The following is a 56976-nucleotide window of genomic DNA, read 5'->3' on the forward strand; positions in this document are numbered from 1 at the left end:
AAGAGACAGGGGTACCACATCGCTGCGCGATGTGCAAGCGAACCACCGCGCTGCGCGCGATGGTTGCGCTCCCGCTCCGCGGGAGCGCTGGTGGGACGCTGCGCGTCCCACTCACCCCCCTTGCTTCGCAAGGGGGGTGACGCTTCGTCCGCTGCGCTTCCGAAGCTTGTAGGACTTCGTCCTAAGCCCGGGCCTTCGCTTCGCTCCGGTCCGGGCCGGCGGGTCCGCTGCGCTCCCCGCCTCAACGGTCCTTCCGGCTCCGCCTCTAGGACCGTCTGGGCCCGCTGTCGCGGGCCAGGCTGGCTACAGGGTGGGCGTCCTCGTTCTCTAGTGACCGTGTGGATCAGGTTGATGCAGCATGTTCCATTGGCGAAAACACGGGATGCCCCCATCCTGTCCGGGAGTGAGGGCAGGGGCGGCCCTGGAATTCTTACTCCGGGCCACCCCTTTTATTTCTGGTGTTACCGGAGGAGGGAGAACGCTTCCGCGTATTCCACGTCCCTTTCTGCGGGGATGGGTTCACCCGTTACCGGGTCGGTGGTGTACGCGGTTTCGGCTTCCTCCTTTCCCAGCGGGACGGGAACGCCGCTGTTGAAGCGCCACGCATAGACCTTGTCGGTCTCGCCCTCCCGGACTGTCCGCAGTACCATTCCGGCCGAGTGGGCGCCGGTCATGGCGGCTGCGAGAAGGTCGATGAACTCGATCGTTTCTTCGAAGCTGGCCCGGATGAGGTTGCCTTCGAGGCGATCGACTTCGAGGACGCGGATGGTCGACGTGCCGAACAGGGCTGCGACGACGAGGACGGCGCGGTGGTCGCCCAGTCCGGCGCGCTCCAGGAGTTGTTCGACGGTGTCGGCGGCCCGGATGTGGTCGGAGGGGCTGGGCATGACGTGGTAGGCCACGGCGGTCTCTTTCTGTTGGTGGGGTGTCTTGGTGCCGTGGCGGGTGCCACTCCCACCACGGCGGGCGGTTGGAGGCGGCGGGCCGCCGCCTCCAACGGGTCTTTCTGGTCTAGCTCTTGGTGCGCTGGAACGGGATCGGGTTGGAGAATTCCGTGAGGGCTTCGATCAGTTCCAGAACCTGGTCCTTCGTCAGTCCGAGGGTTTCCCCCTCGGAGTCTGTTCCGCCGGTGAAGAGTGCGTTTCCGCAGTAGAACTGATGGGGGGTTCCGTACCGCGCGTAAATGGCGGTGGCCGGAAGGTTGATTTCCGGGCTTTCGACCATCAGGCCTTCATCGTCGATCCAGAGCGAAAGGTCGGCGGTGATGTCGGCGACGGTGTAGCGGTCGCATTCGATGGTGGCGCGCAGGAGGTGCTGTCGGTCGGCCGGGATGCTGGGCCAGTCGACGAGCCGGAACGTCCCTCCGGGGCGGACGAGCAGGGCGAAGACGGGTTCGGTCCGCGTCTGGGGCATGAGTCTCCTTCAGCTGGAGTCAGGTGTCTTGGTGTTGGGCCGGTGCCACCCCGCCCCAACAAGAAAACTGTATTAACTTTCAACGCGGATTTTTGGGGAGTTCTGCGATATCCACGCAGGCCAAACCCATATGAGTGATGCTGCTGAATCGCTGGCGCCAAAGGATCACGCGGGGTATTCGGGTCGGGGCGCGGCACCGGTCGCCGCTCCCGGCAGGAGCGCAGCGACGTCGGGGCCCGGGCTCCGCGCAGCGGGGGTCGGCAAGGGAGATGGAGCGCAGCGGGCCTCCCGCAGCACGCGTCAGGCGCGCAGCGCCCGCAGGGGCCGCGCAGCGAGGGAGGGAGCGCAGCGGACTCCCGTGGCCCTGCCGCGTGGCAGGCGGCGGCCGGTGCCGCGCCCCGACCCGCCTACCCCGCGAGGAAGGGCTTGTAGGCGAGCCTCCGCGCCCTGCTGCGCCCTGGCGCATCCAACTTGGGACGGGCGGGGCGCCGGAGCGACCATAGGGGCGTCCGGGAGCTTCCACGCGAGCGGCGCGCCGGGCTCGGGCCCGGCTTCGGCTACAGGCCGTCCGGTGCTCCGGCGGGAGCGGGGAGGCGGGGGTCCAGCTTCAGGATGATGTCCCGGGCCTGGGAGTCGAGCCGGCTGCGGATGGCGTCGGCGGTCATCAGCTGGCTGATCCTGACGGACCGGCGCGTGAGCCGCGCCTGCCATATGACGCCGCCGAAGGCCAGGGGGCTCTGTCCGCGAGAACGGGCTCTGGCCCAACTTCTGTGGACCCGTGGAGCGGTTGCCAGCGACCAGATAAGAATTCGTCCGCAGAGAACGGTGTCTCTACGCTTGGTCAGAGCGGGAGTGCGCGCATTTCCGCAGGTTGCGGTGCCGTGACAGAGCGGTCTATTGCGATCGCCGTGGGCGAGGTCCCTCCCACGGCGACTGACAGGGACGGGGCGGACCTGCTCCCATCTGTCTCGCGGGTTCAAATCCCGTCGGCACCGCAGCCGACCAGGACGCAGCACAGCACACGAACCTACCGCCTCGCGCCAGGTCCACAGAAGTAGGGCCAGATCACGAGAACGGGGTTCTGGCATACAGTCCGTGAGGACGATCAACGGCACTGGAGTTCGTCACTGTCGGCAGGCCATGCTGTTCAATCAGCCCAGCCCTCGATGTTCGAGCACGACTCGTAGGAGTAGCGCGTGTCGCGGTCCCACTCCTTGCCGGTGATGCGTCTGTATGCCCGGTCCGGGGTGTAGAGCAGGGGCTCGGCCCAGATGAGGTCGGTGGCGTAAGGAGTGAAGGCTGCGGAGTCTTCGAGGACGCTGTCGAAGACGGTGCGGCCGGCGGCGACGACCGCGGCACGGGTGTAGAGGAACGCGTCTCCGCCCAGGTCGTGTCCGTACTCCTTTCGGTCCAGCCGGTAGAGCGCCCATGACAGTTGTCCGGCAAAGCCGATGACCAGCGACAACGGGGACTGGGCGAGCCGCTCGGTGAGGATGTCTGCCAGGAGGTCGGCGTCCGGGTCGGGTTCCGTGGGCCTGCAGTCCTCGATGAGCTGCCAGAAGGTGTCTTCGTTCATGCTGGTGAGCATGCAGGAGGGGTCTGACAGTCCCGGCTTCCGGGTCACCTGATTACTGCTGCCGTGAGAAGGACGCGTTTGCGGAGCAGGGGAGCTTGGTGCGTCCGAAATCTGGCTTTTGATCATCTTGATGTGATTGACGCGGCCTTCGACGGGGCCGGAGTTCCAGCGTGTGCTCAGGCCATGGAGCACGGCGTCCCAGTCCTTCTCCAGCCCGGTGGCGAAGGTCTCCGTGTGCCTGTGCGGCCGCGCGGCGCGCCCACTTCCGTCCACGGGGGGCTCTGGAGCTCGCTTGGAAGCTGCCGGGGAGCGTCTGCGCGGTCAGTTGGCGAGGGTGGTGAGGGCGTCGAGGAGCGCTGCGGGATCGGGGTGGGTGTGACCCTCGAGAAGGGGGGTGCGGCGGGCGGGGTGCCGGCGGCTGTCCGCCGTGTGCCAGCCGGTCTCCTCATCCCAGACCAGTGCGGCAACGGGGGCGCCTGCGGAGAGGGAGACGGCGGCGCGCACGGTGTCGCCGTCGTACTGGACGGCGGGCGCGGTGGTCGGTTCGGTGAGTCCGGCCGTGCACAAGGCGCCGGTGACAGCGGCAAGGTAGGGGGCGGCGGCGCGGCCGCGCAGGATGGTGAGTGCCTGCCGGGTGGCGGTACGTACCTGTCCGGCGGGGTAGCCGCACTCGGCGGCGGCCTGTTCGGGGGTGAGACCGCGGTGGGCGGTGAGGCGGTCCGCGATGCGCTCGGCGCGCACGGTGGTCAGTGCGCGTTGGGCGGTGTCGCGGTGCACGCCGAGTGCGCCGGTGACGCGGGCCGCGCTGATGGCGGGGTCGGCGTCGAGGAGCTGGGCGGTGAGGTCGAGGACCTGATCGCGGGGAACCTGGTCGCCCGCGCGCTTGGGCCGTCCGCCGGCCGCGGGGCGGGAGGCCTGGGCCCGGCGGAGGGCCAGGACGGCGCCGCGCGGCCAGTGCTCGACTCCGCCGACGACGGCCAGGTGCTCGGCGAGCCGCGCGCGGTATCCGTTCCAGCTCTCGGGCCTGACCCCGGCCAGGGCGGCGCACTCGCGCCGGTCGAGGAGGTCTTCGTCGTGATCGGTACCGGGCAGGGCGGGAACCGGGTCGCCCGCGAGGTAGGCATCGACCTGGTCACCGTCGAAGAGCAGGGTCTTGGCGCCGTCGGAGCTGACCGGGGCGGGAAACTCCTCGGCCTTGTACGGCTTGAGCTCCTGATAACGGCGCACACTCAGTCCCCGCTGCGCGGCAAGATCGGCAAGGGTACGGACCTTCTCAGCACGACCGGCTCGGATCACGTGAACTCCCAGGAGCGCAGCAAGAAGCGGGGCACGGTACACGGGCCACAGCCGGCACCTCACCTATCAGAAAAACTGTACCGGTCTCCGCATCGCCCAAGCCTGCTCCTGTAATGTCCTGCACACACTGCGCGGTCTGAGGACAGCGGGTGTCTTGGAGGCCGGCGCCCGTGCCACCCGCCCCGCGGACTGAGGGCGCCGGCCACTTCCACACCCACCCTCGGCCGGGGCCAGCAGCCCCAACGCCCCGCGACACCGGCCGACCAGGTCGGTCACCGCCTGCGGCGAGGTCGCGCCGGTGACCGCCCGCCCGGCTTCGACAACGAGGCCTACAAGCAGCGCAACGCGGTCGAGCGATGCATCAACCGGCTCAAGCAGTGCCGAGGCCTGGCCATACGAGTTGTCACTTCTAGCAGCACCCGCCGCTCGCACAGCCCTCGCACGGGCGGACCTGCCCGTACTTCCTCCTATGCCTCGTCAGAGGCGGACGCGGGCACACGCTGGGTTTGCGGCGCAATGAGCCAAGGCACCAGCGCAGGGTCGAGCGTCATCGGCTGCGAGTTGGCCTTGAGTACCTTGTTGTATGCCCGACCGTCAGTCACCAACGTGGCCACGCCCATGAGGACCATGTAGAAGCCGTTCAAGGCCGCGACAGCGATGAAGTACGCCAGGGCGCCGGACTTAGGCCTCTCCTCCGCAGCAAGCCAGTAGATCAGCAACCACTCCGCCACCAGGGCCAGCACGCCACTGACGATCCAGTAGAAGATCGTCACGCGCGACGATTCGCGGTCGTAGGGGAACGCGCCCCGACTGATCTCAAGGTCACGAGCATCTGGGGCTTGCCCAGCCTGGATCCGTGCCACGCACCTCTCCTGGGCAGCCCGGACCAGGCCGTCGATGCGCTCCTGATTCTGCTGCCGCCGGTTCAGTAGCGCCCCGATCTCCGCGCTAGCCAGGAGGATGATGATCGGGATCACCGTGACCATGGCCCCGGCGAACTCAGGAGACATCACCATGGTGTCCAGGCCCCGACCCGGCGTCACGACTGTCCTCAGAAACTCCCACACAGCTGCCCCCGGATCCCTCTTCGAAGCGAAAGGGGAAGCCTACAGAGATCGACGTTTCTCAACCGCAGAACACCGACGACGCTGACAGCGCGTGTGACGGACGCAGCCGACCGCTTCCGCGGCGAACCTCCTCACCCACGGGCACCTCAATCAACATCGCGCTTAGAGCGGCGCCGCACCGAACACCCGCAACCACGCTCAGCTGCCGCAGACGCCGCGCCGACAGGCTCCGCACCGACAAGGCGCACCGCTTCGCCGATCGGCTGACCTGGCTGCGCGAGCGGGGCATCGAAGCATCGCCAGCCCGGCGTCGAGTCCGGCGAGCGTCTCGGCCGACACCGCGGAAGAGCGAACGGTCGATCTCCTGACTCTGCACTGTCCCCCCTCCCGGACGGGGAGGAAGGACGGGCCGACCGGAGTGCGCGGCGCGACACGCCCGGATGCTCCCTGGCACCTGAGATTGGTGCCCACTACTTTGAGCACTCGACTGCGTCCCGACCCCGCCAGGCATTCTGAGCTAGGCGTTTCATTGGGCTCATGGGAGTTGCCACTTGTGACGGTCCCGCGCGCTCTGTCAGTGCCGTGCCGTACGGTCCGGATGTGATCTCGCGACCGACGGGCCAAGCTCAGGGCCCCTATGAAGCTGCGTTCCTGCCTCGGCTGCAGATATGTCTGCGGAAAGCCGATGAGCCGGTGACGGAGCCGGTGTCCAAGTTCGGAGGGGAGCCCGTGTGGCTTGAGGCGCCGGCATGGCCAGTAGATCCACAGACCGGGGAGCCGCTGGTGTTCATCGGCCAGTTCCGAGTGCCGGGGGACGAGGTGCGTCTGGCGTACCTATTCTTGGCGGAAGACGACCGGGTCATGGGCATGGATGCGACCTCCGGCGAGGCGGTCGTGCTCATACAGCCTGACGGCAGGGTGCCTTCGTTCGCAGTGATCGGGCCTCGCGGCACCCGAGGAAGATCACTGTGGCGTTGGGGTCACGACGAGACGGAGATCCCTGTCGAGTGGCTGGTCGACCTGGACCCTACGCCGCCTGAGACGGACGCGGCAGCGAATCACCACGCCGCGTGGTGGAGTTACATGCGGGACGAGGGCCCGGAAGTCGACCTGCCGTCCGGCGACGAGCCCGAAGACTTCCTGGGCGGCACGCCTGTACTGCCCAACGGCCATGCCTGGGGCCTCGAAGACGACTCCTGGCTGTTCCTCTGCCAGTTCGCCGACCGGGGCGAGGATGCGGAGGATCCCTTCTTTGTCAACTTTGGCTACGGCAGCGGATTCGTCTTCATCAGCTCCGACCACCGCGAAGGTCGCTTCCTGGCCGACTGCAGCTGACCGGTCCGGCACGGTCAGCGGGCGGAGCAGAGGAAGATGCCGGCGACGTGGAGTCCGGCTAGGTAGATGGTCGCGGTCTTCTCGTAGCGGGTGGCGATGCCGCGCCACTGCCTCAGGCGGTTGATAGCAGTGCGGTGAACACTCGCTCCCATGTTCCGTCGGCGGCCCACATCCGCAGACAGTTGTAGACACCCCGTCAGTTGCCGTACGTCTGCGGCAGATGGACCCACTGTGGTCCGGTCTGGAACTTCCAGGCGATCGCATCGATCACCTCTCGGTGATCCCGCAACCGTCCACCGCGCTTCGGCGCTCGGTCCGGGAGTAGCGGCTCGATCCGCGCCCACTGCGCATCACTCAACGGCACACCCGGGCCAACGATCGGATGATCTAAACGAAACGACCTAGATGCATGGACCCGCAGCGTTGTTGACTCGGCTGATCGGAGGGTTGCCTTCGAGTGCGGTGTGGCAGCGGTGGTGGTTGTAGGTGTGGAGGAAGTCTGTCAGGGCTTCGGTTCGTTCGGTGTTCGAGGTGTAGGGCCGTTGGTAGGCCCATTCGTCGAGGAGGGTGCGGTTGAAGCGTTCGACTTTGCCGTTGGTCTGGGGCCGGTAGGCGCGGGTGAGTTTCCCGGTCGCGCCGAGGTCGGCGAGGACGTTCTTCCAGGCCAGGCCCTTGCGGTAGGCCCAGGCGTTGTCGGTCAGGACCCGTTCGATCCGGGGGATGCCGTGGGCGTGGAAGAAGGCGGCCGCGCGGGTCAGGAAGGCCGCGCATGTTGCGACCTTCTCGTCGGGGTGGATCTCGCTGCAGGCGAGGCGGGAGTGGTCGTCGACGGCGGAGTGGATGTAGTCGAAGCCCATGCTGTTGCGGGTGGCCCGGCCGGCCTGGCGGCCCAGCGTCCGGTGGCCGCCGCCGTTGGGGATCCGGCCGAGTTTCTTCACGTCGACGTGGATCAGTTCGCCGGGCCGGTCGCGTTCGTAGCGGCGGATGACGGTGCCGGTCGGGCGGTCGATGAAGGCCAACCGGTGCAGCCGGTGGCGGGTCAGGATCCGGTGCACGGTGGATGCGGGCAGGCCCAGGATCGGGCCGATCCGGGCGGGGCCGAGTTTGCGGCATTTGTCGCAGGTCGCAGACGCGGGCTTCCACCGCGGCCGGCGTCCGGTGCGGCGTCGCGTGAGGCCGGCTCGGCCGGTCATGCAGACCCGCGTCACCCTCGGCCCGCCACCGGCGGATCCATTTATGCGCCGTGGCCCGGGAGACGCCTCGGCCGCCAGATGAGCGACCGGACGGCCTGAGCGGACACGTTCGACCAGCAGCCTCCAACCGAAGACGGTCAGCCGGGCATCACGGTGGGCCACGAAGCCCTCCGTGAGGTGAGTTCCTAGACAGCTCCCACCCCACCGAAGGTCTTCGCCATGTTCAAGACCAGACCAGTGTCAACAACGCTCGTGATCAAAACAACTAGGGCGTGTGTCGGAAGTGCTCTAGGTTGGCTGATGTGAGTGCACGGGGGCGGAGTTACCGATACGTCGGACCGGTCGATCTGAAGGCTGCTGTCCGGCCTGGTAGTGGCGGGTGTCGGATCAGCTCGGCAGTTGAATTCGGCGACTGGATCGCTGGGCGATTGGCGGCGGAGCTGGCCGAGCCGTTCACCTTCGTGGTCGGCGTGGACGGTGCGCTTCGGCTGGCGCCGCGCCGGAGTGAGCACGTGGCTTGTGCTGACGGAGCCATGGTTCTGAGCGCTGGCGAGATCGGTTTCGTGCGCGAGGGGGACCGGTGGGCTGTGAGCGAGGTCAGCAACCAGTCCACCGGGTACTGCCCCGACATCGGCTCCTGGTCGGGAGTCGCTCGTGCTCTGGACGACGTAGGGCTCGAACGTCCCTCCGGCTTCACCCACGAGGTGGTTCGTCTGCGTCTTCTGCGGTAGCAATCTGCCGGAGGCGTGGAACGTGGACCCCAACGCGTGATGGCCGAGGGTCACAGCCACTCGTTGATTGCCGCGACGAGGACGGTCGCCTCGTAGCGGACCGCCAGCCTGTCGTAGCGCGTGGCGACAGCGCGGTCCTCTTGAGGCGGTTGATCCCGCACTCCACCGCGTGACGCTCGCGGTAGTCGACCGCGTCGAAATGCGGCGGCCGGCCACCGTGGGAGCCGAGCTTCCGGCGGTTGCGCGCCTGGTCGGCCTTGTCCGGGATGGTGCAGCGGATCCCCCGGCGGCGCAGGAAGGCACGGTTCTTGCGGGAGGTGTACGCCTTGTCCGCGCGGACCCGATTGGGGCGGACGCGTGGCCGGCCCGGCCCGATGCGAGGCACGCGAACCTTCTCCAGCACAGGCTCGAACTGCGGCGAGTCGCCGCGCTGCCCAGCCGTGACCACGATCGACATGGGCGTTTGACCTTGCTCGACAGCCAGGTGCAGCTTGGTCGTGACCCCGTCGCGCGAGCGTCCCAGCCCGTGGTCTCCAGGCTCGGTGAACACGCCACCCGGCGGCTCTTTCTGCAGGTCGCCCTGCTTGCGGGCCCCGGCCGCATGCTGGTGGGCACGGCAGACCGTGGAGTCGACGCTCAGGTCCCATGTAATCGCCCCCACCACGTCGGCCAAGGACTGGAGCCGGGTGAGGATCCGGTGCCAGGTGCCGTTGCGCTGCCACCGGCGCAACAGGTCGTAGACCCGGTTCCACGGTCCGTACTCGACGGGGACGTCCCGCCACGGGACGCCGGTCCGGACCCGGAACCGTATGCTGTCGATCAGCCGCCGCCGAGGCCAGACGGGCGGCCGCCCCGCCTTCGTCCCCCTCGGCAACAACGGCTCCAGCACAGCCCACTGCTCGTCCGTGAGATCTCCCCGACCCATGAACCGTGATCATTCACAGCCCAAGATCCACTTTCGATACACGGCCTAGTCAAGGCGAGCTGATCTGAACCGCATCCGCGTGCCGGCGAGCACCAATGGGTGGGCGGCGGTCACCAGTTGCGGGTGGAGTTCACGCCGTCGATCAACGCCGCGCGAGCGGCGGACAGATCGCGCCCAGCAGCTGCCTGGGCTTCGTCCGCCAGGAAGTCCAGAGCGTCGAACAGCTCCTCGCGTTCCACGGTCTCGATGAAGGGCGAGCGGCTGTCCAACCCGTTGAAGGCGGCTCCGAAGGCGCGCCCGATCTCGGTGATGCTGCCATGCCGCTCCCTGCTGGTAATTTCGGCGAGGAAGGCCTCCCGGGTGGCCTTGTACTGGGCAAGGGACTTGCGGTATGTGGTGCGGGGGATGTGCTCGCGGCCGTCCCAGTCGCGGAGCGGATTGGCGGTGTTGGCAGCAACCCACTCTGGCTTGCGGGCTCCGCGGACGTCGAGCTGGACTCCGCGTCCTACGTGGGGACGCCATGTCTTGCGCATCGCGGCCGCGTAGTCGGCCGGGATTCCGTACAGTGACACCTCCTCCACCTCCGGGACATGAGGGGGCAGCAGACAGTCTGATGCCTCCATCCCGAACAGTTCTGTGACCGTGAGCCCCTGCAGCCGCGGCAACTGGTTCAGGGCTGCCGCCGACGTGAGCGTTCCCAGGTTCCCCCACAGCGACAAACGGGTCAGGTTAGGGAAGTCGGCGACGAGGTGGGCGCAGTCGAGCCGGGTGATCCCGTGGACTGTGAGGTGCCTAACGCCCGCGCGGCCGTCGGCAGGTTTGGCGGCCAGCTCGTTGGCTGTGCACGTCAGCGCGTACGGGGCAGTCCAGTCCTCGCGGTCGCCGCTGTCCCAGCGCCGCTGCCGGGCCAGCTGCTCGCCACGCCCCCATACCGGGCTATAGGCGTACGAGGGTCCGGTCACCATCGAGGGCAGGGAGCCGATCACCGTGAAGCTCTTCGGAAGGACCCACCCGTGGTTGCAGTGGGAGAGCTTGCCGCCCCAGCTGTGGTGCGTGAGCCGGAGCGGCTGCGCATCACCCAGGTCGGCCACGGACGCAGGCTCGGGCCCGGACCAGTCCAGTTCGAGGACCGCAGCGGACTTTGCCGCAGCGTCAATGCCGGTGACCTGCGAGGCGGTCCAGGCACCGAGCGCCTCGGAGTACACGGCGACGACATCGCCGACGGCGACCGGCCTCGGTGGTTGGTCTCGGCTCATGCCCGGATGCTAGCTGGCTGCATCGGAGACCCTGCGTCCGAGGGGCGGTCGCGGTGGACATGGGCGATTGCGGTCCCAGCCACGTCGATCAAACGCCAGCAAGTTCGAGGTTCGGATCAGTGAGAGCTTCAATCCACTCGGGCTGGCGGGTGGTCGGGATACCGAGGGCGACGGGTGACCGCTGGAGGGGTCGCGCGGAGTCGGCCTGCTTGGCCCGGCTCAGGTCATCAAGCAGGCGAATGACGATGGCCTTCGCAATAGCCCATCCGGCTGGCCTGGCGCTGAGCCCGGAGTGGGCACGGTGACGCCGGGCGTCAGGGCAATCACGGCGCGCTGGGCAAGCCGATCATTCGCCAGCCTGGAAGCCGGCCAGGCCTGCACCTCGGCGGCTGAGTACAGAACCTCTCGCCCCACCCGGACGCCTCTCGGCCCCCCGCCTCGGTGGCGCATGACGCGGACCGCGTTCGGTGTCTAGCGGAGGACGGTGGCGAGTTCCTGAGTCGTGACGAACTGATCCGTAGCCATGATCAGGAACTGCTCGCTGTTTCGGTGAGCTCCCAGCTGGCACGGCTGGTTCGCCCTATTCGCCCGCAGCGCTCGCACCACCCCATGGCGAGTAGAAGCCTCAGCCAGGGCGGACCGGCCGGGGCTGTTCAGGGCGTTAGCCGCGGGCGTGCACCAGGAGCGTGCCGATCTTGCGGAGGCCGGGGGGTGCGGGCAGAACCTCCGCTGAAGCGCCGGTGAACCCGTACTTGCCGAGGATCTCGGCCCATCGGTCCGCCTCATAGTCCCAGCGCTTCACAACGAGGGGGTCTTCCTCCTGGGACCGGTTGATGTACGACGCCTGGCAGCCGTAGCAGCCCTCGACCGCGGGCCGGTGGGAGAAAGCGAACACGCCTCCGGGACGAAGCCGTGCGCGGACGGCGGGCAGTAGCTTCTCCGGGTCTGTGAACCAGGCCGCTCCGAACACGGAGAAGATGGCATCGGGCTTCTCGTCGGTGTCGGCAAGATAGGCCACGGCCTCGGCCTGGCGGAGCTCGACACCGAGCAGCGCGCCACGGCATCGGACCCGCCCAAGCCAGCCAGCTCCGGACCTACGGCCTGCACACGGGCCGAAGCGGATGCTGGTCCCGCAGCCGAACGCTGGCATATTCTTCAGGCAGTTGGCGCATTTGCCGCGATGAGCGAACCCTTCCGTCTGGATCGGCTCGCCCGAGACTGGCCGCCAGGAGCGCTGGACTCACGGGCTTCCGCTGGTCAGGGTGGCGGTGCGGCCGTTCGCTCGCCGTTGGGCCAGACGTAGATGTACGAGTTCGATGCCAGCTGGTACTCGCGTTTGGGCAGGTACTGCCCCGGCACCCCCTGCTCGTCGAGCCACTGGACTGCGTCATGTACGTCCATCGCCGTGTCCACCGCCTTCAGAACGGGTACGACCGACTTCCCCGCCTCCTTGAGGACCACCTTCCCACCCTCCCAGGCAAGGTCGAGGCCCTTGGCGAGATACTTCTTCACCGTGGACCCGCTCATCCCCGTCATGGCCACCCTCGGCAGCTGCTGGGTCTGCGGCGTCGGCAGCAGAGGCGACAGCGCCGCGTCGACCATGCTTGACCTGGCGATCAGCTCCGCCGCGGAAGTGATGGGCGGCAGCGAGGACCCGATCTGCGCGACGGAGGGCTGCACACGCTCCCAGGGAGCGATCCGATTCGCGAGCCCTCCGCCTGGAATCGGGATTCCGTTGATCATCTGCGTCTGATCGGAGGAGCTGAGCCACGGCGACTGGGACCACTTGGCTAGCGTGGCAGCGTTTCGCCAGTCCGGTTCCGGGTCGCGTGGCAGCCCGTATGCGGCGTCGATGGACTGCGTCATCTCCCACCAGAACCGGGCGTTCTCCTGCTGGGTGATCCCCTTCCTGGCGGCGTATGCACCCCAGAGCTCCCCCGGACGGATATCCCCCGGGGGGATGCGGCCGCCGCTGCGTTCCTTGGCGACATCTACGGCTGGCCGATACTCATCGACGTGGGGTCCGACGATCCTCATGTTCATCTCCCGAACTTTGTGCCGTCTCCTCTGCTGCGGGGCCGGGCTGAGTCCGTTGGGTCAGGCACTCTTCACGCCACTGGACTTAGACGGCGAGGCCTCTTTCGCAGCTGCCCTCTTGGCCTTCTTCGTGGCCGGCGGCTTCTTCGGCATGCTTTGCACGATCGCGGGCTCGTTGCTCTCACCCCGGGCCGCTTTGGCCTTGGCGACCGACTCCTCCAGCGCGGCCATCAGGTCGACCACCTGGCCGGCCGGAGCCGCCGCCGCACCCTTTGCGGCGACCAGGGCGCGGTGCTCGGCCTTCGCCGCGATCACGTCCAGGAGCGCCTCGCGAGTGGTCGGTCACCTCACCCGCGTCCAGGATCTCGTTGCGTCCGAGCGCCTGCCTCAGCAGCGTGTGCGGCTTCGCAACGACGGGGCCGTCGGCGGTGATGTAGTACGAGGACTCGCCGATGTGCCGGGGGTCGATCGACTCCCACGGTACGAACGCCACGATCTCGATGGCCTTCGTCGTCGGCAGCGGCATCCCGGCAAGGTCCTGCTCGGTGATCGGGATCAGCTGGTGCTTGGCGATCTCGTAGCCCATGCCGATGTCTGCCTCGGTCAGCTCCTCGCCGTCCAGCTCGCACACCTTGCGGTAGCGGATCCGGCCCCCGTCCTCGAGGTGGATCTGCCGGAAGGACACCGACCGGCTCTCGGTCGCGGCCTTCGGCTTGCAGGGCACCGTGGCCAAAGGAGATGGCTCCGGGCCAGAGCGAGCGGGCATCGCGTCCTCCAGGATCCCCCTGGGGTCCTGAATTCAGGCTATGCAGACCACGCCCGTGATCGCACACGTACCGCCGGGGTCATCCGGTCACGGTAATCCGGAGCGGGTAGGGGGCGCCGGTGGTGATCGATCGCGGTGGCCTGCTCGCGCAGGTCGGCCGGGGTGAAGCCCTGCTGGAACATCTACAATCAGATCACCGGCGCCGGCGACGTCAACCGCGACGGCTTCATGGACCTCCTCGCCCGCGACAAAGCCGGCATCCTGTGGCAGTACCAGGGCACCGGCACCCTCACCAGCAGTGCCCGCTTCAAGACACGCACCAAGATCGGCGGCGGCTGGGGCATCTACAAACAGCTCGCCGGGGGGAGGACGTGACGGGCGACGGCAAGGCCGACCTGCTCGCCCGGGGCACCTCCGGCGTGCTCTGGCTCTACAAGGGCACCGGAAGCGCCACGGCCCCGTACACAGCCCGCACCAAGGTGGGTGGCGGCTGGAGCACGTACAACCAGCTCGTCGTCACCGGCGACCTGACCGACGACGGCAAGGCTGATGCCGTCGCACGCGACAGTGCGGGTGTGCTGTGGCTCTACAAGGGCACCAGCAACGCCAGCGTCCCCTTCACCACCCGCACCAAGATCGGCGGCGGCTGGAACACCTACAACCGCCTCTTCTGACAGGGCCTGACGCCCCCGGGCCATGCGTCCTGAGGGCGCGCGGTATGTGTGACTCGCCATGTCGATCAATGACACGCCGCGGCAGGCCAGCGTGCGACGGCCCTGTCGACCCAACACGACCGGCGGCGCGCTGCTGCTTTGGCCCGAGCTTGCGGCATGCCGACGTCGACGTCGTTGCTGCCTTCCCCCCGGGCAAGCGCCAACCGCCGGACGCGGGCAGGCGATCACCTCCGCTCTCGCGGAGAGGACTGACATGACGTCTGGTGGAACGACCATCGGTCCGGCTCACCTCCGCTCGAGCGGAGGTGAGCCGTGTCGGCGTACACGTGAACGTGGCAGGGTCGCTCGGGAGGCGAACGGTGTGCCTCCAAAGGGCAGCGGCGTCTGCAGGGCGGCACCGTCGGCAAGGAGGTCACCGCCTCCTCACCGGCCATCCCGGCTTCGTGCGGGGCTAGCCGTCGTTTCGGTCCGTGAGCGCCGCTGCGGTGGCGGAGGCGAAGGCTTCCGGGTTGTCCAGCATGATGTTGTGCCCGCAGTCCGGGAACGCAACGACGGACACCCCGGCCGCAGTGAGCGCGTCAGCGCCCGGAAAGGTGTACTACCAGGACAACGGCCGCCGCGCCGGGCGCCGGAGGAGGTCCGCTTCACGGACATCGAGCACATCGAGTTCGATCTGTAGCAGCCGCGCCCCGAACACCTGCGAGCCCGGACCAACTGGTCCCGGGCTCGCTCGCATATCCGCAGGGGGAGAAGGTGCCGACGCGGAGCATCGCGAAGAACACGCTCAAGCGGTTGCCGGGCGAACCGGGGCCGGTGCTTGCGGGCACGTCACAGGGTGAACGCCGGGACCCCGGGGGTACGGGTCACACCGCACACCCCCCGTGCTCGCGAGGGCGCTGCGGTCGGCGGCGCGAGCGCCGGCCGGATCAGCGGCATCACGGCCGTCAGCATCTCCGCCTCACTCGCGGTCCCGTCCACGACCAGATCGGCCGCCGCCCGGGAGGGCGCGACGTGGGCTGCGTGGCGGTCCCTGCCGGTCTGTAGATAGTTACGCACGGAGAGTCGGGGGTCCTGCCGCTGCACCTCGATCTTCCGGAGGATCTTGCGAGCCAGGCGTATGTCGTCGGGAGTGTCGACATACACCCGCCAAGCCGCCCGCCGGACCACAAACGGCAGTGACAGCGCGAACAGACCCTCGACCACCACCAGCAGCACGCCGGGGCGCAGCAGCGCCGCGTCAATGGCGTGTGTCACCGATGTCTCGTCGATCGACCCCGGATGGTTCCAGTCGAGGACGGCGTGCCCGTCGGCACTGACCGTCCACACACCCTTCAGGGGGTCGTGCGCGGGCACGTAGTAGTCGTCCAGATGGACCAGTGCCACGCTCTCGGGACACCGCATCGACAGGGCTTCGGCAAGGGTGGACTTGCCGGATGCGGTGCCGCCTGCAACCGCCAATACACCCGTCATACCGGGCGCTCCTCATGTGCTCAAAGGGGATAGACGAAGCGGCCGGACAAGCCGGGTGCAGGGAATGTACGGCGGCGTGATCGCCCATGGCAAGCGGGGAAAAGCGGTCCGGTTCAGCGGAGGCCGGGGCCGCGACCTTTGGTTGTCAACGCTCCGCCGAGGTCGTGCATGACGAACTCTGGTTCCATCATGTCGACAATGGCGCGCTCGGAACGGCGCCGCACCGGATACCCTCAACCACGATCAGCTCCCCACAGACGCCGCGCCGACAAGGCGCACCGCTCCGCCGATCAGCTGGCCTGGCTGCGCCAGCGGGGCACCAGTTCCGGTGCCGGTCGGCCATGAGCAAGGCCTGCCGCCGCTCCTCGACCACGGGGGCCATCTGCTCGAGCTGGGCATGGATAGCCAGCTCTTGCTCCAGGCGTGAGCGAGCTGCGAGGACCTCGCACGGTCGGAGGTGCCGTAGGGGTCACCACGGCACCGACCGGACCACACACGTCCCGCCCAGGGCTGGACAACGCCGCCCCGGGCCCATCAGAGATCCAGAACCTCTAATTACTAACGAATTAGAGGTGTCGCCGCGGCGAGAAGGCTTGCCCACCGCGCCTGACCATGCACGATGCTCAAGATCACAAAAGTGGGGGTCCCACTCCCGGTCACACCTCCGGTGCAAGTCCTAGTACACCTCTGCAAGCAACCCTCCAGCCCCCTTCCGGTGCAACTGCCGCGGGGACACGCCGGCATGGGCATGCCCACCTCTGACGGCGGAACCGGAGGTCGTGGCCGCCGAGCTCGCCGGACGTTACGTCGTAGCAGTCGGGCACCCACTCGCGCTCATCCTTGGCCTCGCCGCCGACTGAGGCCGAAGCTGCGCCCCGCTCCGCTCGCCCGTGTGTACGATCCCCACGGCGACTCACAGGTCCCTTGGAAGTCGTGTCAGCCCAACCACAGGGTGGTCCACATCTGGTCTGCAGCGGTCAGGGACCCCGTACTCCATCAGTACTGGGCGGCTGGGCGCCTGCCGGGATTTCGGCTGCGTTCCGGACTTCGCCACTTGTGGCGTCTACTGTGGCGGACAGCAGCATGTCGTTGTGGCGGGCGGCCAGGCGCCAGTGGACACGCCATTGGTTTTGGTGTCGCTCCACCAGGTGAACGGGCTCTTCACGCTCACCCTGACCAGGCTTGAGCTTGTGATGGTCCTCAAACTTCTTCCATGCCGCGTCCTTCCCGATGCTCACTGGCGGCAGCTGGGGGTCTTCTACATGCCGGGCTATGAGATCGGTCATGCGGCCGGAGGGTTCGATCAAGATGTCCAGGCGCATGGGCATGAGAATCTCGCCCTGCCAACGGCGCCTCTCGATGACCCAGCCGAGATTAGTGCTTGCATCGATTGGCCACACCTTGACCTTCGAGTCACGCAGTGCCCAAGGTGCGTGGCGTTTGGTGAAGCGGGTGGCAACATCCTCCGCGTCCTGCGCAGTGTGCACGGGACGGCTCGCTTCGGGGATCCAGAAGGCGTGAGTTCCTTCGCCCTGGCTGGATGGGGTGAAGTGGACGGTCAGCTTCTCGCGGTCCGGCCAGGTCAGTTCGGCGTAGCCTCCGGGCAAGGGGGCGTTGACGGTACTGGGGCCGTCGATGTTGTTGTGAAAGTTGGCTTGCTCAACGATGTAGGCGTCATCGAAGGCTTTGTTCAGAGCAATGTTGAGTGCTTGAACCTGCTGGGGGCTGGCTGTGGGAGCCTCGGTGGGCAGGACGGCGCGGACTGGTTCGATGGCAACCGCCCACGTCGCCGCAATGAGTAGAGACACAATGGTGCTGGCGATAGCGGCGCGCCGGACCATGCCCCGACCTAGCTGCGCGCCGAAGTCGGCTCTGCGGCAGATGAAGGCGCCGATGGCTGCTCCAGCCAGAATGCCGACCGTGTTGGTTACCAAGTCGTCGGTGTCGCACAGCCGAGTGATGAAAGGCGCCGTGGCCTGAGCGGTCTCCACTGCCGCGGTGAACAAGACCCCGATCGCGGAGCCGAAGAGGGGCCGCCGGGTGGCAAGAACCGCGAACAGGCCGAACGGGGCAAACAGCAGAACGTTGAGCTGGCCCTGCGTGGCGGTGAACGCGTCGGTCACTGCCGGGTTGATCGTGCAGCGATAGCTGAGGAACCCGCTTCCGCCCCAGGTGGTCAGAGCGATGGGCCCGACTGTCGACGCAGCCCACAGTCCGTAGAACGTGGCGGAAGCACGTTCGATACGCCGCGCAGCCACGATGTACACGGCGAAACCTGTGAGGAGAGTTACTGCGATGGCAATCGCGAGAAAGGTCAGATGGTCTTGGAAGACAGCTGTGATCAACTTGGGAGCCTGTTCGTATGGAAGGGCCCGCACCCTCCTGTGAGGAGGAGGGTGCGGGCCCTGACAGCGTGCCTGGTGTGGGCTAGCAGGGGTCCACGGGCGGCGTCGAGTAGGTGGCGCCGGCACTCGTGTACAGCTTGCCGATCATCGGGCTGCAGCTGGCGGTGAGCCCCTTCATCTGCTCGTAGTGGAACGGCACACTGGACATGTTCTGGTAGGCCCACCAGTTGTTGACGCTGGAGCGCTCATGGCCGAGCTTCGCCGTGAGGCTGCCGCCGGACTTACGGTAGTAAGCGACGTGAACGTAGTTGCCCGTGCTGGTCGAGTATGTCGACAGAACACCGTTGGACAGCGAGGAGCACCGAGCCGACCCTGGAAGGTCACCGTCGCTGGGGCATGAGGTTGCACCGGCAGCCTGCGCCGGAACAGTGACCAGGCCGAGCATTGCGGCTGCGGCTGCACCGACCACAGCCGCACGTATACCAGTTGCCGCGAGAATCTCCCCGTAAGTGATCATGGAAGTAGCGTGATGATCGTAGACGTGGAAGACGACCTTCGACCCGTGAGTTTCGGTCAAAGTCTCCGGCTGTACACATATGCAGCGTCCAGCACGTCGCGATGTACCGGCTCTTCCGACCCTGGAGCCGGTAGCCACGCAGCACGGTTGTTCACCTCGATAGGCATTCCAGGCGAGTCGCCGGTCATCCGTCGAGGATGCCCAGCTCGGAGTCGGGTCGGCAGGTTCCGCAGGCCCGGATCCCGCCATCGGTCCCGGCGAGCGGCGTCCCGGCTGAGCGACTTCCTATGCGGTGGGGCCAAACAGCAGTCGCCGATGTGGACGCTGTCCGCGACCGGACGGCCGCGCTCGCGCAGGAACGACAGCACCCGGCCGGGCCCGCGGGAAGCTGGCACGCGGGGCGCATCGCCGCCCCGCGGGTCTCGACCTCGGCGATCCGGTCCCGCACCCGGTCCAGAGACAGCACGAGCCATGTGCTCGAGCGTCCGCAGTCGTGGCAGGTCGGACATCGGCTCACGCCACCCCGCCGGCGGCCCGTTCCCGGACTGAGTCTGGTGGGCTCGCGTATTCAACCGTCGCGAGTTGACCCACCTGACTCCGGGCTACTCCTGAGCGTGACAGCACTTGGGGGGACTTCTGGGTGTCAGGGGCATCCGGTTGGATAGGCACGTGACTGTCTATGACGTGGCTCGCCTGCTCCCTTCGATCTCTGACCTGCGGAACCTGTGCCGCTCACTGGCGATGCTCGACGCGATCTTGAGCCCGGACTGGGAAGGCCGGTACTACTCCTTCGATGCCGGCTGGGCAGACGGCGAGGAGATGGCGTCGATGCGCAACGGGTCGGGAGACGAGTACTCCATCGTGTTCTCGGCGGCCGGGGCCATTATCCGTGGCTTCGACCACGAAGCACCGATGAGCCCATATGGCAACGACGGCGAGCCCTGGCCGGGAGTGATCGACGAGGTCCCGGAGGTCTTCAAGCCCTTCGTCGAAGAGCCGGCGTTCACCGACGAGGACGACGTTCCAGTCGTGACGGCCTGTCTATGGCGGGAGGCGACGGACGATCGGTGGCGGCACGGCGTGATCAACTTCCCCGCCGGGTGTTCCGACCCCGACGGGGCAACGGGCCTGTTCGACCTCCTGGTCGACCGCTCACCGGAAGCGTTCCAGCGCTTCGCCGAGGACTACTACGAGGTTCCCGTGGACCTGGAAGCAGTGCGCGACGTGTATGCCTTGCGACCGCTGAGCCAGAAGCTCGTGTCATCGCTGAACGCGGAGGTCACCCTCGCAGACCTGGCCGAGGACATCGTCGAGATCGGCTACTCGCAGCTGGCTCGGGCGTGATCTGAGCTTCAACCGTCGTTGAGTGGATGAGGAGTCCAGCCGAATGGTCCGCCGCGAGTGTGGCACGACCGGTCCGCGTACGTGCGAAGGAACGCGGACCGGCCCACGGGGCGCACCGTCCTGTCAGTGGTGCCGACACCGACTGTATGGAATACAGCTGCCCCGTGCGCGGCTGAGCGGGCGTGTGGTGGACGTTGGTGGTCTCGAAGGCCTCAGACCACGTTGTTGAACTTGGTGCCTTCGCCCGCGTACAGCAACGTCGTCTGACGGCTGAAGGGGGCGGTGACGCTGCCCGTCGAGCGGTAGACGGACGTGCCGCCCGACCCGTAGGCGATCATGTCCGGGCGTCCGTCGTTGTCCAGGTCGCCGGCACCGACGAGCTGGGAGAAGGCACCCCAGCCGCCGCCGATCCTCACGCGGGCGGCGAATCCGCCGGTGCCGTTGCCCTGGTAGAGCCAGAGGACGCCGGAGGTGTCGCGGGCGACCAGGTCACCGGCGGCCGTGCCGGCGATGTTCCCGACGGCGGTGATGCTGTTGTAGATCTGCCAGCCGCTGCCGACCCGGAGACGGGGCGCGTACGGCTTGGCGTAGTTCCCGGTGCTCTTGTAGAACCACAGGACGCCGGCGCCGTCCGTGGCCACCAGGTCGGAACGGCCGTCGCCGTCGAGGTCCGAGCCGCCGCTGATCTTGTTGTAGATCTGCCAGCCGGTGCCGACCTGCTGCCGGGTGGCGAACGTGCCGTCGCCCTTGGCGAGGTAGAGCCACTGCACACCGGAGCCGTCGACCGCGATCAGGTCGCCGGAGGCGGCACCGCCGACGTTTCCGACGGCCTCGACCTGCTTGTAGACCCCCCAGCCCGCGCCGATCCTTGTCCGCTTCGCCGATGCCACCTGGCCGTTCACCGGACGGTCCCGTAGGTCGTCGCGCCACAACACGCCGGAAGCGTCCCGGGCGAGGACGTCGGTGGAGCCGTTGTCGGTGTAGTCATGCGGGTTGGCCGCGCGGACGACGTTCATAAGCCAGCCCTGGTAGACAGGCTCGCCGGTGCCGTCGATCAGCGTCGCCTCGGCCTCCACGCCGTACGCGCCGTTCGGTGCGTCGACCCCGGCGATGACGCCGTCCCAGTCGAAGGAAAACAGGGTGCCGGACGCAGGCGCGGTCAAACGCTTCGTGAACTCCTTGCCGGTGGCGGTGTGCGTGAGTGTGACGTCCAGGTAGGCGTCCGAGCGCGACAGCGTCCAGCCGAGGGTGACCTTGCCTCCGGTCGTATCGAGCTTGGCCGTGTCGGGGACGTGGACCCGCTGGATCGCCAGCGGGGGCACCGGCTTACCCGTCTCCGCCACCTTGGTGACCGTCGGGGCGCCGTCCGCACCGACCGCGACACGGAACAGCCCGTCGCCGTCGGCGTCCCGGCTGCCCCGCAGCACCGCGCTGCCGTCGGCCGAGGGTGCCGACTCCGACTCCGGCGCCGTGACGCCGAGGTCGCGGGTCTCGCCGCTCGTCAGGGAGACGGCCCTGGCGGGCCACGCCGGAGCGCCATACACGAGCCAGTCCCCCACCAGCTCGTAGTACCAATCGTGGATGCTGTCGCCCAGGAAGGTCTCGGTCACCTCGCGCGTCTTGCGGTCGACCGACGTGACGTACACCTCGAAGTTGTCCCGCTGGTCGAGCCAGGCCACCTGCGAAGCGGAGAACGTCAGGTGGCCGGAGTCCTCGTTGTACCCGGACTTGGCCGAGGAGTAGGTCTCGGTCACCGTCCCGGCCGCCACGTCGACCAGGGCCCGGTGGCCGGTGCGCGCGCCGGGCGGGCCCGCCGCGTACCGCACGAGAACGGAGTTCCCGAGAACCGTCGAGCCGCTGAACTCGGTGGCGTCCGCCGGCAGGCCCGTGATCTTGCGGCTGGTCGTCGTGGCGCCGTTCTTGGTCACGACGCGCAGCTCCGCCGTGCCGTCGGCCTTCCCGATCTTCGCGAGCACACTCGTCGGGCTCAGTGTGGCCAGGTAGAAGCCGCCCAGAGCGCCGAGGTCGATGTCCACGCCCGGGGCCGCGGGGTCGGCCATGTTCCACAAGGTGATCGACTGCATGGCCACAGGCCAGCTGTCATCGCCGACAACGGCCACGTCATGGCCCGCCAGGGCGTAACCGCCGTTCCTGGCATGCCGCAGCCGCTTCGAGGCGCCTCCGTCGTACGGCGTCCAGACCAGGTCCGTGATGCCGTCGACGCGGTCGTACGTGAAGAATCCGCGGGCCCCCGCCCCTGCGAGGTAGTAGCCCTCGGGGTAGAGGGGAAGCGTGGCGTCGGCCTGCCCGGACGAGGCCGATGTCGCCGCGAACGCGGCCGGGGCAGTCGCCAGCGCGCCGGCGCCCAGGGCGGTGACCGCGAGAACGGCCGTAACGGCGGCGGCGAGACGGGTGCGGGTGGAACGAAGTTGCAAGGTAAAGCCCCCACGAGTCTGATTCGGGCACGGAGATTCCGTTCCCGATCAGACTCCCGGACAGCTCGAATGGTTGTACGGAAGTCCCGGTTCCTTCGGGTCAGCACCCCCGCTGGATCGGCTTCATCGCTAGCACACGCAGCGTGTTGTCGACCATGCCGTCATAGGCATGGCCAGATCGCGAGCGGCCCCTCCTCACACGGCCGGGGCCAGGAGGCCCTGTTCTCGTATAACTACGGCGAACGGACGCCGGACACCTCGCACACCGAACCTGCTGTGTAGGTGGGCCCGAAACCCCTTTCAAGGGGTGGTGCCGCCGTGCGGGTGGCCACACGCGGTGCCGTCTTGATCACGGCTCTAGTCCCGGCGCGACCTGGTGGGCCATTACGCTCCGGGGGAATCGCTTGTGGGGGGGATAGCTGTGGGCCGTACGCGCAACGGGTTACTGAGCGTGCTGGCGGTGGTCGTGGTTCTAGACGGATCGTTGCTGGCGCTGGCGATCAACGCGGCGACGGAGGTCGCACGATGGCCAGGAGCCCTGGACAGACTTCGCGAGCACGCCTGGTGGTCGGTCGCGGCGCTCACCCTGCTCGGTGTAGCGGTGGGGCTGCTAGCGCGGCGTCTGGAACGGCCCGCAGCGGTGGACGGAGATCCGCCACCGCCGCCGGCGCCCATGGTGGACCTCTGGCTGGTGCGCCGCGGGGAACTGCGCGAGGCCGTGGACGCGATCCTTGCGCGCGGCAGCACGGCGGTCGGGCTTACAACTTCCCTCCGAGGCGCCGGCGGGTTCGGCAAGACGAGATTGGCCCGTATGGTCTGCGCGGACCGACGGGTGCGCAGGCACTTCCGAGACCGGATCTATCTGGTGACGATCGGCCGGGACGTACGCAGCGCGGCAGACATCGCGGCGAAGGTAGGTGAGGTCACCCGTCTGATCACCGGGGACGACCAGAGCTTCACCGACCCAGACCTGGCGGGTGCACATCTTGGCCGACTCTTAGAGCAGCGTCCGCGCATCCTACTGGTGCTGGACGACGTGTGGGAGGACGGGCAACTGGCGCCGTTCCTGCAAGGGGCCCCGCAGTGCATGCGGCTGGTGACCACTCGACGGGCTGCGTTGGTGCAGAACGCGGGTGCGCGGCTGATTGGCGTCGACCGGATGACGCAGGAGGAGTCACGCCGTGTCCTCCTGCAGGATCTGGACCAGCATGGTCTGCCCGCCGAAGCGGTGGAGGAGTTGCTGGCGGCAACGGGGCGCTGGCCGCTGCTTCTGCGGCTGGTGAACCGACTGGTCGCGGCGCAGGTCGCGACCGGGCTGCCGGTCGAGCAGTCAGTCCGGGGGGCGATACGGCGTCTACGCGTCCAGGGTCCGGTGGTGGCTGATGAGGCGGGGATGGACGCCGCGCTCTCCGCACAGCGGGAGCGAGCGGTGGAGGCCACGATCGAGGCCGCCGTCGACCTGCTGCCAGCCGGTGGGCGCGAGCGCTACCGGGAACTCGGGATCTTCGTCGAGGACGAGAGCGTCCCTGTTGGCCTAGTGTGCCTGCTCTGGGAGACCAGCATCGGCCTGGAGCCCGACGAAGGCCGCGCCTTGGTGGGGGCCTTGGCCGACCTGGCACTGATCACCCTTGACCCCGCCGACGGCGGCCGAATCACTCTCCACGACGTCCACCGCGACTATCTGCGTGGGGCCCTCGGCGCCCAGGGGCTGACCACAGCAAACGGCCACCTCGTCGATGCGGTCACCGCCCACCTGCCGACCGCCGCCCCGCTCGCCGCCGGCGCCCCTGACCCCCGGCACGCCTGGTGGGAGACTGGATACGGCTACCTTCAGGACCACGGGGTCGAGCACCTCCTCGCCGCCAACCGCATGGCAACTGCCGGGGCTCTGGCTTCAGATCTACGATGGATCGAACGACGCTTGGACCAACGGGGGCCCAGCGCTCCCATCGCGGACCTGCTTCGAATCCGCACCCCTGATGCCGTTGCCCGTGCCCGCGATCTGACCCAGGCTGCTCACCTGCTCCAGCGCATCACCCCTGCTCACGCCCTCTGGGCAGTTCTTTACAGCCGCCTCCACGACCTGCCCCGCTGGCAGGACCAGGTCACAGCCCGAACCCGACAGATCACCCATGCTCACCTAAGCAACGACTGGCCCCTGCCGGACCTCCCCCACCCTGCACTCCAACACGCCCTTAATATCCCCAGCGTTGGGCTCGCCGTGGCCTTTGCACCTGACGGCAGCTGGCTCGCCACCGCCTCCGACGACAACACGGTCCGGCTATGGGACCGCGCCACCGGCACCCAGACCGCCGAACTCACCGGACACACCGACTGGATCAGGGGGGTGGCAATCTCCCCCGACGGCACCTGGCTCGCCACCGCCAGCCGCGACGGCACGGTCCGGCTATGGGACCGCACCACCGGCACCCAGACCACCGAACTCACCGGACACACCGACGTGGTCTTCTCCGTGGCGATCTCCCCCGACGGAACCTGGCTCGCCAGCGCCTCAGCCGATAAGACGGTCCGGCTGTGGGACCGTGACACCGGCACCCAGACCGCCGAACTCACCGGACACACCGACTGGATCAGGGGGGTGGCAATCTCCCCCGACGGCACCTGGCTCGCTACTGCCAGCCACGATCGAACAGTCCGGCTGTGGGACCGTGCCACCGGCACCCAGACCACCGAACTCACCGGACACACCGACTGGGTCAAGGGGGTAGCGATCTCCCCCGACGGCACCTGGCTCGCCACCGCCAGCCACGATCGAACAGTCCGGCTCTGGGACCGTGCCACCGGCACCCAGACCACCGAACTCACCGGACATACTGATCTGATTTTTTCGGTGGCAGTTTCCTCTGATGGCACCTGGCTCGCCACTGCCGGAGCTGACGGCTCGGTCCGGCTATGGGATCGCGCCACCGGAATCCAGACCGCCGAACTCACCGCTCACACCGACTGGGTCAGGGGGGTGGCCGTTTCCCCCGACAACACCTGGCTCGCCACTGCAAGCCTCGACCGCACTGTCCGGCTATGGGACCAAGCCACCGCCACCCACGTCACTCCCGCAACCCGTACTGTTTTCGCGCTGGCATTCGCTCCTGACGGCACCTGGCTTGCCACTGCAGGCCGAGACGGCACGGTCCGGCTATGGGATCGCGCCACCGGAATCCAGACCGCCGAACTCACCGGACACACCGACGTGGTCTTCTCCGTGGCGATCTCCCCCGACGGCAGCTGGCTCGCCACCGCCTCCGACGACGGCACGGTCCGGCTATGGGACCACACCACCGCCACCCAGACCGCCGAACTCACCGGACACACCGACGGAGTCAGGGGGGTAGCCATCTCTCCCGACGGCACCTGGCTCGCCACCGCAGGCGACGACGGCACGGTCCGGCTCTGGGACCGCACCACCGGAATCCAGACCGCCGAACTCACCGGACACACCGACGTGGTCTTCTCCGTGGCAATCTCCCCCGACGGCACCTGGCTCGCCACCGCCAGCCGAGACGGCACGGTCCGGCTCTGGGACCGCACCACCGGAATCCAGACCACCGAACTCACCGGACACACCGACGTGGTCTTCTCCGTGGCCATCTCCCCCGACGGCACCTGGCTCGCCACCGCCAGCCGAGACGGCACGGTCCGGCTCTGGGACCACACCACAGGCACCCAAACCGGCCAACTCACCGGACACACAGACCGAGTCAGCTCCGTTGCGATCGCCCCCGACGGCATCTTGCTCGCCACCGCCTCCGACGACAACACAGTGCGTATCTGGCACGCTGCCTCCCGCGGGACCGCGACATCGATACGTGCCGAGAACAGGATCTTCGGCTGCGTTTGGTCTCCGGACGGTTCCGCCATCGCAGCCGGAGGCCAGGGCGGGCTATACCTCTTCCGTTTCAGTCCCGGAACGGAGCGAGTCTGATCACTGAATCGAGGAGCCGCTTCGGCCCGGGCAGCTTCCCCGACGATCGTCCCTTCGCGGCATCTCGGCGTCATCCGAGCGCCACCACTGAAGGCGTCGAAGAGGAGGGGGGTCACGTCACCGGTGACGTGACCGGTGGCGTCATGAGTGACGCCCTATCTAGAGCCGGTAGTCCAGAGCCTTTCTTTCCAGACCCCGATGCCCCTGTGGGGCGTAGTCCCGTGGACGGCGTAGCCCTCCAACCTCAGGTAGTAGGGAGGCGTGAGGTCGAAGGCGGCTCCGCCGCGTCCGGCAAGACGAACCCCTCCCCCACCACTTCGAAGACCCCGGCCGCGGGCCGGAAGGCGAGGCACACGAAGGCGCAGCTGGACATCGTGCGCCGGGTCCGCTCCTACTACCCGCCAGAGTTCGGCAACTACCTGCCCGACCTCCCCACCATCTCGGATGCGATCTTGTCCGCGATGGCCACGGACGACTGGACACCGGAGCAGACCGGCAAGCGGATTCTCTACCGGTGGCTGCACCACGGCTACGCCGACAAGTTCCACACCGGGACGCTCGAGAACCCGGTGGGCGCCGCGGTCGGCATGGTGAGGCCGCTGTGCCGAGGCGACCGGTACGCCTGCCCTGACACCCGGTGCGACAACGGCCGGGACATCGAGACGCTCGAGGAGTGCCGCCTGTGTGAGGTCCGTGCGGCCGACAGGAAGGCGGCGCAGGCCCGGAAACGGCAGAAGCACCCCCCGGCGCCGCCAGCGCCGCTGCCGGCCCAGCGTGCCGCCGCCTCGGAACCGTCGTACAGAGAGTGCGCCGAGCCGGCGTGCCGGAAGCCGATCGTGGCCCGGGAGGGCGACCCGTACTGCGCCGAGTGCCGTGCGGACGCGGCTGCCGCCCAGGAGGCCGCCACGGCCGTACTCGCGGCCTGGGAGGAGCACGTCGTTGAAGTACACCTGCCCGCCGATCCTGCGCCCCTCGTCGACGACGACGCGGCTGAGACCGCACTTCTCCGCGCCCAGCTCGCACGGCAGTACGGCACGCCCGACCAGATCGAGGCGTACGCCAGCGGTCCACCGTTCTGACGCCGACAGGGTGGTGCCCGTCCGGGAACCTCACCCCGCCGCGAACGGTGGAACTATCCCGCACCCTGGAGATCAGGCTGGACGTCTACCCCCAGCTCCCTCAGGGCTTCCACCACGACCGTGACCGGATCACCGAGCGGGGTCAGGTCGAACCACTCGCCTCGCCGCCGGTAGTCCACGAACCGGTCGTGCAGTTCCGCCTCGTAGTCCCCGTCTACTTCCAGTAGCGGCCGCAGGCTGGCCGGCTGGCCCGTCTGAAGTTGAGCCACCCGACCCTTGAGGGTGTCGGTCGTATGTCCGATCTTCGTCAACACGGCGCCCTCCATGCCGACGAGGTACGTCCGCCAACTCCGGGGCGCTGGCACCTTGGGGGCCGTCAGATCGACGGTCGGCGGCAGCACATTGTCGTCCTCGACGTCCCCGGCGTCCTGGTGGAAGTGAAGCGCGGTACTTCCGCCCTGAACCGTCAGGGACTTACCGATGGGTGTGCCGTCAGCCCGGAACGCAGTTCGCACGATCTGCATGACGACGATGGGGCCCTTGTACCCGAAGGCCTCCAGCTCGGCGTCTGTCGCCATCCGGGAGGTGACCTCGGTCTCCTCGCGAACGGCTTCACTGGCGAAGGTCGGTAACGACTGGGCCCACGCCGATCGGCGCGCCTGGCGGCACCTGCAGCACCTCTGCGGGGCCACCTAGGTGGAGAAGTACCGGCGGCAGATGGCCTGCGTTGGCCACACTGATCCGGTGCGCAACCGGGTCGTAGACCGCGTACATGCAGGTCGCCATCTGGTCATGCCCCAGCAGCTGTGCCTCCTGGTCGAGCCGCCTAAGGACTTCGTCCGGCGGCAGATCGAGCCCGGCCAGCGTCCGCACCCTGGTCGCCCGCCGGCGCCGTAGCCGGGTTGGACTGGCCGACGACGCTTCTCTCACGGCCGCTGGCTGGGAGCCGGTGCTGCTCGCCGCGATCGACCGGGGCCAGGGCTGGGGCCGCCGACCCAAGGCTGCTGCTGCCGTTTGACCCCCAGTGCTTGCCGCGATGGATGACACTCCGCCCGCGATGTCGTCGCGTGCAACCCACCGCCCGTCGCGGCCCCATCGCGGGGCCGTAACTGCAGGTCAGATCCGGCGACGGTGCAGAAGCTGTGGGACGCCCCGACGTCGACGGCGAGTTGGGACCAGTTCCGGACGCTCGCGGTGAAGGTACGCGGCTGACGGGCGGCTGACCAGGGGTTTCCCCATGGACGGGACGGTTCCGTTCGCGTACGGTCCCATTCGCGACGGCCGCGCGGCCGCGCCGGCTCCTCGGGGAGGGGAGCCGATCACCCGTGGGGGGTTCGCTCGACCATGCTCAAGCTCCGCAATCCGAACGGCTTGTCGTACGCCGTCATAGCCCTGCTCGCCGGCAACATCGCCTTCGACCTGTTGCTCGGCGTGATCGACGGCCGCAGTCTGTCGGCCGACGCCATGGACTTCTCCGATCCAGCCAGGTTCGGACAGCTCGACCTGAACGTGGCGTACAGCATGGCGTTCACGCTGTACGTGGCCACGGGGATCGTCTTCATCATCTGGTTCCACCGGCTGCGGATGAACGCCGAGGTGTGGGCCGGCGATCTGCAGAGCCGCGGCAAGGGCTGGGCCATCGGCGGCTGGTTCATCCCGATCGGCAACCTCTGGATTCCCCGGGGGATCGCCGCCGACATCTGGCGGGCCAGCCGCCGGCAGCCGTACGCCGCCGACGGCGCCAAGGAGATGGTGCTGCTCAACAGTTGGTGGACCTGCTGGGTCGCGGCCATCGTGGTGGACCGGATTGCCGCGCAGCTGTCCAAGCGGGCGGAGACCGTCGAGGCGTACACCACCGCGACCTGGTGGTCCCTCCTGGGCTACGGCCTGGACATCACCGCCGCCGTCCTCGCCATCTTCTTCGTCCGACGACTGACCGCAATGCAGCACAGCAAGGCCACCGGCATGATTCCGGCCGCGTAGTGAGGAAATCACGCCAGGTGGCGCAGTAAGACGGCCTCGGGGAACATCACTACCGCGGTTATCGGTGAGAACGATCATGGTCCGGTTGGCACGAGTGTGCTGACCCGGTTCTCGTACTCGCGACGGGCCTTGCGCTGGACCGGGACCGCGGGGACGTCCTGGGCCCCGTCGAGCGGAAGGCAGCGGGCGAGGAGCTGGCGGTGCACGGCGGGGACGGCGTTGACGCGCAGGGTGTAGCCCTGGCCGCGCCGTGGACCGCGCGGAGATTCTCCACCGTGTGGGTGCGGCTGTCGCCGGTGTAGGCGACCACGGACATGATCTCGCCCTGCCGCTCACCCAGGGTCCGTTCCAGTGCGTGAGGTCGTAGCGGTAGCCGGTCGTGGGGACCTCGATGATGCGGCCTCCGCACCCGATCCACTCCAGGGCGCTCTTCACGCTGTAGTGGCCGACGCCGGCCGGGACGACGATGTGCATGCGGGTGGCGTCGGTGACGCCCTGGCGCATGGTGCCGGGGGCGATCTTCTCGCGGGCGAGCATCATCGCGGTGGTGTTGGAGCCGGTCCCGCCGTAGGTGGTGACGCCGCCGACGTCCCACACCGTCTTCACCTCGCCCACGGCCGGGTTGGTGTAGCCGATCAGGTCGCGCAGCCAGCGGATGACCGCGACCTCGGTGAACGTCGCGGAGGGGGCGGCGAAAGACTGGTTGATCAGGTTCTACTGGGCGAACAGGGCGAGCAGACCGCCGGCGAGCGCGGCGGTGTCGGCGCCGGTGTGGCCGAAGCCGAGGAACCGGGGCCCCAGGGGACGCGTAGACGCCGGAAGCCGTGCAGCCAGGCGATGGTGCGTTCGACGACCCAGCGGTGAACTCCCAGGCCGGAGCCGTGATCAAGCAGACGGCTTCAGTGGCCGATGTCGCGCGGTGTCCACCTGACTCGGTCGATTTCACCGACCTTAGTTGGTACCTGCACACACTCGTGTCGGCGCCGTGGCCGCCCGACCACGCCGGCAACGGAGGGGGCCTTCGCAAGCAGAGGCATCAGCTGCGTCACATCGTTGCGGTTTCCGCCGGTCAGCGCAGGGACTGGCACAGCACCGCATACTCGGCGCGCGCCTGGTGGAGACGCTTCTGGGCGTCGATCAGATCAGCCGGAAAGGCTTCAGCCACGCCGAGAATGATACGCCTGTTCGAACAACTCGGGGCGGCGCCACGCCCGCGCGAAGCATGCACATCGCGGCCCAGCCCGGGCCACGTGCGACTGCACACGCGAGTTGGCACCGTTCGCCCAGAGCGACGCTCAGGCAAGCGTCCGAAATGACTGTCGCGGTCCCTTGTGTCGGCTCAGTCCCGCCGCAGGACCAGGAGGAGGCCTCGTTGCGCCGCGCCCAGTGCTGCTACCGCCCCGAGCCTGCCCGGCCGCGACTGCTGCTGCGAGCCAGGAGGCGCTCCTGCCGACCAGCCGGAGGCAGCCGAGGAACGCACCGAGGCGAGCACGTAGCCAACCGCGGCAGCGAGATCCACGGCTGGCTGAGCCACCCCGGTGCCACGATGGAGGGAAGGGGCCTTGTTGCCAGGCGCTTCAGGGAGGCGATCATGGGCCGCGAGTATCACTTTCATTGCGAGCACGCCGGCTGCTCGGTCACCGTGGACCTGCGGATGGGCGGGACTCGGGAGATGGAGCTCCTCGTGGACGGGAAGCAGGTCGCCGCCGCCAGCGCCCATGGCCACCGCGCCCAGACCACGGTGATGACCACGATCCTGCCCACCGACCCGCCTCGCGGCATCGAGGTCGAGGTGACGCTCCCAGGCGCTCTCGGCGGCGATCCGGCGAGCACCCTGCTCGCGGGTGGCGAACACATGCCTATGCCTGCCCGGGAGGTGCCCCATCGGGTGCGGCCGACGGAGGCCGATTGGTACTTGTGACCGCGTCGGGGCGCCCGCGACACGCCAGCCAAGGTCCCCACTGCCGGAGACCTCACTGCTCACCAGCCGGATTCTGGAGCTGCCTGCGCACGAGGCATGCCGGTCCACTCCCGCTCACCCGCCCAGGGCCCGTGCCGCCACGCCGGGCGAACGGGCCCTGAAGGCGCCACACCCCGATCAGTCAGCAGAGGGTGCCGGTCAGAACTCCCTACGCCTTGAGTCCCCGATCCGTCTGCCCCCGCCGCGCAGCCGTCCGACACGCTGGACAGCAAACTCGATCAGCTCAGCCCGGACTGCCCGATGCTCAAGGTGCCCACTCAACTGCACAGGTGCCAACTGAAGCGCGCAGCCTCAGAGGTGTGACCGAGTGCTGTAGATGGCCCCTCTGGCCATCTACAGCACTCAGCTCTCGGGGGGGGCGTGCGGTCCCACTGGCTAGATCTGAGGGCCGAGGTCTCCCGCGAGAAGTGTTTGTGTGATCTTGGGTAGGTCCCAAAGGGCCAAGATCTCGTTCGCGAGGGCTGCAACGGGCAGGTGGTCCTGATCCCGCACCTTGATGGCTGCCGCCTTCAGGGTGCGCGGGACGGCTCCGACGTCCAGGAGGACGCGCCATTCCGGCGCGCCGATTTCCAGGAACTCCAGTGCCGTCAGCTCAGCGATCTCCAGGGGGTCGGCCAGTGTGCCGGGCATGGCGGTCAGAGTGCGCAGTCGGGGCAGTCCGATGACAGGCGCAAGGCTGAAGGGTGTGCCGTCCCAGGCTCCGATGGACAGGACTTCCAGGGCGGGATGGGCGGCAGCTTGGATGGTCTCAAGGCAGCCGGTGCCGACTTTGGCTTCGGCGGGAAGCTTGTCTCCGCGGCGGCCACGGACTTCTTCACGCATCCGGCCCAGGACGAAATCGGTGAGTGAGTCGGCTACCAGGTCGGCACCGAGGCTCTGCTCGTGGTCGACCCGGATGATCTGCCCGAAGTAGCCGGCGGGGCCGGGGGTCAGGTCGACGGCGAATTCGTCGCCGCCGTTGGTCCCGAAGCCGATCCAGCCGGGAGAGCCGGCCAGGCCCTGCACCGCGGCGTCGGGCCCGGTGCTGACCGCGTGCGTCGCGCCATGGTCCCAGCCGGGGTGACGCACTGCCGCGTCGATGGTGTGCAGGTGCTCCAGGCTGGCGAGCTCGCAGCCGACCGCTTCGCCTACCCGGTCCGCCTCGTCCAGATCGAACTCGTCGTCGTTGCCATACACCCGGGTCACCCGGTACAGCACCTTGATCTCATCGGACAGCGTGACACCAAGGCGCGCTTCCGCTGCGGCGATCTCCTCCTCCGTCGCTCCGACGGCGCCGGGCAACCGCTCGCGCAGCGTCCGCTCCAGCAGCTCCGGATCCGCCGATGGCGCCGGCGCCGCTCCGGGCACCGGATCGGGGTGGCGAAGCCAGGAGGCGGCAAGGAAGTCGTCGGCGAGGACGAGCACCCCCAGGTCCGGGTAGCCGAGAGCCGGTTCCACGACCGGGCTCGGCCAGACCAGGCCGAGCGTAGTCCGACCATCCGGCTGGGCCTCCGCGCTGAACGCGATCTCCTGGACTCCGCCGCGCACGAGCGCCCGCTGAATGTCCTCCACCGCGGTCCGCGCTGCCGGTGACATGGATCCCCGGTACGCCAGGCTCGTGCCGTGCTGGCTGATACGCCCTGCGACCCGTGCTGGCCGGGCGGCACGCCGATCCGTGTCATCGGCCAGCATGAGGCGGAGCACGGGTTCCCAGGTCGCGAAGTCGGATACCGATGACAAGGGGGGTCTCTGATCATGCATGCGCAGACCGTATGCGGAGCCAATGACAGGCGAGGCACCGGGCCGCTGCTAGCAAACGCCCCAGGTGAGAGGCGACCACTACCCTCCGCGCCAACTAGAACGCGCATCAAGGCCAAGTACAGCGCGCTGAGCCATGGATCAGTGGAACCAGACGACGAGGCGTACGTTCTCGGCTCCGTGGACTTCGCTGAGGATGCTCATGACGCTCCAGACCCGGCCCCAGTCGGTGTCAATCCCTGCGGCTGAGGCGCGGGTTCGTGTGCCTGAGACGTTGGTTTCCTGCCAGTCCGTGGTCTCCAACTCGGCCCAGGTCAGCCAGGTGGTTCCGTGCACATCGCGGGGGCCGCCGTAGCCGGCGAACACACTGCGCAGTCCATCCGAGGCATCGTCCGGGAAGCCACGATCTTCTGCCAGGGGCCGGAAGCCGTAGGAGTTTCGGATTCCGAAGAGGCAGGCCAGGCCGTCGTAGGCGTTGCCCCTGTTGAGGAGGAAGAGATCGATGCCGACCTCCCACACGGAGTCCTCGTCGTCGGGTCCCCATAGGCGGGCCCCCGGCCTGCATTCGATCATTCCGTTAACGTCGGTCGACATGGAGAGATCCTGCCTGCGCAGGTCAGGAGCCAGCATCTCCTTTTCGCGCGCGTGCGTACGCGGACCGGTCGAGACCCTGGGCTAGCCGGTCCGCAGACATCATAGGGACGCTTCCTGCGCGGTTCCGGCCGACTACAGAGCCCACAGCAACTACGCGCTCGGCCTCAGGCTCCGCCGGCGCAACCTCAGCGGTTTCAGCTCAGCAGAGGATTGCCCCGGAGGTTCCCTCCCCCGCACGGCCAGGGACCCTCGGCCAGGGGGCCCAGCGGTGTACGGAAAACCAGGACCTCATTGTCCAGCGAGACGACAACGCTGCCTCCACTCAGCAGCAGAGCGCGACCGATCAGGGCTCGGCTGTCGTCCATGGCGAATAGTTCACGCCCGGCGAGGTCCGCGTCCACGGCAAGTAGCTTGCCGTCGCGCCAGAACACCATGATTCCTTCGCAGTCCATCGCGGGGTAGGACGTGTAGTAACCCGTCAGCGCCGGCCCGTCCACGAGGGTGTTGTCCGATGCGAGCCGCCGGAATCGTGATCTCGAAGGCAGGTTATTTTCGAGCTTGGGGCCGCTGATGCTGCCGTTCTTGTCGACGAGCATGGCCCCGTGGCTGGCCCAGCGCGCGCTTTCGGCGCCGTCGCGGCCGAAGCGTCCGGTCGTGAACGCGCCGTAGCCCTGGGACCCGATTAGGAACTGGCCAGGCCCCGCTATCGCCTTTCGGCCGGTGGGGGCGGGAGAGGTGGCCGAGATGGTCTCGCCGCTCTCCAGGTCGAGGAAGAACGTCCGCCCGATGCCGCCCCGTGTGTCGGTGAAGCTGGCTGCGATCCGGTCTGCCGAGACGAGCAGGGGCTCCCAGTGATCTACGCCGACCTCCTCCGGGACCCAAGGTCTACGCGGCCGGATCTCCCATCCGGTGCGGACTCCCATCTCCACCACACCCGGGAACGACACCGCACCGAGCGCGATCGGCGTGGACCAGAGGCACTCGCCATCGCGCGTGTACCGGGCCACGCGAGGCTCCGGTACTGACGTGGGCCGGCTTCGTTCTTTACGGACCAGGCGGGAGGCACTCACCCAGGAAATGACGAACCCGTCGTCGAGGAGGACGAACGTCCCGATCTCCTCATCGGCCCCGCACTCCGGGCGGGTAGTGGGCCCAGTGGACCCGTCCGGCAGGACACCCTCCAGGAGCCGGCCGCCAAGATCCGGGTAGGCGACCCACAACGTCCCGTCCATAGTCATACGGGACTGCGGCTGGCCCGTGCCGGGGTAGGTCCGCTGCCACGCCACCTCGCCCGAGAGGTCGACCTTCGTGATGACGGTCTCCAGGGGATTCACGCCGTAGCCGGTCACGGTCAGCGGTCCGGAGGGATCCGCCACGGCCACAGCTCGGACCTGGCCCGGCAGGGTGAAACGCGATAAGAGGGTCATGCGCCGCATCTTGCCGCATGCCTCTGTGCGCTGCGGTCGGGCCCTCTGCAGTACCGTCGGCCAACTGGAATGCTTCGAGGCCAACTTCGATCCTCAGAGCCGGGGGTGGCTGACCGTCGGCCAGTCCGGCGAGCCCTCGCTCGGAATGCTGCGCGGACATCCGCTTCAGCCGCCGCGGCTCATCTGAGACCAGTTCCAGGAGCTCGGAGGCCAGCCCTTCCGTTCGCAGTACTGCGGAAACTGCCTCGAATCTGGCCGCTCCCGCTACCCTGTGGGCCACCTACGCCGCTCCACGGGGCCAACTAGAGCGCTCAGGGGCCGAGTAGAACGCTCAGGCACAGGGGCATCTCCGGTAGTCGACGTAGCGGTGCCGCACTGGCGTGTTCGAATCTTTGTTCGGTACGTTAGAGATCTAGCCAGTTGATTAGTGCAGGTTTAGGGGGTTTCGAGCGGAGGCGTGTGATGGGCGGAGGTGTGCATCTGCACGTCGCGAGCGGCTACTCGGCCCGCTACGGCGCCTCCCACCCACGCGACCTGGTCGCCCGGGCCGCAGAGCGCGGCATCGACACCCTCGCGCTGACCGACCGGGACACCGTCACCGGCATCGTCCGCTTCACGAAGGCCGCAACGGACGCCGGCATCCGGCCCGTATTCGGCGTCGACCTCGCCGTCGCCCCCTACTCCCCCACGCCCGAGCGCGCCCGAGTCAGGACCCCGGTGCGTGGTGGCGCGCACGTAGTCGAGGCGCCTCTGCGGGTCACGCTGCTCGCCCAGTCAGCGGCGGGCTGGGGGGCGACTGTGCCGGATCGTTTCCTCCACTCACGCCGACGTCGTGGGGGCTGCGGGCGGGCCACCGGTCGCCGACTGGAACGCCCTGCAGCAATACGCCGACGACGGCCTGACCGTTCTCCTCGGCCCCGCCTCCGAACCGCTCCAGGCACTCGCCAAAGGCCGGCCGGACGTCGCCGAGCGACTGCTGGCACCGTGGCGGGAATCCGCCCGAGGGAACCTGCGCCTCGAGATCGTCTGCTGGGGCCTGCCCGGCACGGGTCCGGGGTCCGTACGACACGCCGCGCACACGCTGGCGCTCGCGGACCGGCTCGGCATCCACGCAGTGCTCACGAACGCGGTCCGCTACGCCGACCCCGCCCAGCACCGGACCGCCGACGTCCTGGACGCGGCCCGGCTGCTGCGGCCGATCGACCGGAAGCGGCTGGACTGTGGCGAACGCTGGCTCAAGGGCCAGGGCGACATGGCGGAAATCGCGGACCGGGTGTGCACGGCGGCCGGCGCCGACCGCGGTCGCGCGACCGCGCTGCTCGCCGAGACCCGACGAACGGCGCAGGAGTGCGTCGTCGACCCTGTCGCCGACCTCGGCCTCGGCACTCCCCACTTCCCCGAGCCGACGGTCGTCGGTGCCGATCCGGCATCGGGCGGGGCGATGCAGCTTCTGCGGCAGCGGTGTGAGGCCGGGATGGTCGCCCGCGGCCTCGACCTCGACCAGACGGCAATGGACCAGCTCGACTACGAGCTCGGCATCATCGGCCGGCTGAAGTACGAGCCGTACATCCTCGCAGTCGCCCTGGGCGAGGGTCATGGGCATCCGCGTCGCCGCCCGCGGCTCCGGAGCCGACGCCGGCTCCGGCTCCATGGTCAACCACTCCCTGTTCGTGGCTACTGTCAACCCACTCGAGCACCACCTCCTCTTCGAGCGCTTCCTCTCCGAGCGGCGGGCCTCCCTGCCGGACATCGACGTCGACGTGGAATCCGCCCGCCGCCTGGAGGTCTACGACCGGATCATCGAGCGCTTCGGCAAGAAGCGGGTCGCGGTCACCGGGATGCCGGAGACCTACCGCGCCCGCCACGCGCTGCGCGACACCGGGCTCGCCCTCGGCCTTCCCCCGCACCCCGTCGACAAGGTCGCAAAGTCCTTCCCCCACATCAGAACCTGCGACATCGGGGGAGCACTCAAAGAGCTCCCGGAACTCCGCCAGCTCAACGCCGAAGCCGCTTCGTACGGCCCGCTGTGGGAGCTCGCCGAGAGCCTGGACGCACTGCCGCGAGGGATCGCGATGCACCCCTGCGGCGTGATCCTGTCCAACGCGACGCTGCTGGACCGGCTTCCGGTGCAGCCAACGCCGGGCGGCCAGTACCCCATGGTCCAAGCCGACAAGAAGGACGTCGAAGACCTCGGCCTGCTCAAGCTCGACGTCCTGGGCGTACGGATGCAGTCCGCCATGGCCCACGCCGTCGGCGAGATCCGCCGTACGACAGGGCGGCAGATCGACCTCGACAACCCCGACCACGTTCCGCTTGACGACGTGTTCGCGTTCAAGATGATCCAGGACTCCGACACGGTCGGGATGTTCCAGCTGGAGTCCCCCGGCCAGCAGGACCTGGTCGGCCGACTCCAGCCACGCGACCCGCAGGACGTCATCGCCGACATCAGCCTCTTCCGGCCGGGCCCGGTCCAAGGCGGCATGCCCGCGCTCTACATCGCCGCCCGCCACGGCGCCGAACCCTCCTACCCCCACCCCGACCTCGAACCCGTACTCGCTGACACGTACGGCGTGACGATCTGGCACGAGCAGGTCATCGACATCCTCGCCGTCATGACCGGCTGCGACCGCGCTCTCGCGGAGGTCGCCCGCCGCGCCCTCGGAGACGAGGAGCGGCTGCCAAAACTGGAGGCGTGGTTCCGTACGAAGGCCGGCGCCCGCGGCTACGCGCTCAAGGTCCCGGACGAGGTGTGGGAGATCGTCTCGTCGTTCGGGGCATACGGGTTCTGCCGCGCGCACGCCGTCGCCTTCGCCGTCCCCGCTCTCCAGTCCGCCTGGCTCAAGGCGCACTATCCCGCCGCGCTCTACGCAGGTCTCCTGGAGCACGACCCGGGGATGTGGCCGCTGCGCGTGATCGTCTCCGACGCCCGCCGTCACAACGTGCCCGTGCTGCCCGTGGACGTGAACAAGTCCCGCCCCACCTGCACAGTGGAGGAGACCGACAACGGCTCCGGCGTCCGGCTCTCCCTGTCGTCGGTGAAGGGCATCTCCGAGGACCAGGTCGCCCGGATCTCCGTCGGCCGGCCCTACAACTCCCTGCAGGACTTCTGGCAGCGCGCCCACCCGGCACTGCCGATCGCCGAACGCCTCATCCAAATCGGCGCCCTCGACCAGCTCAAAGGCGAGCAGACGCGGCGTGACCTGCTGCTCCAGGCATCCGAGCTCCACCGCCACACACGCACCCGGCCGGGCGCCGGTCAGCTCCCGATCGACGACGCGCTCGTCACGGCCGGCCCGTCCGGGCTGCGGGAGATGACCAGCCGGGAGCGCCTGGACGCCGAGCTCGGCGTGCTGAAGATCGACGTGAGCCAGCACCTGATGGAGCACCACCACCGGCCCTCCGCGAGATTGGCGCCGTCGACGCCAAGCACCTCAAGGCCATGCACCCCGGGCAGCCCGTCCTCGTCGCCGGCGTACGCGCCTCCACCCAGACTCCGCCGAGCCCGTCCGGGAAGCGGGTCATCTTCGTCACCCTCGAAGACGGCTTCGGCCTCGTCGACATCGCGTTCTTCGAGGACTCCCACGAGGCCTGCGCCCACACCATCTTCCACAACGGGCTCCTCCTCGTACGGGGCACCGTCGAGGCCCGCGGCCCGCGCCGCACCGTCGTCGGGCAACTGGTCTGGGATCTGGAAGAGCTCGCCGCCGCACGCCGCGACCACGGACGCCAGGCCGTCCTCGACCTCCTCGGCCGCACCACACCCGCCCCCACCCCCGCCCAAACGTCCGACGCTCCGGCACGGACGCTGAGGAAGGCACCGCCGGCGCGCGCCTCCACCCCTACGCCGACCTCCAGCCCGCCGACACCCGCTCCGCCGACCTCACCCGCCTCGGGCACACCAGCCCCGGGAGCGCCGGATGACCACCAGCCCGCGCACCCTTATGCGCATCTACTTCCACTTGCCCGAACCCGATGCGGGCCTCTAAGAGCAGCTCCTGGCCCTCCTCGAAGGGATCACCCCGCAGGTCGAGGCACACCCGGCCGACTACTCCGCCGACGTCTCCCTCACCGAGGCCCTGAGGTACTGGAAGCAGGACGCGGCCGGGCTCGTGGGTGTGATCCGGCTCAGGGCCCTCGCCCTCCACGGCGTTCAGACGAGCGCGGGCGCGGGACCGAACCGGATGATCGCGGCGATGGCGGCCGCCATCACGCCGCCCGGCGCCGCCACCATCGTCGCCAACACCCCGTACGACATCGCAGCGTTCCTGCGACCCCGGCCTGCCGCCGGGCTCCCCGGCATCGGCCCCGCGACCACCCGAGCCCTGGACCGCCCCGGGATCCGAAGTGTCGGGGACATCGCCGATACCCCGCTCGCCACGCTGCAGCGGATCCTCAGCACCGCCGCCGGCCGCCAGGCCCATGACCGGGCACTCGGGATCGACGACCGTCCGATCGGCCCCGCCGCTGCCCCGAAGTCCCTCTCCCGCACACACCGCTTCGACCGCGACGAACTCGACCCCGAGCAACACCACCGCGCCGTCCTCGGCCTCATCGAGCAGCTCGGCGCCCACCTCCGACACGACCAGAGCATCGCGACCGCGCTCGCCAGCACAGGCCGCGAGCTCCTCGCCTCGCTCGGTCTCCAGCGTGCCCGGGTCCGGGCTCTGTCCGTACGGGCCGAACGGCTCCAACCCGCCGAGACCGCCAGCCACCAGCTCACCCTCGACACCCGCGATGACAAAGCCCGCGACCTCGAAACCGCCCTCGACCGCGCCCGCACCCGATACGGACCCAGCGCCGCCGGCGCAGCAGCCGCCTACCGGCGCGTCAGTGGGGTCAGGCCCTCGTCCCCGCCCGCGCGGAGTAAGAGCGCGTGACGCCGGACACCGGGAAGCGTTATCCGCGCTGTGCCAACGCCCGTCGCCTCCGCCACGCGCCCGCTGCCGTTCCTGCTGACGACGCCACAGGGCCGCGCGGCGCGCCTCCTCCTGTCGTACGTGACCGCGCTACCGCTGCCGTCCCCGGACGCCGAGCTTCTTGCGACAGTTATCGCCATCCGGTCAGCCCGGGGCGGCAGCGGCAACATCACCGGCCAGGATCTGCGGTCGCTGAAGCTGACCGGCCCGGCACAGGCCGTCGGGCGCTTCGCAGCCTGGGCTGGGAGGTCCCCAACCAACTGCTCGACGGAAGCCTGGCAACCCCCGTCGCGGTGACGGTGCCGGCATTGACCGCAGAGCCGAACCACCCGCTGCCCTTCGGTAAGCAGGTGCGCTCCCGGGTGTCGGGCTGGACCACACGCACACTGACCGCCAAGCCGCTCAGGAAGACCGCACCGACCGTACGATTCACGGCTCTGTCCCTCGCTGCCCACAGCTCGCCCCAGCTCCACGGGACGCTGCCTGGAGATCTTCCCGAAGCGTGCCGAGCCGTGCTGCCCGAACTGTTGGAGAAGAACTTCCTCGCTGAACTCTCCGGCGACCAATACCGCCTCAATGCCAGGGTGCGGCACCTCGCGGGGATGCTCCGCCACCCGGCCGACGCGAACCCACGGCGCAGGAAGTCACCGGAATTCATCCCGGGCAAGTGGGCGCAATGGAAAGCCTCGGCCCGCCTGGTTTGCGACGGCATTCCGAGGCTGTCGAAAGGTGCGCTACATGCTCGATGCCTGTTGATCAGGTAGCGGCCGCGCACGGGATCATCCTGCCGGCACCGCGGTGAAGCCGTACTTGCTGGCCGCGATCACGCCCCTTGCGATCATGGTGGTCTGATCCCCACGTCCTCATTCCGTCGACGAACCGGACCACCCACGGCTACGCCTCCGAGCCCATTTACCTCCGGCTCAGACTCCGGGCATACGGTGAGCCGGCCGGAGTCCGATCGAGGCCGACGCCGTCCGCGACGACGTCGGCCTCGGGGAACGGGCGGCGGGTCAGCTCCCGCATCGCGGCGGTCTGCCGCTCCACCGCTTCCGCGATGGCCAGGTCCACCATCGACGGCCGGGCGGCCTGGCGGAGCGCCTCGCTCGCGCGGCGGTAGCCGTCCGGCGGGGTGTGGCGCTCCACCAGCGCGACGGAGCTCGTCAACACCCGGCTCGACATTCAACGCCATATTTGAGGCCGGCTGAGTAGCTCGAGGCGCGCGAGCCGGTACACGACTGGGGGCCCGGCTGCAGCGCTGCAGCCGGGCCCCCAGTTTCGGTCACTGACCGACGCTCATCGCCCAGCGCACGGAGCTGGGAGCCTGCACGTTGACGGACGCGGAGTCGCGGTCGTGCTTGAGCTCGATCTGGTTATAGGTGGTTCTGACCTCACCGTCCACGCATTTGAGCGGGAAGGAGAGCCCGGCGGGGGCGTAGGAGACGGTGACAGTCCCCGTGCCCTGACACGCCACCATGATGCCGAGGGGACCCTTATGGACGCCTCCCTTGAGGGGGATCTCCATATTTCCCGCGACATTCGCCACGGCCGCGATCGGGGTCGTGTCCGGGAGTTTGGGCGCGACCTCGACAGACCCCCCCGGACTGTCTGTGGGAGATTCCGGCGGCCTGCTGGGTGACGACGTGCTTGACGAATTCGTGGGCGACGATTTGGGTTTTTCCTCTGGGGTACAACCGACGGAAGCGAGCGTCGCGGAAATGGCGGCGCCTACCATCAGATACCTCAGAGCCCGCGTCCGCGCCGCGCCGCTCATCACTTCTCCCAAAGGTTCCACCCGACATACCAGGGGGTGTAGCTGGTCACGGCGCTCTTCGCCGACGTCTTGCAGTTGCTGTAGATGGTGTAGCTCGTGCCCGTGTTGTGCATGCGCCACACCCCGAACGCGCCGTAGGTAGTCTTCCGGGGCGGCGTGTCGATCTGCACCTCGTTGCCGAGCTTCGCCGTGACCTCGACGGAGAGGTCCACTCCGTACTTGGCCTCCAGCTCGGCGACCACCACTCCGGCAGAAGCCTTGAGTTCGCCGGAGTAGGTGAGCTTGACCGTGCCTCCCGCCTCGGCCTTGAACCACGAGCGCGCGGTCCTGCTGGTGCCGTTGTGATTCGCCTGGGTCACGCTCACGGCCTTGTGGCTCTTGCCCTTGTTGGCGGTCGGCTTGTAGACGTTCCTCGGCGGGCCGCAGTATTCCGCGTTCGGGCCGTCTGCAGGCTTCCCCGAGAAAGGCGGCAGCTCCGCCTCATCCAAGGACGCTTCCACGAATCCGCTCTCACCCTCCTCGACGGGCGGGCCCGGCTGCAGAACGCCTTCCTCGATCGGCGTCGAAGGAGCGGTCTCGGCAAATGCCGTAGCGCTGGGCCCCCCGAGGAAAGCCATGGCCACGGTGGTCACAGCCAAGGGCTTCCTGATGCTCGTACGCATTAATCCCCCTCAATCTGATCGCCTGGTCAGGACGATCGGTCGAGAGGAACCTATCGCGGCATCCAGGAACTGCGGAGAAAAGGTTGAGTCTCTGAGGGAGATTTGAGGTTGCAGGCCGCCGAGTGATGGTGGATCCAAGGATGTTTAGGTCAAGATCACTCAAGTTGACCTCGTCCGAACGGCGGACGGCCTGCTTGGGTGGTACGACCTGACACAATTGAGGAATCTACCATTCCGTGCACTGGCAATCAGAAGAAGCTGCGCAGCAGCTGGGCCCCGGTGGCGGGCGACCTCCGCACCACCCCGAAGACTCCGGTGCGGCTCCGTGGTCGAGATCCCGGCCGAGGAGTTCATAGGCCGCGCTCGCCGCCGTGGACGAGACCCTCGTCTGCCGGATCCTCGGCGGCACGACCGGACGCATCCTGCGCGACCGGGCCCGCGGCATCGACCCCCGGGCCGTCGCCGTCGCGCGGATGCCGGAATCGACCAGCGCCTCGTTCGGATTCGACCGCGACATGCTCGATCCCGTCCTCGTCCGCGCGGCCCTGCTGGACCTGGCCGTCGAACTGGACGAGAGGATCCGCGGCCGAGCCCAGATCGCCCGCGGCCTCACCCTCGCGGTCCGGCTCGCCCACGGGCGCCACCACCCAGTGCGCCATTCGTTTCCCGCAGCCCTCCGCCCACACTGAGGACCTGCGCACCGGCACGCTCCAGCTCCTGGACGCGATGGCGTTCCAGCGCGCGAGGATCCGGCGCCTGACACTGATCACCGAAGACCTCCGCCCCGCCGAGGAAGGCCCCAACACCCTGCTCTCCCTCGACCAGGCCCGCGAGAACCGGCTCTGCCTGGAACCCGTGGTCGACCGGATCAACGCCAAGTACGGCCGCCGCCTCCCCCGACCCACCAGCGCCTACCGGCACGCCAGCTGACCTAGCCAAGCGGACGGGTCCGGAACACGGTGCGGCCCCGTCAGAGGCGGTGGACTGACGGGGCCGGAACGGCTCTGCCAGTTATCGATGGCAGACCCGTTGAAGGAAGCGTGCGATCGCCTCACCATCACCAACGAGCCTGCCCGCCTGGGGGCACGGGGCGGGCGTGTTGCAGGGACCAGGCCGGCCGCCGGCAGCAGGGCCGTAGTCCGCGTGCCAGTGCTGTGACTCTCGCGACGCCACACATGTCACAACGCCCGCCACTCGAGCCGTCTAGGGGTGCGACGAACCCGGCGGGGAGACGGAGGGCCACTGCGATGATCGGAACCGTGTTCCGGAGTGAGGACATACCGGAGGACTGGTTGGACTGCTGGCGGGAGTTGATGTTCCGGGCCCGCTCGGCCGACGCCACCGACGCCCACGCCTTCGAGGCGGAGTTACGGCGTATGGAGCTGGGTCCGGTGACCGTGTGGCACGCGTCGTACGCTCCCGCGCGCTTCTGGAGGAGAGCCCGCGCCGCCCGGCGGCCCGACCTGGAGCGCTGTCAGCTCACGCTCCTGCTCGAGGGACGGATGACGCTCACGTACGACGGCGGGCAGACGACGCCGCTGGGCCCACGCGACCTCCGCTTCCTGGACAGCTCGTCCCCTTTCGACATCCAGCCGCACGACGAGGGGGCAGCGGACGCCGGCGAGTGCCGCGCCGTCACGGGCGTCGGCGTCGACTTCCCCAGGGAGCTGCTTCCCCTGCCGCCGCAGCGGATACGGGAGATGAGCGGGCGCGGGTTCTCGGCGCGGGAGGGCACGGGCGCGCTGTTGGCCGACTTCCTCGTCGGCCTGGGTCGGCAGGCAGACGTCCTGCGCCCGTGCGACGCGCCCCGGCTCGGTACCACCGTGCTCGACCTGGTGTCCGCCTGCCTCTCCCACGCTCTGGACGACCAGTCCGCCCTACCGGCGGAGACCCGCCGGCGAGCGCTGGCCGAGCGCATCCGGGCGTTCGTCCGCCAGCACTTGCACGACCCCGAACTGAAGCCCGCCACGATCGCCGCCGCGCACCACATCTCCCTCAGCCATCTGCACCGCGTGTTCACAGAGCAGTCCGGGGGCGAGACGCTCGCCGTCTGGATCCGCGCCCGCCGCCTGGAGCAGGCCCACCGCGACCTGGCGGACCCCGCCTTGCGCAGCACTCCGATCCACACCGTCGCCGTCCGCTGGGGCTTCCCCCGCGCGGGCGACTTCACGCGCGCCTTCCGCTGCGCGTACGGGCTGTCCCCCCGCGAGCACCGGCAGCGGTCGCTCGGCGACACCCGCCCCTGAGATCGAGCGCCAAGCAATCGGATACTCAGCGCCAACACGGCCGCGGCCCGGCTCGGCATGATCGGTGACGCGCGCAGGGCGGGGAATCCAGTCGCCCCGGTCCAGCGGCCGCTTGTGCCAGCACCACCCGACCGAATGAGGCAGGTGAAGCAGCGTGTCGACGAGTACACGCACACGACGGGCCGTCGCTCCTGCGGCGTTCGGGGTGCTGCTGAGCGGAGCTTTCGTACTGGGCACCGGGACTCCGGCGCAGGCAGGGGCATTGGGCCGCCCCGCAGCGTCGGCATCGAGACTCGCTGTTCGCCCTTCCTGCTGACATCCCGCCACGCGCAACACTCCCGTTCGACCAATCACCCCACAGGAGGATTCATGCGGAAACATGTTCGATTGACGTTAGTCGGAGCTGCGCTGGCACTCGGAGTCGCGGGGGGAACCGTTCCGAACGCCTCGGCAGCGGCGAGTGCGCATCCGTCCGGGTGCCACTACGAGGTCCCCAGCGGGAAGTGGGGCGGGGTCGCCCGCTGCTCCAAGAGCAACGGCGGTCACTACCGCGCCTTGGTCCTCTGTAAGGACCCGGACACCGGGCGCCTCAGGGAGTTCGTGGGCGACTGGCGGACGACCGGGTGGTCCCGGGCCTACTGCGCGATCGGGGGCACGGCGTCGTCGGCCGGCGTCGAGACCAAGTCGACCTGAGGAGCACAGGGCGCTCGGCTCCAGCACGCAAAACCACTTCTCAGCCACCGCGCAGCGAAAGGACCCACATCCATGAGGAAACTGCCGCTTCTCGTCACAGGCAGTGTGATCGCCGCCTTGTCCTTCGGCCTTCAGGGCACCGCGTCCGCCGGGCCCGCCGGCGCGACTGGCTGGCCGACGGGCTGTACCTCGAAGACCAACTACGAGAACGGCGCGATGGCCCGCTGCTCCAAGAGCAACGGCGGCCACTACAAGGCGAGCGCCATCTGCAGCCGCATGGACGGCAGCGGGAAGATCGACGTGGAGGCCCCCATCTGGCGCTCCAGCGGCTGGTCGTACGTCTTCTGCCCGCCCGCCACCGTCTTCTCCTCGGCGGGAATCGTCACCAAGGCCTCCTGAGGGACGGCACGTTCTCCAGGCGCGCCCGCCCGCCTGCCGCACCGATCCCGGTGGGGTGACGTGACGGCCGGTCACCCGGCCCGAACCGGCGCGGCTCACCGGATCCCACGACGGGGCCTCCTGCACAGATCACGGGTATCCCCCGACCCAGCAGGAGGCCCCTAAGTGGTCGAATTCGACGAGTACGTGGTCGCCGACCTGATAGGACAGGCCGACGCCAAGGAGGACCCGTCCGTGGCAGGGCCTCGGCCGGGCCGTGGAGACCTGCGTCGCCGCCCATCGCGACTGCCTGCGCAGCCCATCGCCCAGCGGCATGCTGCCGGAAGCCACCGGACTTGCTTCCGGTCGACCGCAGGACGACTCGGAGAGCCTGTCGGTCGAAGCGCCGAGCGAAAGAAGGCGGCACACGCCCTCGTTCGCGAGCTCCTGGCCCAGGGTCACTCACGCTGGGCGATCGCCCGTCAATCTGGGCTGGGGCCTCAACGCCGTCCTCCGGTACGCGAACGCCGCACGCTGACTGGACACCTTCCGCGAGAACCGCCCCCGGCCCAGCAGACTGGACCTGCGGCCGGCATATAGCCAGTGCATGCAGGTTCCCAGCCGTGGCAGGATGGCCTCATGTTGATCCGAAAGGGCGATGCCGCGTAGGCGTCCCAAGGCCGTCCGTGCACAGCGGTGGCGGCCACGATGGCAGGATCCGGTTCTAAGGGTCCCCGGTGTCTCCGCGCGGACTCGTGCAGCCATCCGCCGGGTCGAAGACCAGGAGATGTGGCCCAACGCGGTCGCCAAGGCACTCTCGTGTTTCGAGTGGGCTTTTAAGGAGCCCGGACGCTACTTGGACGCCTCCGCCTTTGATTCGCCCGGGGTGGGAGATGCCCGTGATGACCTGGAGTGGGCGCTGCTGTACCTTCCGCCCGGAGCCAAACAGGACTTGGGCCGATTGATCACGCGTATCGATGTGGAATTCGAGCGCCGCACTTTGCCGGAACCCAACTACAACGAGTGGGCGACGACGCGCTGGTGGTGGACCAGAATGCGTGAACGCTGACGGTCCCCGAGGTCGCTGCCCCTCCCTGCAATCGAACGAACCTGTCACCCTCCACGACCGCTCCCCAAGATCGGTGCCAGAACCCGAGAACGGACTCTGGCCACAGGCCCTCCGGGCACCCGCCGCAGCTGACGGGCCCACGCCTCCGCCGCCCCTCCCGCGCTCACTGAGCCTTTTCAGCGTTGCGTCTCCAGGGTGACGACAGCCTTGGTGATGACGGTCATGCGGTTGGGGCTGATCCGGGATCTGCGGAAGCCGCAGCCGCCCGCTACCCCGGCATCACTCCCGGCAGTCTGCACTCCGCCATCGTCACCATCCGCGCCTGACAGAAGGAACCGAGCAACGCCGAGGCGTACCAGAGCGCCCATCACCGCGCCGCCGAGATTGCCATCGCCGAAGGCGGCGGCAGGAGAAGTGCCAGGCCGGGTGACCGCGTTCCCCCGGATGGGTGCCGCAGCGGGCTGCGGCCTGAGTATTGAACTCATCCCTCGGAGCCATCTACTGCTCTGACTGCATACGCATTTCTGGTCTCCGTCCCTGACTAGGAGGCACCGCCCGTAGCGCCCACCGCTGTTCGAGCCGCCGCCACGAATGCTGCGATCGCAGGGTGCCTGCCGCCGCCCGCGCGGAAGGCGACCTTCGAGCGGCGGAAGAGGGGCAGCCGGGTCAGGACCACGTCCTCGGGGGCGTGTGCGGTGGCCATCTCCGGTACGAATCCGGCGCCTTGCCCGATGGCCGCCAGTGCCAGGACCGTGCGAAAGTCGTTGACCTGATGGCGGATGCGCGGCTGGAAGCCAGCCGCCTGACAGGCGCGTACGGCCATCGCGTGACCGGTCGTACCGTCCCGGGCCGTGATCCATGGGGACATGGCCCACGGTCCGAGCAGCTCGGCCAGCGTTTCGCCGCGGGCGACGAGACCGGGGGCGGGCGCGCTGCCGGTGGCCAGGTACATCGGCTCCTCCAACAGGGGCACCTGGTCGATCGTGGTGTCCGGTGACGCGGGCACGAAGTCGTAGTCGTGGACGAGGGCCACGTCGAGTTCGCCGGCGCGTAGGCCGTCGGAGACTCGCGCCGAGTCGATCTCCTGCACCATGGGTTCCAGCGCGGGATGCCGCTGGGCCAGTTCGGCCAGCGTGGCAGGCACGATCGCGGGGCCGCCAGAGGGAAACGTCCCGATCCGCAGCGGCCCGCCGATGCCCTCGCGTGCTACGGCCAGCTCGGAGACGGCCAGTTCGAGGCGTTCGAGGACGGCGTCGGCGTGGGTGACGAGGGTGCGGCCCGCAGGCGTGAGCACCACCCGTCTGCCACTTCGTTCCAGCAGGGGTACGCCCGCCTCGCGCTCAAGCACGCTCAGCTGCTGGGAGACGGCCGAGGCGGTGAAGGTCAGCGCCTCGGCGACGGCCGCGATGGTGCCGCGTCGGTCCAGTTCGCGCAGCAGGTGGAGTCGTCGGACATCGAGCATAAGGTGAGCTTACGCATAAGCGAAGAAACATGAACTGGATCTACTGGGTTTGTGTCGGTCAGGCTGGGCGTATGAAGCCCGAAGCGAATCTCACCGGACTGTTTGTCCCTTTGGTAACTCCGTTCACCGACGACCTGCGCCTCGCCCCGGACGCGCTCGCCTGCCTGGCCGACGAGGCGCTGTCGGCCGGCGCTCGCGGACTCGTTGCCCTGGGCACCACCGCGGAGGCGGCCACGCTGACCGCCGAGGAGAAGCGAGCAGTGGTCCGCATCTGCTCGGCCGCCTGCCGGGCACACGGAGCTCCGCTGATCGTCGGCGTCGGCACGAACGACACCGCCGCCGCCATCACGACACTGCGGGAGCTCGCTCAGAGCGGTGACGTCGCCGCGGCGCTGGTTCCCGCGCCGCCCTACACCCGGCCCGGTGAGGCGGGAACGCTGGCGCACTTCACGGCGCTCGCCGAACAAGGGGGCCTGCCGCTGGTCGTCTATGACATCCCGTACCGCACCGGTCAGCCCCTCAGCACCAGCACCCTGAACACGATCGGGCACCTACCGGAGGTCGTCGGGGTCAAGTACGCGACCGGCGCGATCGACGCAGCCACGATGGAACTGCTCGGCTCGTCGTCACCGGGCTTCGCGGTGCTCGGCGGCGACGACGCCGTCATCTCGCCGCTGCTCGCGGCGGGCGCCCACGGCGGCATCCTGGCGTCGGCCAATGTCCGCACCGCTGACTTCGCCGAGCTGATCTCGCTGTGGCAGCGTGACGCTACCGGGCCGGCCCGAAAGCTGGGAGCAAGGCTGGCCCGGCTGTCCGCCGCGCTCTTCGCCGAGCCGAACCCGACCGTGATCAAGGGGGTGTTGCACGCTCAGGGCCGCATCCCCAGCCCGGCCGTCCGGATGCCGCTGCTGGCCGCCTCTGCCGATGCGGTCCGGCGGGCGGCGGACCTGGCCACAATCCGGACCAACGCCCACCACGAGGCCGCAGCCTGACACGGGCCCGTGGTCCCCGGGAGAACCCTGTGGACTTCGATGCAAGCCGATTGCGCCCGCCCGCTCCCCGCCCACGGCACCCCGCGTGGGCGAGCTCTCGGGGCAGCCGAGGCGGCGGGTTGATCCATAACGTGGACATGTCAGCAGCTGTGACGATGAGATTGCGACGAAGCCCGAATGACTGATGAGATCCGGAAGATCTACCTGCAGGCTGCCGAGAAGGCGGTGTACCTGCTTGCCGCAGAGCAGGTCGCCCGATGCTGGGAGACCGAGTCCGTGCTCCCCGGGATGTCAGTGGGTGGGCTGGCCGGTCACCTTGCGCGTAGCGTCCTCCAGGTCGAGTGGTTCCTCGACGGTCAGGTATGCGGCGCAGAACCGGTGTCACCGGTTCGGTACTACGCGCGGCTCTCAGATACGTCGTTGCCGCACTCTGCGCTGAACGTCGGGGTGCGTGCCCGCAGCGAGGAAACTGCTGCAGCCGGCCCCACTGTCGTGGCTGAGCAGGCCCGGGCAGCGTGGGTGCGACTGTCTCAGCGGCTGGGAGTGGAGCCGGCCGATCGGCGAGTGGCCGTCCTCCATCGGCCGGGAGAGGAGATGTTGCTCGACGCATACCTGCAGACCCGTTGCGTCGAGCTGACGGTGCACCTCGACGACCTCGCGCTCAGTGTCGATGCGCCATGCCGAGTGCCCGACGCTGCGCTCGCCATCGCGGTGGATTTGCTGGTCGCAGCCGCCCGGGACCGGCACGGCGATCAAGCCGTGTTGCATGCACTCGCCAGGCGTGAGCGTGACCTTGACCAGGCCCTGCGTGTGTTGTAGTCCTTCGCACTGCAGACGGGTCATCCCTCAAGGCCAGGAAATTAGCGGTCGGCCTCCGGTGCCAAGAGGATTGGCGTGAGGCTGATGTGCCCTCGGTTTGCGCGATGGGCATATCGCCCGAGAGCGAGCCTTTCAGCGTTGCCTCTCCAGGGTGAGAAGGGCCTTGGTGATGACGGTCATGCGGTTGGGGCTGATCCGGGATCTGCGGAGGATCTGCCAGCACTTCAGCCGTGCCATGCCGCGTTCGACAGGGGCCCAGGTCTGGGCGAGGGCACGGTTGACAGTCCGCTGAGTGGGAGTGAGCTCCCAGCCAGGGCGGGTCGCTCGCAGTGGATACGGAACCAACAGGGCTCCTGTGCCGATGGGTTGAGACTTCGAACACCTCCCTCAACGGCGTTGGAGCCCTGTGCGTTGCGAACCCCTCCCTCGTCCCGGCCCCGTCACCCGATCAGCGGCCACGCTGAAAACGCTCACTGCGCTCCCTATCTCGTATTTGGGATTGCGTGAAGAGCCGAGCTGCGAGGAAAGTCCGAACGGTCGGTCCGCCAGAGACCGGCGTAGCAATAGAGGCGGTCCGCCTACGCCACCGGAGCAAAGCCCGACACGAACCAGAAGCCGGGACTGCCGTTCACGCAGAGAGGTAGCCCCTTGGGGCGGTCCCGCCAGTGCTGCCGCCGGCGTAGATGGTGGCCTCCTTCGCGGTGGCCGCGATGCCGTCGGTGCCTGTGAAAATGCGTCGGCCCCAGCCGGTCAGGGAGTTGGCGTTGAAGTTGTGGACCATGTCCAGGTAGCCGCCGGTGTTGCCGCTCCAGGACCAGCCCACGTAGCCCAGGTTGAGTTGCTCGGCGGTGGCCATGATCGCGTCCTCGTTGGGGTTGCCGTCGGTGTGCCAGTCGCCGAACTCGCCTATCACCAGCGGCAATCCGGCGCTACCGAAGAAGCCGAGGTAGTCTCGCACGGTACCGGCGTTTTCATAGACCCCGTACATGTGGATCGAGAAAATCGTGTTCCTGTCGGGGTCGTCCTCGAAGACCCTGCGAGCGTCGTTGCGCATGGTACCCGAATGATCCTGGCCCCAGTTGGGGGCGTCGACCATGATGGCGTGGCGGAATCCGGCGCTTCGCAGCTTCCGGATGGCGGCGCTGGTGTCGGAAGCCCAGCGCTCGTAGCCCTTGTTACCGTGTGGCTCGTTACCGATGTTGATGACTACGTAGTTCTCCTGGCCAAACAGCGCGCCTTTGACCTTGATCCAGTAATCGGCGGCCTGGGAGAGCGTGGCGGCGCCACTCACCTCGCCGTAGCCGGTGGTGTCGTGCACCTCTGGCACACAGATCAGGCGGTTCTGCCTGCACAGGCCGATGATGGTAGAGACTTCTGAGATGCTGGTCATCGGCCAGTGTTGGCCGCTGGAGAGCACCACACGGACGGTGTTGGCGTCCTTTGTCTTAATGTCGGCGAGGGAGCCAGTGCGGTCGGTGTACCAAGCGTGAGGATGGTTGACGCCGCGCATTACGAAGTCGTTGCCGTTGGCCTCGACGACACGTCCGTTGCTGACGCGGATACCGGTGACGGCCTCGGCCTCGTCGGCGGGCTCGGGCGCGGACGCCAGCGTCGCGGCCGTTTCTGTGGGCAACAGATGCCTCGGTCGCTCCTGCATGTTCTCTCCTCAGATATTGCGCTCCCGCATAAGGGCAGTGAGCCGGGCTGACTGCAGCAGGAATTGGAGGGGCGGGATCCGTTCGTTTCTGACAAGAGTCACCGACTTGCTGGCGGGATTGATCGGGTACGCGCTGAAGACGGCTGGCCGTGCCTGCTGGGTGAGGATCCCGGCCTTGGCCACAGCGTCGGTGTTCTTGTGCGATCACGGCACGGGGGTGTAATCACCGTCCTCGTCCATCTCGAAGCTGCCAGTGGTGCATCCGTCGACAGCAGTGTGTCTGAGCCATTTACGGGAAAGGCGGTGCAGATGTGCGGCCGCCGGCTCCTCCCACTGGAGCTGGTGGCCGGAGCAGGCCACCTTTGAACATCAGCTTCCGCGTGCCCGGAATGGCCTTGTAGAGGTCCGGGACCGATAGGAACGGGACGGTTCCCGGAGCGCTGTTCACCGTTTTGTCGTGCTCCCCGTACACGATGAGCAATGGCACCTTGTCCCCAAGGATGTTCTTCACCTTCACGTCGGTCTTGTTCCAGCCCCACCAGAAGGCGTTCCGGAAGCGCAGCATTCCCTGGTGCACCCCGTACTACTTGGCGCCCAGTTGCTGCCGAACGTGTCACTATGAATGATCGCGTCCCAGACGGTGTCGACCATGCCCTCCTCCCGCTGCTCCGGGCAGTCGATCTCTCTGTTCCAGACCCTCTCGAAGCCCTCCCTGCTGGTGACGTTCATGGGGAAGCCCCCACTTTGCGTCCGTGCTGGCCGGCAGGGGCAGTGGGAAGGGCGGGTCCCAGTCGGTGCCCGGGGCACTCTCCTGGTAGTTGGGCCCGAAGACCGGCGCCAGTAGGAACAGGCTGCTCACATTTCCTGGGTGCTCGATGGCGTCCTCCCGCGTTGTGCATGAGGTCGCAATCCGTGTCAGCGGAGCCTGCTCGAGGCCCGAAACGTCCGTGACTCGTTCCAGCTTCTCCGGGGCGCATCAAATTCCACGCTACTCGCTACCCCAGGCATTGTCCTACGATGCGCGGACTGCCTCACTTGCGCGCCCACAAATCATCTGACGGATGATGTTTTGCCATGGGGAATCAGCCCTGGCATTTGGAGTGTCGCCCTCTATTGATCCGAAACTCCTCGCTGGCCAACGGCCAGGCATGCCGCCGGACTTCGGACCGTGCGGACCGGATGGCCTGCAGGGATTTCTCGCCGGAAGCGGCGAGAGTGTCGGTCAGGCTGAGATGCTCAGGTCGGAGGCGACCGGGCCGAAGACCGCGGGTTCACAGCGCAGCATCGCGACATCCAGGAGGGTCTTGCCGCGATCGTGGACGGCGCGAGGCTTGCGCCACGGAGCCAGTGCCTGGGATATGGCCTGGTCTTGCGGACCGTTTCGACGAGCAGGACCGAACCGGCCGGTGCTCCACGACGTATTCACGTACGTCATCGCGGACTGCCTCAGCGTCCCACTTGGCCCGTGCCAGCAGATGCTGCAGGCCATCCGGTGTGGCGTGCCCGGCATGCTCGGCGATGGTCCAGCAGTTCTTCCGCGGCAGGCCGGACAGCAGTCCCACAACGACCGACCGCGCCCGGCGTCGAGGTTCGGTCCGCGTGAAACGGCCCGCAATCCGGCCCATACGTGCATCGAACATGTCCCGCCAGCGAGCCAGGTCTACGCTATGGCCCGCGGCCAGCTCTTGATCTTCGTGTGTCCACACAGCACGCGATGATCACCGGTTGCCGCACCTGTCCTCACACCGCCCCTGGCCAGCTAGATCGCGGCCTTCGGCTGGGATACTTACGATAAGCATGCTGGTCAATCTCGGCGCCTTCGGTTGGAGGAGGTTCGCGATGACACACGATGGCGGGCTGAGGCTGCATCTGCAGCGTGTCCTCCGCGCACCGCGCTCGGTCGTATTCCGAGCGTTGACCGAACCGCAGGAGCTGGCCAAGTGGTGGGGCCCTGACGGGTTCACCATCCCAAGTGTGGAAAGCGACCTTCGGCCAGGCGGTAGGTATCGAATTGCCATGCAGCCTCCGGAGGGCGATCTGTTCTACCTGGTGGGGGAATTCGTTGAGGTCGACCCTCTGGAACGCCTGTCCTACACCTTCCGATGGGAGGATCCCGATCCCGAGGATCGGGAGACGGTGGTAACGCTGTCGCTCCGCGATATCGGCGGTACACGGGCCGAGTTGGTCATCGGCCAGGGTGACTTCGCCACTGAGCGGCGGCAAGCTCTTCACGAGGAGGGCTGGACTCAGAGTCTCAACAAGCTGGAGGAGCTGGTGTCGTCGGCCTGAGATCTTTGCCGCGGGCAGGGGCCCTGACGGTAGCCGTACCTGCCTTCGCACCGCCCCTGAACAGCACAATCGAGATCTACGGCTCGAAGCACTAACTGCCGTTTCCCCTCGTCGGGTTGAGGACCGTCGACGACGCGAGTTGCTCGGCGAAGAGGCCCATGACGACGGCATCACCCTGTCCGGAAAGCGGCCGAGCAGGGCGACCAGGTCCTCCTCCGGCTCAACCTAGATCTTCGGCGGTACGCCGGACGTCACCTGGTGCCGACGGCCGACGAGCCTGACGGACAGGTGCTGATGTGCCTGTGGGGCGTGCCCCCGGTTGAGGGAGTGTGTGACAACTGTCAGCACATGCGGCATGGGCACCGCCGGACTACGCCCAGCATGTGTCGAGCCACTGGCGCACGGCCAGGCCGTTTAGCTACTTGCTCCAGCACGCTCTTGGGCGTCGCCCAGCTGGGCTTTTCGGGACAGCTCGTCGAGGTGGATCTCACCGTGGCGCTGCCTGACTGACTCGAACGGCGTATCGCACCCACGCTCCTACGGCGGGCGATACAGGCGATGGCGTGGGGGCGGGCGGCTGTGTGCCGGGAGTTGGGGAGCGGCGTGCGGATGATCATGACTCTCTGAAGGCGTTCCTGGACCCGGCCCTGCGAGAGACCGACGCCCACCTCGAGCAGTGCCGGAACAGGCTCAAGTCTCTCTACCCGCACCGCGACAGTGCGCCATACGAGCTCTCGTCGCCCGTCATCGCCGCGCGGACGCGGCCCTCGCCCCATCACGGCACACGTGCGCCGCGGGGCCTTGTGGCCGGCGCACCATGGCGGGTATCCGTGGGCTGCCTGGGCACACGAGAGGTCATGTACGGACAACATGCGCGTCCCACCAGCAGCAGTCTGTTCGGCCCCGCCTCCGCAAGCGAGGCGTCGGCGCCCGGCCATACCGGTGCCAAGTACTCACGGCGCAGTCGGCTCACCGGCCGTCTGCGCCGACGTATCCTCGTCTACCGGGCGATCGACTTCCTGTCGACGCACATCCCGGACACCTCCGGGCCCGGCGAGGAATGCCTGCTCCTCGTCCACATCCGGCAGGTCGTCGGCCGGGTCGAGTACCGGATCTGCACCGACTGCGCCCAGGGCGTCATCACCGCCGTCGTCATCGACGAACGCTTCCACAACACCGGCCTGGGCACCCGCGCACTCTCCCACCTACGCTCCCGCCACCCGGGACTGGCCTGGCGCAGCACCCTGCGCAAGCGCACCACCCGGGATCTCCTGCGCCGGATGCGCATTCCCACAACCACCTCTGCCGCACCCTGTCCCCACGCCCACCAGACACCGTCCTACTCGCGCCCGATACTCGCCGACGACTGAGCCACACGACCCGCTCAGCAGTCACAGCACCCGGTGAAACACCCGCGTTGAACCGGCGCTCGCGCCAACTGCACTACCGCAGCGACGTCCTCGCCGGACCACCCGGTCTCGGTGAGGAGCAGGACGAGAACCTCCGACCATGAGTGCAGTTGAAGCGAGGGGTCGATGAGAGCCTGCTGGATATCAAGCATTGCCTGCACGCAGCGGTGAGAGGTCCGTTCCTTGACCACGCGGAGTTCAAATCCTTGGTGGGCTCAACGAGAAGAAACCGCCAACGTGGCAGGCGCACTCGGGAGGTGAACGGTGTGCCTCCAAAGGGCAGCGGCGTCTCCAGGGCGACACCGTAGGCATGGAGATCACCGCCTCCCCACCGGCCATCCCGGCTTCGTGCAGGGCCTGTTAGCCCTTGTTTCGGTCCGTGAGCGCCGCCGCGGTGGCGGAGGCAAAGGCTTCCGGGTTGTCCAGCATGATGTTGTGCCCGCAGTCCGGGATCGCGACGACGGACACCCCGGCCGCAGTGAGCGCGTCAGCGCCCGGAAGCGGGCCGTCGGCTTCGGGCAACAGATAGGCGCGGGGAATCTTCAGGTCCAGCAGAAGCTCGCGCATGGTGGGGACCGTGCCGCGAGTGAGGTGGACCGCACTGCGATGCAGGGCCTCCCGGCCGGCCAGACGCATCGTGGACCACCAGTGGGAACCGACCCGATCACGGACCTCTTCCCACCCGCCCACCAGAAACTGCTGCTCGGAGTAGGAGGCGATCCCGCTGCTGCCGCCAGAGGAGGGGGTGGCAGCTATCGGGTCGAGGTTGGCGTCGACCAGGACCAGCCGGGAGACCAGGTGCGGGTGCCGCACAGCCAGGACGATGGCCACCGAGCCGCCCATGCTGTGGGCGATCAACTCGGCGCCGGTGACACTCGCGCAGGTCAGGGCTTCGGCGAGCGCGTCCGCGTGTGATTCAAGGGTGTAGTCGAAGCCCGCGGGCCGGTCGCTGATGCCGTGACCCAACAGGTCAACAAGCAGCGAACGGCGGCCCGACAGCAGGGGATGGACCGCGACCTCCGTGAAGTAGGCAGGCGAAGTCGCGCCCAGACCATGCACGTAGACGCGTGGCGGTTCCTCCCCCGGCAGCTCAACCCAGCGGATCTGGTCGCCCTCTGGCGTCACGACGGCGCTGCGCACAGTCTGCTCCCCTGCAGTCGAAACCAATGGAAAGACGAGAGTAGTTCCCGACCTCCTCTGGTTCGCCCGCGGGATCGATACCGCCTAGCGACGCGCGGGCGCGGTGGCGGAGACGAGTGGCGATGTTGGAGCGGACGGTGGGCCGGAGTGGCGGCGGATCGGCTCGTCGCGCCAGCAGTGGGGTGAGGGTACGGTCACGCCACGCAGTTGCGGTCGATCGTCGCATTCACCGTGCTGCTGTCCGTCTTCCTCCACGGCGCCGCCGCCACCCCGGTCATCCGCCGCCTCGACGCCCTGCGCGACTCCTCCCCCACCCCACCCTGAATACGCAGGTCTCCACCTCGCTCGT

The 56976-nt window shown here is 68.2% G+C and carries 47 protein-coding genes, 1 tRNA gene and 11 pseudogenes; 24 read left to right on the forward strand and 35 right to left on the reverse strand.

What is annotated here, in order from left to right; translation table 11 throughout:
• Positions 1–461: 461 nt before the first annotated feature.
• Together ACFVGW_RS03345 and ACFVGW_RS03350 are read right to left on the reverse strand one after the other, a co-directional pair.
• Complete coding sequence (locus tag ACFVGW_RS03345) at positions 462–902, reverse strand: hypothetical protein (protein WP_385850561.1); 441 nt, start codon at positions 900–902, stop codon at positions 462–464.
• A gap of 109 nt (positions 903–1011) precedes the next feature.
• On the reverse strand, positions 1012–1413 hold the full coding sequence (locus ACFVGW_RS03350; protein WP_385850562.1) for a DUF3846 domain-containing protein: 402 nt from the start codon (positions 1411–1413) through the stop codon (positions 1012–1014).
• 875 nt (positions 1414–2288) lie between these two features.
• On the opposite strand from ACFVGW_RS03350, the gene ACFVGW_RS03355 reads away from it, so the two are divergent.
• A tRNA-Gly gene (locus ACFVGW_RS03355) sits at positions 2289–2408 on the forward strand.
• A 152-nt stretch (positions 2409–2560) separates the two neighbouring features.
• Here ACFVGW_RS03355 and ACFVGW_RS03360 read toward each other — a convergent pair.
• The gene (locus tag ACFVGW_RS03360; protein ID WP_385850563.1) at positions 2561–2989 is read right to left on the reverse strand and encodes a DUF4240 domain-containing protein; all 429 of its coding nucleotides are present in this window, start codon (positions 2987–2989) and stop codon (positions 2561–2563) included.
• A 321-nt stretch (positions 2990–3310) separates the two neighbouring features.
• Positions 3311–4216, reverse strand: a complete 906-nt coding sequence (locus tag ACFVGW_RS03365) for a hypothetical protein (protein ID WP_385850564.1) — start codon at positions 4214–4216, stop codon at positions 3311–3313.
• A gap of 321 nt (positions 4217–4537) precedes the next feature.
• Between ACFVGW_RS03365 and ACFVGW_RS03370 the strand changes: the two are divergent.
• Positions 4538–4684, forward strand: a pseudogene (locus ACFVGW_RS03370) (IS5/IS1182 family transposase); the annotation flags it as partial.
• 68 nt (positions 4685–4752) lie between these two features.
• On the opposite strand, the gene ACFVGW_RS03375 reads toward ACFVGW_RS03370, so the two are convergent.
• Positions 4753–5295 carry a hypothetical protein gene (locus ACFVGW_RS03375; protein ID WP_385850565.1) on the reverse strand — a complete coding sequence of 181 codons (543 nt, stop codon included), beginning with the start codon at positions 5293–5295 and terminating at the stop codon, positions 4753–4755.
• Between the two features lie 840 nt (positions 5296–6135).
• On the opposite strand from ACFVGW_RS03375, the gene ACFVGW_RS03380 reads away from it, so the two are divergent.
• Positions 6136–6687 carry a hypothetical protein gene (locus tag ACFVGW_RS03380; RefSeq protein ID WP_385850566.1) on the forward strand — a complete coding sequence of 184 codons (552 nt, stop codon included), beginning with the start codon at positions 6136–6138 and terminating at the stop codon, positions 6685–6687.
• A 14-nt stretch (positions 6688–6701) separates the two neighbouring features.
• On the opposite strand, the gene ACFVGW_RS03385 is transcribed toward ACFVGW_RS03380, so the two are convergent.
• The 3 genes and pseudogenes from ACFVGW_RS03385 to ACFVGW_RS03395 form a co-directional block, all read right to left on the reverse strand.
• Complete coding sequence (locus ACFVGW_RS03385) at positions 6702–6839, reverse strand: hypothetical protein (RefSeq protein ID WP_385850567.1); 138 nt, start codon at positions 6837–6839, stop codon at positions 6702–6704.
• 44 nt (positions 6840–6883) lie between these two features.
• Positions 6884–7051 (reverse strand): transposase, encoded by a 168-nt coding sequence (locus ACFVGW_RS03390; RefSeq protein ID WP_385850568.1) that lies wholly within the window; start codon positions 7049–7051, stop codon positions 6884–6886.
• A 37-nt stretch (positions 7052–7088) separates the two neighbouring features.
• Positions 7089–8042 (reverse strand): annotated as a pseudogene (locus ACFVGW_RS03395) (IS481 family transposase).
• 140 nt (positions 8043–8182) lie between these two features.
• On the opposite strand from ACFVGW_RS03395, the pseudogene ACFVGW_RS03400 reads away from it, so the two are divergent.
• Positions 8183–8651, forward strand: a pseudogene (locus tag ACFVGW_RS03400) (hypothetical protein).
• 10 nt (positions 8652–8661) lie between these two features.
• Here ACFVGW_RS03400 and ACFVGW_RS03405 read toward each other — a convergent pair.
• The 5 genes from ACFVGW_RS03405 to ACFVGW_RS03425 all read right to left on the reverse strand — a co-directional run bounded on the left by ACFVGW_RS03405 (position 8662) and on the right by ACFVGW_RS03425 (position 13553).
• A protein-coding gene (locus ACFVGW_RS03405) for an IS5 family transposase (RefSeq protein WP_385850569.1) occupies positions 8662–9536 on the reverse strand; the annotation gives its coding sequence in 2 pieces (ribosomal slippage) (positions 8662–8747 and positions 8747–9536; 876 coding nt in all).
• A 110-nt stretch (positions 9537–9646) separates the two neighbouring features.
• A complete protein-coding gene (locus ACFVGW_RS03410; protein WP_385850570.1) occupies positions 9647–10792 on the reverse strand; it encodes a hypothetical protein in 1146 nt (381 codons plus the stop codon).
• Between the two features lie 661 nt (positions 10793–11453).
• Positions 11454–11810, reverse strand: coding sequence for a hypothetical protein (locus ACFVGW_RS03415; protein WP_385850571.1), 357 nt, complete (start codon positions 11808–11810; stop codon positions 11454–11456).
• A gap of 239 nt (positions 11811–12049) precedes the next feature.
• Positions 12050–12835 carry a hypothetical protein gene (locus tag ACFVGW_RS03420; RefSeq protein ID WP_385850572.1) on the reverse strand — a complete coding sequence of 262 codons (786 nt, stop codon included), beginning with the start codon at positions 12833–12835 and terminating at the stop codon, positions 12050–12052.
• 175 nt (positions 12836–13010) lie between these two features.
• Positions 13011–13553: a Ku protein gene (locus ACFVGW_RS03425; protein ID WP_385851000.1), complete on the reverse strand. Its 543-nt coding sequence runs from the start codon at positions 13551–13553 to the stop codon at positions 13011–13013.
• 204 nt (positions 13554–13757) lie between these two features.
• Here ACFVGW_RS03425 and ACFVGW_RS03430 point away from each other — a divergent pair, with 204 nt between their 5' ends.
• Positions 13758–13970, forward strand: coding sequence for an FG-GAP repeat domain-containing protein (locus ACFVGW_RS03430; RefSeq protein ID WP_385850573.1), 213 nt, complete (start codon positions 13758–13760; stop codon positions 13968–13970).
• On the forward strand, positions 13967–14269 hold the full coding sequence (locus ACFVGW_RS03435) for an FG-GAP repeat domain-containing protein (RefSeq protein ID WP_385850574.1): 303 nt from the start codon (positions 13967–13969) through the stop codon (positions 14267–14269). The genes ACFVGW_RS03430 and ACFVGW_RS03435 overlap by 4 nt, the downstream gene beginning before the upstream one ends.
• Before the next feature lie 451 nt (positions 14270–14720).
• On the opposite strand, the pseudogene ACFVGW_RS03440 reads toward ACFVGW_RS03435, so the two are convergent.
• The 4 genes and pseudogenes from ACFVGW_RS03440 to ACFVGW_RS03455 form a co-directional block, all read right to left on the reverse strand.
• Positions 14721–14858: pseudogene (locus tag ACFVGW_RS03440) on the reverse strand (alpha/beta hydrolase); the annotation flags it as partial.
• Positions 14859–15097: 239 nt separating this feature from the next.
• A complete protein-coding gene (locus ACFVGW_RS03445) occupies positions 15098–15739 on the reverse strand; it encodes a uridine kinase (protein WP_385850575.1) in 642 nt (213 codons plus the stop codon).
• Between the two features lie 977 nt (positions 15740–16716).
• Complete coding sequence (locus tag ACFVGW_RS03450; protein WP_385850576.1) at positions 16717–18084, reverse strand: VanZ family protein; 1368 nt, start codon at positions 18082–18084, stop codon at positions 16717–16719.
• A gap of 82 nt (positions 18085–18166) precedes the next feature.
• Positions 18167–18601 (reverse strand): hypothetical protein, encoded by a 435-nt coding sequence (locus ACFVGW_RS03455; protein WP_385850577.1) that lies wholly within the window; start codon positions 18599–18601, stop codon positions 18167–18169.
• Between the two features lie 669 nt (positions 18602–19270).
• On the opposite strand from ACFVGW_RS03455, the gene ACFVGW_RS03460 reads away from it, so the two are divergent.
• Complete coding sequence (locus ACFVGW_RS03460) at positions 19271–19945, forward strand: hypothetical protein (protein ID WP_385850578.1); 675 nt, start codon at positions 19271–19273, stop codon at positions 19943–19945.
• 212 nt (positions 19946–20157) lie between these two features.
• Here the strand turns inward: ACFVGW_RS03460 and ACFVGW_RS03465 are convergent, their stop codons facing one another.
• A complete protein-coding gene (locus tag ACFVGW_RS03465; protein WP_385850579.1) occupies positions 20158–22380 on the reverse strand; it encodes an FG-GAP repeat domain-containing protein in 2223 nt (740 codons plus the stop codon).
• Positions 22381–22831: 451 nt separating this feature from the next.
• Between ACFVGW_RS03465 and ACFVGW_RS03470 the strand changes: the two genes are divergently transcribed.
• On the forward strand, positions 22832–26320 hold the full coding sequence (locus ACFVGW_RS03470) for an NB-ARC domain-containing protein (protein WP_385850580.1): 3489 nt from the start codon (positions 22832–22834) through the stop codon (positions 26318–26320).
• Positions 26321–26541: 221 nt separating this feature from the next.
• Entirely contained in the window at positions 26542–27399 is an 858-nt protein-coding gene (locus ACFVGW_RS03475; RefSeq protein ID WP_385850581.1) for a hypothetical protein, read from the forward strand.
• Positions 27400–27452: 53 nt separating this feature from the next.
• Here the strand turns inward: ACFVGW_RS03475 and ACFVGW_RS03480 are convergent, their stop codons facing one another.
• Positions 27453–27977: a GIY-YIG nuclease family protein gene (locus tag ACFVGW_RS03480; RefSeq protein WP_385850582.1), complete on the reverse strand. Its 525-nt coding sequence runs from the start codon at positions 27975–27977 to the stop codon at positions 27453–27455.
• Positions 27978–28032: 55 nt separating this feature from the next.
• A pseudogene (locus ACFVGW_RS03485) lies at positions 28033–28278 on the reverse strand (PP2C family protein-serine/threonine phosphatase); the annotation flags it as partial.
• A gap of 465 nt (positions 28279–28743) precedes the next feature.
• Between ACFVGW_RS03485 and ACFVGW_RS03490 the strand changes: the two are divergent.
• Entirely contained in the window at positions 28744–29382 is a 639-nt protein-coding gene (locus ACFVGW_RS03490; RefSeq protein WP_385850583.1) for a DUF4328 domain-containing protein, read from the forward strand.
• An 806-nt stretch (positions 29383–30188) separates the two neighbouring features.
• Here the strand turns inward: ACFVGW_RS03490 and ACFVGW_RS03495 are convergent.
• Positions 30189–30272: pseudogene (locus ACFVGW_RS03495) on the reverse strand (IS5/IS1182 family transposase); the annotation flags it as partial.
• A gap of 701 nt (positions 30273–30973) precedes the next feature.
• Between ACFVGW_RS03495 and ACFVGW_RS03500 the strand changes: the two are divergent.
• The gene (locus ACFVGW_RS03500; RefSeq protein WP_385850584.1) at positions 30974–31303 is read left to right on the forward strand and encodes a hypothetical protein; all 330 of its coding nucleotides are present in this window, start codon (positions 30974–30976) and stop codon (positions 31301–31303) included.
• Between the two features lie 435 nt (positions 31304–31738).
• Here ACFVGW_RS03500 and ACFVGW_RS03505 read toward each other — a convergent pair whose 3' ends face one another.
• The 3 genes from ACFVGW_RS03505 to ACFVGW_RS03515 all read right to left on the reverse strand — a co-directional run bounded on the left by ACFVGW_RS03505 (position 31739) and on the right by ACFVGW_RS03515 (position 35076).
• On the reverse strand, positions 31739–33034 hold the full coding sequence (locus ACFVGW_RS03505) for an SMI1/KNR4 family protein (RefSeq protein ID WP_385850585.1): 1296 nt from the start codon (positions 33032–33034) through the stop codon (positions 31739–31741).
• 207 nt (positions 33035–33241) lie between these two features.
• Positions 33242–33694 (reverse strand): hypothetical protein, encoded by a 453-nt coding sequence (locus ACFVGW_RS03510; RefSeq protein WP_385850586.1) that lies wholly within the window; start codon positions 33692–33694, stop codon positions 33242–33244.
• A 194-nt stretch (positions 33695–33888) separates the two neighbouring features.
• Positions 33889–35076, reverse strand: coding sequence for a hypothetical protein (locus tag ACFVGW_RS03515; RefSeq protein ID WP_385850587.1), 1188 nt, complete (start codon positions 35074–35076; stop codon positions 33889–33891).
• A 507-nt stretch (positions 35077–35583) separates the two neighbouring features.
• Between ACFVGW_RS03515 and ACFVGW_RS03520 the strand changes: the two are divergent.
• The 3 genes and pseudogenes from ACFVGW_RS03520 to ACFVGW_RS03530 all read left to right on the forward strand — a co-directional run bounded on the left by ACFVGW_RS03520 (position 35584) and on the right by ACFVGW_RS03530 (position 40801).
• Positions 35584–39042, forward strand: a pseudogene (locus tag ACFVGW_RS03520) (DNA polymerase III subunit alpha).
• 194 nt (positions 39043–39236) lie between these two features.
• A complete protein-coding gene (locus tag ACFVGW_RS03525; RefSeq protein ID WP_385850588.1) occupies positions 39237–39998 on the forward strand; it encodes a hypothetical protein in 762 nt (253 codons plus the stop codon).
• Between the two features lie 347 nt (positions 39999–40345).
• Positions 40346–40801: a hypothetical protein gene (locus ACFVGW_RS03530; protein ID WP_385850589.1), complete on the forward strand. Its 456-nt coding sequence runs from the start codon at positions 40346–40348 to the stop codon at positions 40799–40801.
• Positions 40802–40949: 148 nt separating this feature from the next.
• On the opposite strand, the gene ACFVGW_RS03535 is transcribed toward ACFVGW_RS03530, so the two are convergent.
• From ACFVGW_RS03535 to ACFVGW_RS03545, 3 genes are all read right to left on the reverse strand, one after another.
• Positions 40950–41204, reverse strand: coding sequence for a hypothetical protein (locus ACFVGW_RS03535; RefSeq protein WP_385850590.1), 255 nt, complete (start codon positions 41202–41204; stop codon positions 40950–40952).
• Between the two features lie 115 nt (positions 41205–41319).
• Positions 41320–41514: a hypothetical protein gene (locus ACFVGW_RS03540; RefSeq protein WP_385850591.1), complete on the reverse strand. Its 195-nt coding sequence runs from the start codon at positions 41512–41514 to the stop codon at positions 41320–41322.
• 296 nt (positions 41515–41810) lie between these two features.
• Positions 41811–42443 (reverse strand): hypothetical protein, encoded by a 633-nt coding sequence (locus tag ACFVGW_RS03545; protein WP_385850592.1) that lies wholly within the window; start codon positions 42441–42443, stop codon positions 41811–41813.
• Positions 42444–42844: 401 nt separating this feature from the next.
• Here ACFVGW_RS03545 and ACFVGW_RS03550 point away from each other — a divergent pair, with 401 nt between their 5' ends.
• The 5 genes from ACFVGW_RS03550 to ACFVGW_RS03570 all read left to right on the forward strand — a co-directional run bounded on the left by ACFVGW_RS03550 (position 42845) and on the right by ACFVGW_RS03570 (position 46859).
• Positions 42845–43162 carry a hypothetical protein gene (locus ACFVGW_RS03550; protein ID WP_385850593.1) on the forward strand — a complete coding sequence of 106 codons (318 nt, stop codon included), beginning with the start codon at positions 42845–42847 and terminating at the stop codon, positions 43160–43162.
• 37 nt (positions 43163–43199) lie between these two features.
• Complete coding sequence (locus ACFVGW_RS03555) at positions 43200–43403, forward strand: hypothetical protein (RefSeq protein WP_385850594.1); 204 nt, start codon at positions 43200–43202, stop codon at positions 43401–43403.
• Positions 43404–43732: 329 nt separating this feature from the next.
• On the forward strand, positions 43733–44719 hold the full coding sequence (locus ACFVGW_RS03560) for a helix-turn-helix domain-containing protein (protein WP_385850595.1): 987 nt from the start codon (positions 43733–43735) through the stop codon (positions 44717–44719).
• Positions 44720–45484: 765 nt separating this feature from the next.
• Positions 45485–45811 (forward strand): hypothetical protein, encoded by a 327-nt coding sequence (locus ACFVGW_RS03565; protein ID WP_385850596.1) that lies wholly within the window; start codon positions 45485–45487, stop codon positions 45809–45811.
• 835 nt (positions 45812–46646) lie between these two features.
• Positions 46647–46859, forward strand: a complete 213-nt coding sequence (locus ACFVGW_RS03570) for a hypothetical protein (RefSeq protein WP_385850597.1) — start codon at positions 46647–46649, stop codon at positions 46857–46859.
• A gap of 176 nt (positions 46860–47035) precedes the next feature.
• On the opposite strand, the pseudogene ACFVGW_RS03575 reads toward ACFVGW_RS03570, so the two are convergent.
• A pseudogene (locus ACFVGW_RS03575) lies at positions 47036–47113 on the reverse strand (IS5/IS1182 family transposase); the annotation flags it as partial.
• Positions 47114–47400: 287 nt separating this feature from the next.
• Positions 47401–48321, reverse strand: a complete 921-nt coding sequence (locus ACFVGW_RS03580) for a LysR family transcriptional regulator (protein WP_385850598.1) — start codon at positions 48319–48321, stop codon at positions 47401–47403.
• Positions 48322–48350: 29 nt separating this feature from the next.
• Between ACFVGW_RS03580 and dapA the strand changes: the two genes are divergently transcribed.
• A complete protein-coding gene (gene dapA / locus ACFVGW_RS03585; protein ID WP_385850599.1) occupies positions 48351–49313 on the forward strand; it encodes a 4-hydroxy-tetrahydrodipicolinate synthase in 963 nt (320 codons plus the stop codon).
• Positions 49314–49490: 177 nt separating this feature from the next.
• Positions 49491–50132, forward strand: coding sequence for a maleylpyruvate isomerase N-terminal domain-containing protein (locus tag ACFVGW_RS03590; protein ID WP_385850600.1), 642 nt, complete (start codon positions 49491–49493; stop codon positions 50130–50132).
• A 132-nt stretch (positions 50133–50264) separates the two neighbouring features.
• Here the strand turns inward: ACFVGW_RS03590 and ACFVGW_RS03595 are convergent, their stop codons facing one another.
• The 5 genes and pseudogenes from ACFVGW_RS03595 to ACFVGW_RS03615 form a co-directional block, all read right to left on the reverse strand.
• Positions 50265–50495 carry a transposase family protein gene (locus tag ACFVGW_RS03595; protein ID WP_385851001.1) on the reverse strand — a complete coding sequence of 77 codons (231 nt, stop codon included), beginning with the start codon at positions 50493–50495 and terminating at the stop codon, positions 50265–50267.
• Positions 50496–50760: 265 nt separating this feature from the next.
• Positions 50761–51789, reverse strand: coding sequence for a glycoside hydrolase family 5 protein (locus ACFVGW_RS03600; protein ID WP_385850601.1), 1029 nt, complete (start codon positions 51787–51789; stop codon positions 50761–50763).
• A gap of 289 nt (positions 51790–52078) precedes the next feature.
• Positions 52079–52354: a hypothetical protein gene (locus ACFVGW_RS03605; RefSeq protein ID WP_385850602.1), complete on the reverse strand. Its 276-nt coding sequence runs from the start codon at positions 52352–52354 to the stop codon at positions 52079–52081.
• Between the two features lie 562 nt (positions 52355–52916).
• Positions 52917–53179, reverse strand: a pseudogene (locus ACFVGW_RS03610) (IS1380 family transposase); the annotation flags it as partial.
• 16 nt (positions 53180–53195) lie between these two features.
• A pseudogene (locus ACFVGW_RS03615) lies at positions 53196–53414 on the reverse strand (transposase); the annotation flags it as partial.
• A gap of 172 nt (positions 53415–53586) precedes the next feature.
• Here ACFVGW_RS03615 and ACFVGW_RS03620 point away from each other — a divergent pair.
• From ACFVGW_RS03620 to ACFVGW_RS03630, 3 genes and pseudogenes are all read left to right on the forward strand, one after another.
• On the forward strand, positions 53587–54078 hold the full coding sequence (locus tag ACFVGW_RS03620) for an SRPBCC domain-containing protein (protein WP_385850603.1): 492 nt from the start codon (positions 53587–53589) through the stop codon (positions 54076–54078).
• A gap of 420 nt (positions 54079–54498) precedes the next feature.
• Positions 54499–54588: pseudogene (locus tag ACFVGW_RS03625) on the forward strand (RidA family protein); the annotation flags it as partial.
• 347 nt (positions 54589–54935) lie between these two features.
• The gene (locus ACFVGW_RS03630; protein WP_385850604.1) at positions 54936–55448 is read left to right on the forward strand and encodes a hypothetical protein; all 513 of its coding nucleotides are present in this window, start codon (positions 54936–54938) and stop codon (positions 55446–55448) included.
• A gap of 399 nt (positions 55449–55847) precedes the next feature.
• Here the strand turns inward: ACFVGW_RS03630 and ACFVGW_RS03635 are convergent, their stop codons facing one another.
• Positions 55848–56627 (reverse strand): alpha/beta fold hydrolase, encoded by a 780-nt coding sequence (locus ACFVGW_RS03635; RefSeq protein ID WP_385850605.1) that lies wholly within the window; start codon positions 56625–56627, stop codon positions 55848–55850.
• Between the last annotated feature and the right edge of the window lie 349 nt (positions 56628–56976).

The organism is Streptomyces sp. NPDC127129, assembly GCF_042671585.1.
GTDB lineage: Bacteria > Actinomycetota > Actinomycetes > Streptomycetales > Streptomycetaceae > Streptomyces.

Coding starts and splice junctions, on each gene's coding strand:
- ACFVGW_RS03620 (WP_385850603.1), top strand. CDS start 53,587: ATGCTGGTCAATCTCGGCGCCTTCGGTTGGAGGAGGTTCGCGATGACA.
- ACFVGW_RS03455 (WP_385850577.1), bottom strand. CDS start 18,601: ATGATCACTTACGGGGAGATTCTCGCGGCAACTGGTATACGTGCGGCT.
- ACFVGW_RS03600 (WP_385850601.1), bottom strand. CDS start 51,789: ATGCAGGAGCGACCGAGGCATCTGTTGCCCACAGAAACGGCCGCGACG.
- ACFVGW_RS03510 (WP_385850586.1), bottom strand. CDS start 33,694: ATGTCGACCGACGTTAACGGAATGATCGAATGCAGGCCGGGGGCCCGC.
- ACFVGW_RS03385 (WP_385850567.1), bottom strand. CDS start 6,839: ATGGGAGCGAGTGTTCACCGCACTGCTATCAACCGCCTGAGGCAGTGG.
- ACFVGW_RS03580 (WP_385850598.1), bottom strand. CDS start 48,321: ATGCTCGATGTCCGACGACTCCACCTGCTGCGCGAACTGGACCGACGC.
- ACFVGW_RS03410 (WP_385850570.1), bottom strand. CDS start 10,792: ATGAGCCGAGACCAACCACCGAGGCCGGTCGCCGTCGGCGATGTCGTC.
- ACFVGW_RS03360 (WP_385850563.1), bottom strand. CDS start 2,989: ATGAACGAAGACACCTTCTGGCAGCTCATCGAGGACTGCAGGCCCACG.
- ACFVGW_RS03540 (WP_385850591.1), bottom strand. CDS start 41,514: ATGGTGGCGTGTCAGGGCACGGGGACTGTCACCGTCTCCTACGCCCCC.
- ACFVGW_RS03350 (WP_385850562.1), bottom strand. CDS start 1,413: ATGCCCCAGACGCGGACCGAACCCGTCTTCGCCCTGCTCGTCCGCCCC.
- ACFVGW_RS03590 (WP_385850600.1), top strand. CDS start 49,491: ATGACTGATGAGATCCGGAAGATCTACCTGCAGGCTGCCGAGAAGGCG.
- ACFVGW_RS03445 (WP_385850575.1), bottom strand. CDS start 15,739: ATGACGGGTGTATTGGCGGTTGCAGGCGGCACCGCATCCGGCAAGTCC.
- ACFVGW_RS03605 (WP_385850602.1), bottom strand. CDS start 52,354: ATGCTGCGCTTCCGGAACGCCTTCTGGTGGGGCTGGAACAAGACCGAC.
- ACFVGW_RS03420 (WP_385850572.1), bottom strand. CDS start 12,835: ATGAACATGAGGATCGTCGGACCCCACGTCGATGAGTATCGGCCAGCC.
- ACFVGW_RS03555 (WP_385850594.1), top strand. CDS start 43,200: ATGGCGTTCCAGCGCGCGAGGATCCGGCGCCTGACACTGATCACCGAA.
- ACFVGW_RS03630 (WP_385850604.1), top strand. CDS start 54,936: ATGTACGGACAACATGCGCGTCCCACCAGCAGCAGTCTGTTCGGCCCC.
- ACFVGW_RS03565 (WP_385850596.1), top strand. CDS start 45,485: ATGAGGAAACTGCCGCTTCTCGTCACAGGCAGTGTGATCGCCGCCTTG.
- ACFVGW_RS03505 (WP_385850585.1), bottom strand. CDS start 33,034: ATGCTGGCCGATGACACGGATCGGCGTGCCGCCCGGCCAGCACGGGTC.
- ACFVGW_RS03500 (WP_385850584.1), top strand. CDS start 30,974: ATGGGCCGCGAGTATCACTTTCATTGCGAGCACGCCGGCTGCTCGGTC.
- ACFVGW_RS03480 (WP_385850582.1), bottom strand. CDS start 27,977: ATGGCGACAGACGCCGAGCTGGAGGCCTTCGGGTACAAGGGCCCCATC.
- ACFVGW_RS03375 (WP_385850565.1), bottom strand. CDS start 5,295: ATGTCTCCTGAGTTCGCCGGGGCCATGGTCACGGTGATCCCGATCATC.
- ACFVGW_RS03490 (WP_385850583.1), top strand. CDS start 28,744: ATGCTCAAGCTCCGCAATCCGAACGGCTTGTCGTACGCCGTCATAGCC.
- dapA (WP_385850599.1), top strand. CDS start 48,351: ATGAACTGGATCTACTGGGTTTGTGTCGGTCAGGCTGGGCGTATGAAG.